Annotated in this window: 61 protein-coding genes, 2 other RNA genes, 11 pseudogenes and 1 riboswitch (2 of these 75 running past the window's edge); of the genes and pseudogenes, 33 read left to right on the top strand and 41 right to left on the bottom strand. The window is 35.0% G+C overall.

Translation table 11 applies throughout. The annotated features are described in order from the left end of the window. Window positions 1-66, top strand: a pseudogene (locus OPR17_RS04185) (IS630 transposase-related protein); its annotated part reaches 58 nt to the left of the window's first position; the annotation flags it as partial. Window positions 67-136: 70 nt separating this feature from the next. Next, window positions 137-874: a tRNA pseudouridine(38-40) synthase TruA gene (truA, locus tag OPR17_RS04190; RefSeq protein ID WP_010963021.1), complete on the top strand. Its 738-nt coding sequence runs from the start codon at window positions 137-139 to the stop codon at window positions 872-874. 79 nt (window positions 875-953) lie between these two features. Here the strand turns inward: truA and dnaN are convergent, their stop codons facing one another. From dnaN to ffs, 7 genes and pseudogenes are all read right to left on the bottom strand, one after another. Further along, window positions 954-2,111 carry a DNA polymerase III subunit beta gene (dnaN, locus tag OPR17_RS04195; protein WP_265021261.1) on the bottom strand — a complete coding sequence of 386 codons (1,158 nt, stop codon included), beginning with the start codon at window positions 2,109-2,111 and terminating at the stop codon, window positions 954-956. Between the two features lie 123 nt (window positions 2,112-2,234). After that, a pseudogene (locus OPR17_RS07320) lies at window positions 2,235-2,731 on the bottom strand (invasion associated locus B family protein). Then, window positions 2,724-3,617: an RNA polymerase factor sigma-32 gene (locus OPR17_RS04205; protein WP_265021263.1), complete on the bottom strand. Its 894-nt coding sequence runs from the start codon at window positions 3,615-3,617 to the stop codon at window positions 2,724-2,726. The pseudogene OPR17_RS07320 and the gene OPR17_RS04205 overlap by 8 nt, the downstream one beginning before the upstream one ends. A gap of 304 nt (window positions 3,618-3,921) precedes the next feature. Beyond that, window positions 3,922-4,623, bottom strand: coding sequence for a P44/Msp2 family outer membrane protein (locus OPR17_RS04210; protein WP_265021264.1), 702 nt, complete (start codon window positions 4,621-4,623; stop codon window positions 3,922-3,924). 359 nt (window positions 4,624-4,982) lie between these two features. Then, window positions 4,983-5,297: a YbaB/EbfC family nucleoid-associated protein gene (locus OPR17_RS04215; RefSeq protein ID WP_320109878.1), complete on the bottom strand. Its 315-nt coding sequence runs from the start codon at window positions 5,295-5,297 to the stop codon at window positions 4,983-4,985. 21 nt (window positions 5,298-5,318) lie between these two features. Beyond that, on the bottom strand, window positions 5,319-6,803 hold the full coding sequence (gene dnaX / locus OPR17_RS04220) for a DNA polymerase III subunit gamma/tau (RefSeq protein WP_265021266.1): 1,485 nt from the start codon (window positions 6,801-6,803) through the stop codon (window positions 5,319-5,321). 15 nt (window positions 6,804-6,818) lie between these two features. Beyond that, window positions 6,819-6,918: signal recognition particle sRNA small type (gene ffs, locus OPR17_RS04225), an RNA gene on the bottom strand. Between the two features lie 193 nt (window positions 6,919-7,111). Between ffs and OPR17_RS07640 the strand changes: the two are divergent. Further along, window positions 7,112-7,240 (top strand): annotated as a pseudogene (locus tag OPR17_RS07640) (WPE palindromic element domain-containing protein); the annotation flags it as partial. 133 nt (window positions 7,241-7,373) lie between these two features. Then, window positions 7,374-8,027 carry a glutathione S-transferase family protein gene (locus OPR17_RS04235; RefSeq protein ID WP_065094500.1) on the top strand — a complete coding sequence of 218 codons (654 nt, stop codon included), beginning with the start codon at window positions 7,374-7,376 and terminating at the stop codon, window positions 8,025-8,027. A 1-nt stretch (window position 8,028) separates the two neighbouring features. On the opposite strand, the gene OPR17_RS04240 is transcribed toward OPR17_RS04235, so the two are convergent. Continuing rightward, window positions 8,029-8,676, bottom strand: coding sequence for an O-methyltransferase (locus OPR17_RS04240; protein ID WP_265021268.1), 648 nt, complete (start codon window positions 8,674-8,676; stop codon window positions 8,029-8,031). A 250-nt stretch (window positions 8,677-8,926) separates the two neighbouring features. On the opposite strand from OPR17_RS04240, the gene OPR17_RS04245 reads away from it, so the two are divergent. After that, on the top strand, window positions 8,927-9,205 hold the full coding sequence (locus OPR17_RS04245; protein WP_265021269.1) for a DUF2671 domain-containing protein: 279 nt from the start codon (window positions 8,927-8,929) through the stop codon (window positions 9,203-9,205). Between the two features lie 29 nt (window positions 9,206-9,234). Here OPR17_RS04245 and OPR17_RS04250 read toward each other — a convergent pair whose 3' ends face one another. The 3 genes from OPR17_RS04250 to ssrS form a co-directional block, all read right to left on the bottom strand. Further along, window positions 9,235-9,921, bottom strand: a complete 687-nt coding sequence (locus OPR17_RS04250) for a DsbA family protein (protein ID WP_265021270.1) — start codon at window positions 9,919-9,921, stop codon at window positions 9,235-9,237. Window positions 9,922-9,974: 53 nt separating this feature from the next. After that, the gene (locus OPR17_RS04255; protein ID WP_458694350.1) at window positions 9,975-10,436 is read right to left on the bottom strand and encodes a type II toxin-antitoxin system RatA family toxin; all 462 of its coding nucleotides are present in this window, start codon (window positions 10,434-10,436) and stop codon (window positions 9,975-9,977) included. Window positions 10,437-10,455: 19 nt separating this feature from the next. Further along, window positions 10,456-10,617, bottom strand: a non-coding RNA gene (gene ssrS / locus OPR17_RS04260) — 6S RNA. Between the two features lie 116 nt (window positions 10,618-10,733). Between ssrS and OPR17_RS04265 the strand changes: the two genes are divergently transcribed. Together OPR17_RS04265 and OPR17_RS04270 are read left to right on the top strand one after the other, a co-directional pair. Beyond that, window positions 10,734-11,324, top strand: a complete 591-nt coding sequence (locus OPR17_RS04265) for an MlaC/ttg2D family ABC transporter substrate-binding protein (protein WP_265021272.1) — start codon at window positions 10,734-10,736, stop codon at window positions 11,322-11,324. After that, on the top strand, window positions 11,321-12,640 hold the full coding sequence (locus OPR17_RS04270; protein ID WP_265021273.1) for a bifunctional folylpolyglutamate synthase/dihydrofolate synthase: 1,320 nt from the start codon (window positions 11,321-11,323) through the stop codon (window positions 12,638-12,640). Before OPR17_RS04265 ends, OPR17_RS04270 begins: the two co-directional genes overlap by 4 nt. On the opposite strand, the gene OPR17_RS04275 is transcribed toward OPR17_RS04270, so the two are convergent. The 3 genes from OPR17_RS04275 to OPR17_RS04285 form a co-directional block, all read right to left on the bottom strand. Next, window positions 12,625-13,542 (bottom strand): J domain-containing protein, encoded by a 918-nt coding sequence (locus OPR17_RS04275; RefSeq protein WP_265021274.1) that lies wholly within the window; start codon window positions 13,540-13,542, stop codon window positions 12,625-12,627. The two genes, OPR17_RS04270 and OPR17_RS04275, sit on opposite strands and share 16 nt — an antisense overlap. A 221-nt stretch (window positions 13,543-13,763) precedes the next feature. Further along, on the bottom strand, window positions 13,764-14,702 hold the full coding sequence (locus tag OPR17_RS04280; RefSeq protein ID WP_458694330.1) for an IS982 family transposase: 939 nt from the start codon (window positions 14,700-14,702) through the stop codon (window positions 13,764-13,766). Then, window positions 14,665-14,814, bottom strand: a complete 150-nt coding sequence (locus OPR17_RS04285; protein WP_265021275.1) for a hypothetical protein — start codon at window positions 14,812-14,814, stop codon at window positions 14,665-14,667. Before OPR17_RS04285 ends, OPR17_RS04280 begins: the two co-directional genes overlap by 38 nt. On the opposite strand from OPR17_RS04285, the pseudogene OPR17_RS04290 reads away from it, so the two are divergent. The 19 genes and pseudogenes from OPR17_RS04290 to OPR17_RS04380 all read left to right on the top strand — a co-directional run. After that, window positions 14,784-15,215 (top strand): annotated as a pseudogene (locus tag OPR17_RS04290) (DUF4815 domain-containing protein); the annotation flags it as partial. The gene OPR17_RS04285 and the pseudogene OPR17_RS04290 overlap by 31 nt on opposite strands. 11 nt (window positions 15,216-15,226) lie before the next feature. After that, window positions 15,227-16,410 (top strand): annotated as a pseudogene (locus OPR17_RS04295) (hypothetical protein). Window positions 16,411-16,414: 4 nt separating this feature from the next. After that, on the top strand, window positions 16,415-16,600 hold the full coding sequence (locus OPR17_RS04300) for a hypothetical protein (RefSeq protein ID WP_265021276.1): 186 nt from the start codon (window positions 16,415-16,417) through the stop codon (window positions 16,598-16,600). Continuing rightward, a complete protein-coding gene (locus OPR17_RS04305) occupies window positions 16,597-18,165 on the top strand; it encodes a hypothetical protein (protein WP_265021277.1) in 1,569 nt (522 codons plus the stop codon). Before OPR17_RS04300 ends, OPR17_RS04305 begins: the two co-directional genes overlap by 4 nt. A 14-nt stretch (window positions 18,166-18,179) precedes the next feature. Next, entirely contained in the window at window positions 18,180-18,731 is a 552-nt protein-coding gene (locus tag OPR17_RS04310) for a hypothetical protein (protein ID WP_265021278.1), read from the top strand. Window positions 18,732-18,747: 16 nt separating this feature from the next. After that, entirely contained in the window at window positions 18,748-19,911 is a 1,164-nt protein-coding gene (locus tag OPR17_RS04315; protein WP_265022167.1) for a phage tail sheath subtilisin-like domain-containing protein, read from the top strand. 17 nt (window positions 19,912-19,928) lie between these two features. After that, a complete protein-coding gene (locus tag OPR17_RS04320; protein ID WP_265021279.1) occupies window positions 19,929-20,435 on the top strand; it encodes a phage major tail tube protein in 507 nt (168 codons plus the stop codon). A 52-nt stretch (window positions 20,436-20,487) separates the two neighbouring features. Then, window positions 20,488-20,697, top strand: a complete 210-nt coding sequence (locus OPR17_RS04325; RefSeq protein WP_245611063.1) for a hypothetical protein — start codon at window positions 20,488-20,490, stop codon at window positions 20,695-20,697. 63 nt (window positions 20,698-20,760) lie between these two features. Next, window positions 20,761-20,952, top strand: coding sequence for a type II toxin-antitoxin system RelE family toxin (locus OPR17_RS04330; protein ID WP_265021280.1), 192 nt, complete (start codon window positions 20,761-20,763; stop codon window positions 20,950-20,952). A gap of 86 nt (window positions 20,953-21,038) precedes the next feature. Next, window positions 21,039-21,296: a phage tail assembly protein gene (locus OPR17_RS04335; protein ID WP_265021281.1), complete on the top strand. Its 258-nt coding sequence runs from the start codon at window positions 21,039-21,041 to the stop codon at window positions 21,294-21,296. A 109-nt stretch (window positions 21,297-21,405) separates the two neighbouring features. Further along, window positions 21,406-23,784, top strand: coding sequence for a phage tail tape measure protein (locus tag OPR17_RS04340; RefSeq protein ID WP_265021282.1), 2,379 nt, complete (start codon window positions 21,406-21,408; stop codon window positions 23,782-23,784). Next, window positions 23,785-24,123: a phage tail protein gene (locus OPR17_RS04345; protein ID WP_265021283.1), complete on the top strand. Its 339-nt coding sequence runs from the start codon at window positions 23,785-23,787 to the stop codon at window positions 24,121-24,123. After that, on the top strand, window positions 24,120-24,326 hold the full coding sequence (locus OPR17_RS04350; RefSeq protein ID WP_406828444.1) for a tail protein X: 207 nt from the start codon (window positions 24,120-24,122) through the stop codon (window positions 24,324-24,326). The genes OPR17_RS04345 and OPR17_RS04350 overlap by 4 nt, the downstream gene beginning before the upstream one ends. Next, a complete protein-coding gene (locus OPR17_RS04355) occupies window positions 24,326-25,282 on the top strand; it encodes a phage late control D family protein (RefSeq protein WP_265021284.1) in 957 nt (318 codons plus the stop codon). Before OPR17_RS04350 ends, OPR17_RS04355 begins: the two co-directional genes overlap by 1 nt. A gap of 54 nt (window positions 25,283-25,336) precedes the next feature. Then, on the top strand, window positions 25,337-25,567 hold the full coding sequence (locus OPR17_RS04360) for a hypothetical protein (RefSeq protein WP_265021285.1): 231 nt from the start codon (window positions 25,337-25,339) through the stop codon (window positions 25,565-25,567). Beyond that, window positions 25,522-25,833, top strand: coding sequence for an ankyrin repeat domain-containing protein (locus tag OPR17_RS07445; protein WP_406828685.1), 312 nt, complete (start codon window positions 25,522-25,524; stop codon window positions 25,831-25,833). The genes OPR17_RS04360 and OPR17_RS07445 overlap by 46 nt, the downstream gene beginning before the upstream one ends. 68 nt (window positions 25,834-25,901) lie before the next feature. Next, a complete protein-coding gene (locus OPR17_RS04370; protein ID WP_265021287.1) occupies window positions 25,902-26,135 on the top strand; it encodes a hypothetical protein in 234 nt (77 codons plus the stop codon). A 27-nt stretch (window positions 26,136-26,162) separates the two neighbouring features. Continuing rightward, a pseudogene (locus OPR17_RS04375) lies at window positions 26,163-26,630 on the top strand (patatin-like phospholipase family protein); the annotation flags it as partial. Between the two features lie 84 nt (window positions 26,631-26,714). Continuing rightward, window positions 26,715-27,579 (top strand): annotated as a pseudogene (locus OPR17_RS04380) (IS982 family transposase). On the opposite strand, the pseudogene OPR17_RS04385 reads toward OPR17_RS04380, so the two are convergent. The 13 genes and pseudogenes from OPR17_RS04385 to OPR17_RS04445 form a co-directional block, all read right to left on the bottom strand. After that, window positions 27,560-28,357: pseudogene (locus tag OPR17_RS04385) on the bottom strand (IS256 family transposase). The pseudogenes OPR17_RS04380 and OPR17_RS04385 overlap by 20 nt on opposite strands. Window positions 28,358-28,422: 65 nt before the next feature. Next, on the bottom strand, window positions 28,423-28,719 hold the full coding sequence (locus OPR17_RS04390; protein ID WP_265021288.1) for a transposase: 297 nt from the start codon (window positions 28,717-28,719) through the stop codon (window positions 28,423-28,425). Window positions 28,720-28,860: 141 nt separating this feature from the next. After that, window positions 28,861-30,141: a flavodoxin-dependent (E)-4-hydroxy-3-methylbut-2-enyl-diphosphate synthase gene (gene ispG, locus OPR17_RS04395; protein WP_265021289.1), complete on the bottom strand. Its 1,281-nt coding sequence runs from the start codon at window positions 30,139-30,141 to the stop codon at window positions 28,861-28,863. A gap of 25 nt (window positions 30,142-30,166) precedes the next feature. Next, complete coding sequence (locus OPR17_RS04400) at window positions 30,167-30,793, bottom strand: TRP75-related protein (protein ID WP_265021290.1); 627 nt, start codon at window positions 30,791-30,793, stop codon at window positions 30,167-30,169. Window positions 30,794-30,990: 197 nt separating this feature from the next. After that, window positions 30,991-31,458, bottom strand: coding sequence for a hypothetical protein (locus tag OPR17_RS04405; protein WP_265021291.1), 468 nt, complete (start codon window positions 31,456-31,458; stop codon window positions 30,991-30,993). Between the two features lie 196 nt (window positions 31,459-31,654). Beyond that, window positions 31,655-32,512 carry an Rpn family recombination-promoting nuclease/putative transposase gene (locus tag OPR17_RS04410; protein WP_213863093.1) on the bottom strand — a complete coding sequence of 286 codons (858 nt, stop codon included), beginning with the start codon at window positions 32,510-32,512 and terminating at the stop codon, window positions 31,655-31,657. A gap of 182 nt (window positions 32,513-32,694) precedes the next feature. Next, on the bottom strand, window positions 32,695-34,809 hold the full coding sequence (locus OPR17_RS04415; protein ID WP_265021292.1) for an FtsK/SpoIIIE family DNA translocase: 2,115 nt from the start codon (window positions 34,807-34,809) through the stop codon (window positions 32,695-32,697). Further along, window positions 34,810-35,088 (bottom strand): YggT family protein, encoded by a 279-nt coding sequence (locus OPR17_RS04420; RefSeq protein WP_006279515.1) that lies wholly within the window; start codon window positions 35,086-35,088, stop codon window positions 34,810-34,812. Window positions 35,089-35,260: 172 nt separating this feature from the next. Next, window positions 35,261-35,536 carry a type II toxin-antitoxin system RelE family toxin gene (locus OPR17_RS04425; protein WP_265021293.1) on the bottom strand — a complete coding sequence of 92 codons (276 nt, stop codon included), beginning with the start codon at window positions 35,534-35,536 and terminating at the stop codon, window positions 35,261-35,263. Beyond that, entirely contained in the window at window positions 35,527-35,748 is a 222-nt protein-coding gene (locus OPR17_RS04430) for a hypothetical protein (RefSeq protein ID WP_265021294.1), read from the bottom strand. The genes OPR17_RS04425 and OPR17_RS04430 overlap by 10 nt, the downstream gene beginning before the upstream one ends. A gap of 83 nt (window positions 35,749-35,831) precedes the next feature. Beyond that, on the bottom strand, window positions 35,832-36,080 hold the full coding sequence (locus OPR17_RS04435; protein WP_265021295.1) for a type II toxin-antitoxin system RelE family toxin: 249 nt from the start codon (window positions 36,078-36,080) through the stop codon (window positions 35,832-35,834). A gap of 43 nt (window positions 36,081-36,123) precedes the next feature. Beyond that, complete coding sequence (locus tag OPR17_RS04440; protein WP_095742622.1) at window positions 36,124-36,345, bottom strand: hypothetical protein; 222 nt, start codon at window positions 36,343-36,345, stop codon at window positions 36,124-36,126. Between the two features lie 173 nt (window positions 36,346-36,518). After that, a pseudogene (locus OPR17_RS04445) lies at window positions 36,519-36,767 on the bottom strand (transposase); the annotation flags it as partial. 73 nt (window positions 36,768-36,840) lie between these two features. Here OPR17_RS04445 and OPR17_RS04450 point away from each other — a divergent pair. The 4 genes and pseudogenes from OPR17_RS04450 to OPR17_RS04465 all read left to right on the top strand — a co-directional run. Next, window positions 36,841-37,703, top strand: a pseudogene (locus OPR17_RS04450) (IS982 family transposase); the annotation flags it as partial. A 244-nt stretch (window positions 37,704-37,947) separates the two neighbouring features. Next, window positions 37,948-39,111 (top strand): multidrug effflux MFS transporter, encoded by a 1,164-nt coding sequence (locus tag OPR17_RS04455; RefSeq protein ID WP_265021296.1) that lies wholly within the window; start codon window positions 37,948-37,950, stop codon window positions 39,109-39,111. Between the two features lie 132 nt (window positions 39,112-39,243). After that, a complete protein-coding gene (locus OPR17_RS04460) occupies window positions 39,244-39,687 on the top strand; it encodes an ankyrin repeat domain-containing protein (protein WP_265021297.1) in 444 nt (147 codons plus the stop codon). 66 nt (window positions 39,688-39,753) lie between these two features. Beyond that, window positions 39,754-40,657: pseudogene (locus OPR17_RS04465) on the top strand (IS982 family transposase). Between the two features lie 38 nt (window positions 40,658-40,695). On the opposite strand, the gene OPR17_RS04470 reads toward OPR17_RS04465, so the two are convergent. Next, complete coding sequence (locus tag OPR17_RS04470; protein ID WP_265021298.1) at window positions 40,696-41,148, bottom strand: hypothetical protein; 453 nt, start codon at window positions 41,146-41,148, stop codon at window positions 40,696-40,698. A 580-nt stretch (window positions 41,149-41,728) separates the two neighbouring features. Between OPR17_RS04470 and OPR17_RS04475 the strand changes: the two genes are divergently transcribed. After that, window positions 41,729-42,829, top strand: a complete 1,101-nt coding sequence (locus tag OPR17_RS04475) for an ATP-binding protein (RefSeq protein WP_265021299.1) — start codon at window positions 41,729-41,731, stop codon at window positions 42,827-42,829. A gap of 547 nt (window positions 42,830-43,376) precedes the next feature. Then, on the top strand, window positions 43,377-44,375 hold the full coding sequence (locus OPR17_RS04480; protein WP_265021300.1) for a pyruvate dehydrogenase complex E1 component subunit beta: 999 nt from the start codon (window positions 43,377-43,379) through the stop codon (window positions 44,373-44,375). Here OPR17_RS04480 and OPR17_RS04485 read toward each other — a convergent pair. The 13 genes from OPR17_RS04485 to pgsA all read right to left on the bottom strand — a co-directional run bounded on the left by OPR17_RS04485 (window position 44,351) and on the right by pgsA (window position 55,726). Then, window positions 44,351-44,725 carry a TrbC/VirB2 family protein gene (locus tag OPR17_RS04485; protein ID WP_265021301.1) on the bottom strand — a complete coding sequence of 125 codons (375 nt, stop codon included), beginning with the start codon at window positions 44,723-44,725 and terminating at the stop codon, window positions 44,351-44,353. The two genes, OPR17_RS04480 and OPR17_RS04485, sit on opposite strands and share 25 nt — an antisense overlap. A 707-nt stretch (window positions 44,726-45,432) precedes the next feature. Continuing rightward, window positions 45,433-47,229, bottom strand: coding sequence for a translation elongation factor 4 (gene lepA / locus OPR17_RS04490; RefSeq protein WP_265021302.1), 1,797 nt, complete (start codon window positions 47,227-47,229; stop codon window positions 45,433-45,435). 75 nt (window positions 47,230-47,304) lie between these two features. Then, the gene (locus OPR17_RS04495) at window positions 47,305-48,708 is read right to left on the bottom strand and encodes a malonyl-CoA decarboxylase (RefSeq protein WP_265021303.1); all 1,404 of its coding nucleotides are present in this window, start codon (window positions 48,706-48,708) and stop codon (window positions 47,305-47,307) included. Window positions 48,709-49,441: 733 nt separating this feature from the next. Then, window positions 49,442-49,681 carry a hypothetical protein gene (locus OPR17_RS04500; RefSeq protein ID WP_265021304.1) on the bottom strand — a complete coding sequence of 80 codons (240 nt, stop codon included), beginning with the start codon at window positions 49,679-49,681 and terminating at the stop codon, window positions 49,442-49,444. Then, window positions 49,665-50,132: a thiamine diphosphokinase gene (locus OPR17_RS04505; RefSeq protein WP_265021305.1), complete on the bottom strand. Its 468-nt coding sequence runs from the start codon at window positions 50,130-50,132 to the stop codon at window positions 49,665-49,667. Before OPR17_RS04505 ends, OPR17_RS04500 begins: the two co-directional genes overlap by 17 nt. After that, a complete protein-coding gene (locus OPR17_RS04510) occupies window positions 50,113-50,388 on the bottom strand; it encodes a SemiSWEET family sugar transporter (protein ID WP_006280002.1) in 276 nt (91 codons plus the stop codon). Before OPR17_RS04510 ends, OPR17_RS04505 begins: the two co-directional genes overlap by 20 nt. Then, window positions 50,377-50,479, bottom strand: a riboswitch (TPP riboswitch). (Overlaps the previous gene by 12 nt.) A 76-nt stretch (window positions 50,480-50,555) precedes the next feature. Continuing rightward, window positions 50,556-51,401 (bottom strand): SPFH domain-containing protein, encoded by an 846-nt coding sequence (locus OPR17_RS04515; protein WP_264707663.1) that lies wholly within the window; start codon window positions 51,399-51,401, stop codon window positions 50,556-50,558. A gap of 7 nt (window positions 51,402-51,408) precedes the next feature. Further along, complete coding sequence (locus tag OPR17_RS04520) at window positions 51,409-52,542, bottom strand: M23 family metallopeptidase (RefSeq protein WP_410529717.1); 1,134 nt, start codon at window positions 52,540-52,542, stop codon at window positions 51,409-51,411. 3 nt (window positions 52,543-52,545) lie between these two features. Next, window positions 52,546-53,286, bottom strand: a complete 741-nt coding sequence (locus tag OPR17_RS04530; RefSeq protein WP_265021306.1) for a YebC/PmpR family DNA-binding transcriptional regulator — start codon at window positions 53,284-53,286, stop codon at window positions 52,546-52,548. 59 nt (window positions 53,287-53,345) lie between these two features. Further along, a complete protein-coding gene (locus tag OPR17_RS04535) occupies window positions 53,346-54,059 on the bottom strand; it encodes an outer membrane protein assembly factor BamD (RefSeq protein ID WP_265022171.1) in 714 nt (237 codons plus the stop codon). Window positions 54,060-54,119: 60 nt separating this feature from the next. Then, a complete protein-coding gene (locus OPR17_RS04540; RefSeq protein WP_265021307.1) occupies window positions 54,120-54,467 on the bottom strand; it encodes a hypothetical protein in 348 nt (115 codons plus the stop codon). Next, window positions 54,445-54,837 (bottom strand): hypothetical protein, encoded by a 393-nt coding sequence (locus OPR17_RS04545; protein ID WP_265021308.1) that lies wholly within the window; start codon window positions 54,835-54,837, stop codon window positions 54,445-54,447. The genes OPR17_RS04540 and OPR17_RS04545 overlap by 23 nt, the downstream gene beginning before the upstream one ends. A gap of 346 nt (window positions 54,838-55,183) precedes the next feature. Then, window positions 55,184-55,726 carry a CDP-diacylglycerol--glycerol-3-phosphate 3-phosphatidyltransferase gene (gene pgsA, locus OPR17_RS04550; RefSeq protein WP_265021309.1) on the bottom strand — a complete coding sequence of 181 codons (543 nt, stop codon included), beginning with the start codon at window positions 55,724-55,726 and terminating at the stop codon, window positions 55,184-55,186. A gap of 134 nt (window positions 55,727-55,860) precedes the next feature. Between pgsA and OPR17_RS04555 the strand changes: the two genes are divergently transcribed. Then, a protein-coding gene (locus OPR17_RS04555; protein ID WP_265021310.1) for a malic enzyme-like NAD(P)-binding protein crosses the window boundary here: on the top strand, window positions 55,861-57,098 show its 5' portion. 85 nt of this gene lie beyond the right edge of the window; only the first 1,238 of its 1,323 coding nucleotides appear in the window; its start codon is at window positions 55,861-55,863; its stop codon lies off the right edge, out of view.

A 57,098-nucleotide genomic window follows, 5' to 3' on the forward strand; every position in this document is an offset into this window, starting at 1 on the left:
GGAGAAAGCAGAGAAGCAGTGGCAGCAAGATTTAAGATTGGACGAACTACTTTATGGGAGTGGCAGCACTGTAGGCTTGACCATAAATTATGTTAAGATAGAAATGACTATTTTAGATAGAGCTTGATGTAATGCAGTGCGATACAAAATAACGGTAGAATATAATGGTAGTAATTTCTCTGGTTGGCAAAAACAGCAACACTCTGCTAACTCAATCCAGGAGAAGATAGAAAATGCTATATTTAATTTTAGTGGTGAGAAAGTTACTTTGTACTGTGGTGGCAGGACTGATGCAGGAGTTCATGCTTTAGGACAAGTTGCTCATTTTGATATGGAAAAGGAATTTGAGCTTTATAGAATAAGGAATGCAATAAACTATCATTTAAAATCAATTCCTATAGTCGTGCTTAATGCAGAAGTTGTAGATGATGCGTTTCACGCACGGTTTTCAGCAAAAAAAAGATATTACGAATATAGAATAGTTAATCGCTATGCTCCTGCCGCTCTGGAGACGGGTTATGTATGGCAAGTGTTTAGCCCACTTGATGTAAATATTATGCGTGAAGCTGCTAAACATCTACTTGGAAAACATGACCTTTCAAGTTTCCGTTCAAAAGATTGTCAAGCCGCAAATCCGATAAGAACAATTGATGATATCGATATAATACAAAATGGGAATCATATACACATCAAAATATCTGCTATTTCCTTTTTACATAACCAAGTGAGGATTATTGTGGGTACTTTAGTTGAATTTGGAAAAAATAGAACCAATCCGCAAGAAATGCTAAATATATTAAACCAATGCAAAAGAAGTGCCGCTGGAGTTACTGCACCACCTTTTGGCTTATATTTGGTAAAGATAGATTACTAATTTAATAAAAGCTAGTGAAATAAGTGCCATACCGCCACGGTATCTCCAGATTCCGCTAACAAGCAGCGAGATGACGAGTTTAAGTTCTCATTGGCATTACTACATATAATGCACTTGAATCGTCTTCATCAGTGATAATTGTAGCACTATTACCATCGGCTAAGCTAAACTTACATTTATTTTTTATGCAGGATAGAACATCAAGTAAATAACGCGAGTTGAACCCTATTTCTATAGGGGCTTCATTGTAGTCCACTTCTATGGATTCAGTTGCATCACTGCACTCTTGGGAGTTTGAATGCAGAGTTAGCAGCTTTTCTTGTAGTGAGAATTTAATAGATTTTACTTTATCAGATACAACAACGGAAACTCGATCTATAACGTCTGAAAGTTTTTTACTTTCAATAATCATATGCTTATCTTGAGATGCTGGAATAACTGCTTTATAATTTGGAAAAGTTCCATCTATTAATTTTGATATTAGAATATATTCACCGCATGTAAACTTGATTTTTCTGTCTGAGGGTTCTACTTTAATTTCATTACAATCGTCCAATATTTTTAACAGCTCCATAACAGTTTTACGTGGAATGATCACACCAAATTCGCCATTGATGTTCCCAGGCTTTGGCCTCTTTATACATGATAAACGATGGCCATCAGTTGCAACGCAGTACAGAAATTGCTCATCTGTATGTAGATATATTCCATTTAAATTATACCTTGTATCATCTAGTGATACAGCAAATTTTGTTTTAGTTAATAAGTCTATCAGGTCTGTATTTAGTAGAGTAAAATCATGTTTATAATTGTCTTCTTCAAGAGCAGGAAAGCTGCTTGAAACTACATTCGGTAAAGAAAAGTTTGCATTTCCGCAAGACATCAATAATTTTCCTTGGTTGTTTACTTCAAAATTGACATCCAAATCAGCGGGTAACTTCTTCACTATGTCATGTAAAGTATGCGCTGAAATTTTTACTTCTCCTTCTGTTAATACAGTTGCAGCAAGTGAGGCAAACATTGAAATGTCAAGATCAGTTGCCATTAATTTTATGCTGCCGTGTTGTGCTTTGATATTTATACACGCCAAAACATCTATTGCATTACGCCTTTCAACCACTCCACTTACTCTGGATAATGTATTTAAAAGACTTGTGCGGCTCACGCTAAAACGCATCTGCTCGCACACAGAATTTTGCTTTTTGATTTCTGTATCTACACCTGCAACCTCTGACATTGCTAACTCTCAAAAATATATTTTAAATGATATCCACATCCCATATAAAGTAAAGTGCTATTTATATTTCCATTGAAAGAGTAGTCTAGTTTATACTATAGCTGGGTATTCTGTTACAATAATTTACCTTGTATGGCATAAATCATGCATTTTTTGATACGCTTTTTGAAAACCAAGTAGGGAATAAGTATCATCAATGGTCACTGTTTTTGCTTTTCCATTCACTACCATTGATAATCCCTGCTTCATTTTTAGAATGAGATCTTGATCTATTTTTGTATGCTCTGCCCACGCAAAACTTCCCTGTATTATAGGCAGTGTATATTTAATTTCTTTGTCGATATTGAGAGCTACAGGCTCCTTATCATACTGAAAACCAGAGGTAACGCTTACCTCATCTGCTTTTTTATCAACATAACTAACCATTACGTACGGCTTGCGGTTGGTTGTATAATGTTCGCTTTTTTTTTAGGATAGGATACAATATAACATACTTTCTCTCCATCTTCTGATGCAGTATATACAAGCCAATCTTTATATTTTTTCTTCAATTGCACATCACTAACCGATGCAAAAGCGCCTATTGAAAAAAATATTAGAAATATAAAAAAACTACGCATGCAAACCAAATTTCAAACTTTCTGATTGTATATATTGTTTTACCTTAGCCATCGCCTGCTCAGCCAACTGCCTTATTCTTTCTCTTGAAACACAATATTTTTTACTAAGTTCATCTAGAGTTTGAGTGTTTTCAGACAAATATCTACTGATAAAAATGTCTCTTGCCCTTTCGTTGAGGCTCGCTAGTGCATTGTTTAAAATTGTTTCTTTTAATTCTTTTTCTTCATGATTCTGATAGGTTACTTCTTGACTGACCAAGTTACATGGGATCATATCTTGCAACTCCCTTTTAGAGTCATCACCTATTTTTATGCAATCGTTTAGCGACTGATCCTTACAAGCCAAACGGTAATTCATTTGTACAACATCTCCTTCGGATACAGAAAGCTCATTAGATATTGCTTTTATTTCTTCATGACTTAAAGTTTCCCTGTTTGTATACTGTAAAATTCTTTTTTTTATTTTACGTAAACTAAAAAATAATCTTCTTTGTGCTTGCGTTGTGCCTATCTTCACAAATGACCAAGATTTCAATATAAAGTCTTTTATTGAAGCTTCAATCCACCACACTGCATAAGTTGAAAAACGAAACCCTAAATCAGGATTAAACTTCTTCACTGCATGCATTAAACCCAGATTCCCTTCCATGACCAGATCCATTAACAATAGTCCATAATTTTTGAATTTCATTGCAATTTTTACTACCAAATTCAAATGGCTGGTAATTAATTTATGAGCAGAAGAAATATCCTTATATTGGTTCCAATTTTTTGCTAATCGTACCTCTTCCTCTTGAGACAGCATAGGAAATTTTTGCACTCTAGCAATATATTGCATGAGATTGGTTCTGTTATCAACACATAAGCTTGCCATTGGGGTCAACATAACAACTTAAATTAAAACTTCATATATATAATATATTGATTTTCCAGCAAAAATTCAAGCTTTGATTTGAAAAAAAGTACAAACCTTCTATCTAATTGGGATCTTAAAGACGATAAGTCCCAACATCAGCATAACATTGACATCCTGCCAGCATGTAATGATGAACATTATAGTTTAAATACATAGTAAGTGGTGTTATTCCAGTGCCTTGACACTGGAATCCACATTTCCTTTTTCTAGATCCCAGTGTCATGCCACTTAGATGGCAAGAAAAAACTCACTGGGATAACAAGACTGAGATAGACTAGAAATTAAACGCTACTCCAGCTTCTGCACCAACAGTGCTGTAAAGAACTTTGATTCCGGCATCGTTTTTAGCTGTCTTACCAAAGTTAGCACCATAAGAACCGAAATAACGAGCTCCAGCATAAAATTTGACTTCTGGAGTTACATCATAACTAACACCAGCTTTTGCTTGATAAGCAACACCAAATCCAGAGGCTTTATCATCAGTAACTTTTGTTGCTAAAGGATTGCTTACATATGCTGCACCAACACCAACACCAACATATGGAGTGATAGGCATATCTTCAATTGCTATATCGTAATAAACATTAACTAGCCCTGAAATTGCTGTTAAGTTCTTTGCAATTCCTCCTGCTGGGACAGAAGTTCCAGTTACCGTAGTATCTTGATTTAGCTGTGAATAAATCCCTTCAACATCAACTCTGATATCGTCCATTTTGTAACCAAATGCACCACCACCAGCCATAAAAGAAGCTGTGTACAGATCAGTAGTGTCGGTTGTATCTGCAGCTTTCTTTTTAAGACCTGTAACACCATCAACTTTTGTGAAAAGAGGTAAAATTTCACCGTTGTATTGCAAACGAACGTAGTAGCTAGTTTCTTCATCACTTATTGGACCAACAGGATCTGAAAAAGCAGAGTTTGATAAACTTAGCAACGTTGCTAAAGCGGCTGCTGAAAAAAACTTTTTATAATGCATAATTGTCCTCGTAAAAAAAAATTAAAATTCCACTTTAGCAGTCTAAGTAACAACTAAAGTTAAGTCAAGTGCTAACTTAATAACACAAAATATCCTACATTTTAACTAATTTTTAGGAGAAGACAAAGATTTTATTAATGAATAAATACGACTTTTTTACTCTTGATTTTTTGGTATAGCTAACACAGATAAGATTTACTATCGAAAGACTTCGTCATTCCGCTGCTTGTTAGCGGATGAGATACCGCGGCGATATAACATAGGGCTGTGTTAGCTATAGGTGCATTATATGAAGAAGTACTAGTGTTGGAAATATTAGAAAAAAAATACTTACACTAAAAGAAACTTCAGTAGTAAATTCAAAAAGGAAGTTTAAACCCAGGTGGTAAACCCATCATACCTGCAAGATCAGAAGTTGCATTTGCCATATCTTCTTCTGCTTTTTTAACGGCATCATTAAACGCTGCTGTTACTAAATCCTCTACTATATCTTTTTCCTCATTTCTCATAAGTTCTAAGTCTATGTTCACCTTTTTAGCTTTATAGCTACCTATTTTTATGACTTCCACTAATACAGAAATTTTGCCACCACCAGAAATACCTTGAAACTCTTTCCCAACATATTTTTCTTGAGCTTCTGCAAGCTTTTTTTGCATCTCTTGCGCTTGTTTCATTATTTGACTAAAATCCACAACTTACTCCTTATTTTCTATATTAACTACTTTTGCACCTTTAAACGTGTCAAGTATATCCTTGACTGCAGGTGCATAATTTAAATTACTCACTTCCCTGTTTATATAACCCGTATCAACTGTAATAACCCACTCTTGCTGAGTCACCTGGTTTAAGTAATTTTTTAAATCATTGCAAAAATTACTATCCAACTTAGATACAGCTTTTAATTTTAAATATCCAGGTTTACAATCTATTAATTGTAGATTATTACACAGTTGTTTGTAAAGATAAATTTGGTTACTCCGCCTTAATAGTTGCAAAACTTTGTCAAAATCATAATTTTGTTGCTGTTCATTTCTTACATTACGCGTATTTTCCGGCTGTGTATTCTGCGAAAGAATTTTTTTGACCACCTGTTCCGGAGAAGGCAGATCAGAAAGATAACAGAGGCTAATTAACATCATTTCAGCAGCAACATCGTTGCATGTTGAAGTTTTTATATCTTGAATACCTTTAAGCAACATCTTCCACAATCTCGAAAAAAATATTAAAGATCTCTTTATACTTAAATCTTTTATCCTATTCTTTTCATGCTCTGTAACTGCATTATCAATCTCTTTTGTAATCAAAAAACGGCATACTAACTGAATTGTTTGCAATAGACCTTCAAAAATACTAAGTGGGTTTGCTGTTTTTATCGCCTTGTCAAACACTGATAGAGCTTTCTGTAAATCACCTTCTAATATTGCCCCTAATAGATCGAATATAATATCTTTATCCACTAGGCCAAGTATGTCTGTCACATTTTTAGTGGATATTGCACCATCTTTGCTATATAGCACTGCTTGATTCATCAAAAACAAGGCGTTACGCATTGAATTTCCAGAATGTCGTGCAATTAATTCTAATGCTCCCTTTCCAATGGAATAACTCTCTTTTTGTGCAACATTATTTAAACGTTCCACTATTTTAGCTACAGGAATGTTGTGTAAATCAAATCTTTGACAACGTGCAATAATAGTTATTGGTATCTTTTTTATTTCCGTAGTTGCTAAAATGAACTTTACACTAGATGGTGGCTCTTCTAGGGTTTTAAGTAATGCGTTAAATGCGCTGCTGGATAACATATGTACTTCATCTATAATGTAGACTTTGAATTTAGAGCTTATAGGTGAATAGCAAATATCTCCCAGGATTACTTTAATATCGTCAATGCTAGTGTGACTTGCCGCATCGATTTCAATTACATCTGGATGGCTTGAATTTTTTATTGCTAGACAATTTTCACATGATCCGCAAGGTTCAAAAATTGGCCCCAGGGAACAATTCAAACATAAAGCTATTATCCTTGCAGTGGTGGTTTTACCAACTCCACTACTACCAGAGAGCAGTATAGATTGTGGGATTTTGTTTAAAATAAAAGCATTTTCTAATACACGCACTAATATATCTTGACCTACTAGATCTTTGAAGCTACTAGGACGATGTTTTAATGCTATGTTCATAGCCTCGGATAAAACAAATAATGAAATAGGTATGCAACCCAAAAAGGTTCTGATATGGCTGCTTCATTTCTGATCTGACCAAATTACAGAGTTTTTGCCTGCATACCTTATAAAATATTATACTTTTTTTTTTATTTAGCAAGGTATATCCTATATTAGCTCTATAATTTGATATGTTAAATTTTTTACAGTGCTATTTTGAAGTAAACAAAAAGTTAGTTGTCATGCAAGTCACTACAAGATTGTCACTCCAATGTTTATTTATGTCATTTCAGCGCTTATTTATGTCATCCCAGTGCCTAGGCATACAGCTGTATGAATGTTGTGATATAAGAGCAATTTTTACCGAAAAGGATGTCATCCCAGTGCTTGACTACTTGGATCCAGAAAACTTAACTGTAAATGAGCGCACTAGGCAATTGTATAACAAGAACTGGTTCCAGTGTCAGCTACTTGCATGACACTACCTGCTACGCAAACTTCTGTGGACTACAAAGAAAGTTCGTACAGTTGTAGGTCAAGCCATAGAGTAACAAAAAAAGGATATTGGTATAACAAAAGAGGAACATTATGATTTTATATCATTTTCCTCTTTGTCCATTTTCACGAAAAGTTAGAGCTTTTCTAAAAGAAAAAAAATTAGGCTGTGATCTAGTGTATGAAAATCCGTGGGAAAAGCGGAATGAATTTATGGAGATCAATCCAACCGGGCAAGTACCAGTGTTAATAGATAATAACTTTGTAATAGCGGATAGTAATGCCATTTGTGAATATATAGAAGAGACTTACAATAGCGACGTCAAATTACTTGGTTCATCCACTATTATTAAGTCTAAAATACGCGCTCTAATCAATTGGTTCGATAACAAATTTTACAATGAAGTTACTAAGTATATTATGAATGAAAAAGTAATTACTAACCGCAGCCCTGACTCTAGATTTCTTCATGCAGCTCAGCATAACCTGCCTTGCCATATGGAATACATCGAACACTTAATTAACAAGAACGTTTGGCTTGCAACTGATAAGTTCACTTTAGCTGATATTACTTTAGCATCGCATATTTCCGTAATGGATTATGTAAGTAGTTTTCCATGGGAAAAAAGTAAAATTTTAAAAGAATGGTACTCCATTGTTAAATCAAAGCCTTGTTTTCGTGAGATATTATTAGAGAGGATTTCTGGTTTAATCCCTCCTAAACATTATGCTGACCTTGATTTTTAACTTATGTTAGCTTTAAAGCTATAGTCATTCCTTCATCAGTTGGAATCAATATAGAGAAATATTTTTTTTCATCTGATAATCTATTATTGAACTCCCTCATGGCATGCCATGATTTTTCTGATACTTCTTTTGGAGGCGATTCTAAAAATACTGTGTTAAACAGTAGAGTGTTATCTGCAACGATTAGCCCATCTTGTTTAATGTATGACTCTGCCCAATCTAAATACTTAGGATAACTACTTTTGTCAGCATCAATAAATATCATGTCAAATGGTGCTTTTGCTGATAATTCATTAATTTTTTCCAGTGCATCGCCTTCTATTAGAGTAATTTTATCACTTAGATTAAAAGCACTAAAATTTTTTTTTGCTATTCTTGAGTGTTGAGGATTATTTTCTATTGTATATATATGACCGTCTTTTAGTAGAGCTTTTGCCATGCAAATCGACGAGTAACCGTATAACGTGCCAATCTCAACAATACTTTTGATTTTTTGGATTTTTATAAATAAACTTAATAGCTTTCCTTCTTCAGGGCCAATTTGAATATGTTGCTTTTTTTCAAGAATACAATATTCTTCTATTTTTTTATATTCTTTTGCAAATAGATTTCTTATGTATGACAATTTTATACTAAAATTATTACGCATATATTATAAATTAGGGAGACTTAATTCATACACAATTTATAAATATAATAATATAGTTTAAAATAATAAAAACATTTATTTTAAGTTATTATTTCATAGTATAAAATTTTAAGTGACAAAAATTATTATATATCGTACTATAGTTAACTAGTATAATAAACAGTCGATTATTATGCTAGAATTAAAGGGATTGTTTATGCGCATTTCTCTTTTTAAAATATAATTTTTATAATCAATTAGAGGGGGTTATATGTCTTATACTATTGCTGGTGAAGTTGAAACGTTAAACAAAAAATCTAACAAGAATGAAGGGGTTATGTTACTACATAATCCAGCTTATCGTGAAAAGTATAAAGAACGTTTTGATGAAGCTCAGAGAAAAGTTATGGATATGGTTCAGTTTTATGATGGGACAATAGTATTAATAGAGAATAAAATCGCTATGTATTACTACACTTGGCATAGTAAAAAAAGAGAGTTTGAGCGTAAAAAACAACAAACAGCAGTGAAAAACAATGACTCAGCATAGAGTCTTTTATATGGTAAGCTACAGTGGTATTACTTCACTATAGCTTTTCCATATAATTTATCTATCACATTAGTGAAGTATTTCAGCTCTTTATACCCTCCATGTTTAACTTTATTATGCTCTATATATGATTTATCATCGTTAAGCTTGATGAAAAATATTGGAGTGGCTGTGATACCAAGTTTATTAATTGCCAGTGATTTATCATTTACGATTTTATCCATTATTTTCTTATCATTAATGCATTGGTTAAATGCATCTTGCTTTAAGTTGCTTAGTGCAGCAATTCTTTGTAGTAAAGTCAAATCACTCAAATTGGAGTAATTCCACGAATCTATTGAGTTAAAAACAGCTTTGTTAAAATTAAAGTAGTCTTCTTGTTTTTCGTAGCAATGACTTAGCATTGCAGCCTTTAGCCCTCTGTAATCCAAAGGAAAATGACGAAATATATATAACATCTTACCTGTATCTATATATTTCTCTTTAATTTTAGGAAAAACATTCTTATGAAAAAGAGAGCAGTGATAGCAAGTTAATGAAGCATATTCTATCATTAGAATTGGTGCTTTTGGATCTCCTAATAATTTATCATCGGGTAATAGTGATAGTAATTCCTTTGATGTTATTTCATTAGTTTCTTTTTGAATATGTTGGTTAACAACTGCATAAGAATTAACACTTATAAAAATTAATAAAAGTAACAGTCTAAAAATCATTACAATATAAATACTTAACTTACTAAAAAAAATATATATTTATATAAATAATGTCAAGGTAACTTTTGTTTAGCAAGGCTTTCAGCCCTATCTTTAAATGCAGCAATTATTTTACTTTGTGTATATTTATATACTGAGTTTAATAGAGTTGAAAATGAGTTGGACTTAAACTTAAACTCTATATAAAACTTTACCATGGTTTTATTTTCATCTATGGGAATGAATTGCCATTCATTGTATAGATATTTAAATATTCCATTTGATGATACAGCTTTTATCCAACTTTCATTTGTTCCACTTGGAGAAAGAGAAGTAACTTCTGATGTGTACCTTCCTTTAATTCCATGAAAAGCTGCGAGGAGATCCACAACCATTTGGTTGTTAATTTTTTCTTTTATATAAACGGCTTTGCACCAAGGAACAAAATCAGGATACCTTTCAACATCAATTACAATTTTGAATACTTCATTAGGCGAACATAGGAAGGTACCTTGTTCTCTGTATTGATGAAGCATAAATTTAGTACCAATCAAAAAAGGATCCGTATCTACCGTCAGCCTTAGTAGATTCCTGAGACCTGAAGTTAAGGTGGGCATCGCATATTAGTTTCCACGAAACCAGCAGAGGCAATTCCCTTGACTAGAAATTATCGCTCGGGAAATTTAACTTAACTCATAACGCATAGAACAGACCCTTAATTAATTATAGATGATTTATACAAGGTGTGTCTATAGATATATTAAAGCTAGCGATTATTATTTAATCTTTATTAAACTTTGCATTCTAAGTATCATAGCTAATAAATATATCTTATGAACATTACTAAAGTTTTAACTATCATTGTTTTTATTGTAATTTCTTCAAGTGCTTACACTAATTGTACAGATCACAAAATTTTTGTGCATACTATGAAACAACAAGTAGACAGGATATCTACAAAAGGAAATAGAAAAAACCTAGAGCATGTACACGAAAAGCTTCAGGAGGTCATTCAGAATAATGTTAACCTCAAAGAAATACCTCGATTTGTCATGGGAAAATATTGGGTTTTGACTACCAAGAAGGAAAGGGAAGATTTCTTAAGAGAGTATGAAGTGTATCTTACACGTTTGTGCGTTAAAATTTTATCTAAATACATGAGTAATAGTGAAATGATCATAATGAGTACAAAAGCAGTTGACGATGAAACTTGCTTAATTGGCACAAGATTTTCTTACGGTGATGAAGAATTTACAAATATTGATTTTAAAGTTACTAAAAATAACAGTTCTTTCTTGATAAGTGATGTTGTAATGAGTGGAATAAGTATTGCTATTAATCAACGTTCTCAATTTAGTGAAAAAATCGACACGCATGGCATAGCAAGTGTGATAGGTGAATTAAAATGTAACAATAATCTATGATATATATGCCTCATTGGCCTAAGCCACTTGGTAGCAGGCCGAATGATTTTTCTCTTGATCGCATAAAAGGCTTTCTTAGCAAACTAGATAACCCCGAGAAAAAAATGCCTCCCGCAATTCATATAGCTGGAACTAATGGGAAAGGCTCAACACTAGCATTTATAAGATATATAATGCAAGCAGCAGGGTATAAGGTACACGCATACACTTCTCCACATTTGGTGAATTTTAATGAAAGAATAGTTATTGCAGGCAGTTATATCGACGATAATGAATTATATAGCTTGTTAGAAGAATGCCGTGCCGTAATTGCAGAACAACCTATCACTCTGTTTGAAGCTGCAACTATTGCAGCTTTTTTAGCTTTTTCTCGTCATAAAGCCGATATAACTTTAGTTGAAGTGGGTATGGGTGGAAGGCTTGATGCAACAAATGTTATAGATAATCCGATTTTAACAATCATTACTTCCATTGCACTTGATCATACAGAATATCTTGGCCCTACTGTAGAAACCATAGCAGGTGAAAAAGCTGGAATAATGAAACCTAATATTCCTTGTGTAATAGCACCACAAAAAAAGTCTATAATGAATACACTAGAATTCCATGCAATAAATAAGAAATCTCCTCTGTATAGAGGAGGCCTTGAATGGAATTGCAAAAAAAAGAACAACAAAATGGTTTTTCAATCAGCTATTCAATCAATAGAATTTCCTTTGCCATCTTTAAACGCGAATTCTGGATTAAAGGGTGATCATCAGGTGATTAATGCAGGCAATGCTATTGCAGCATGTAGTATTTTAAGTGGAAAGTATGAATTTGATATTGGAGAAGAGGATATCACTTCAGGTTTACAGTGCACTTATTGGCCTGCACGGCTAGAGTCTATAAAAGAAGGTAATTTAATTTTCCTACTACCGAAAGATTGGCAATTATTTTTAGATGGTGCGCACAATAATGATGGTGCTAGAGTACTATCTCAGTGGGTAAAAGATAATTTTGCTGAAGGTATTTATATGGTTTTTGGTGTTACTCGTAACAGAAATGTGGAAGAGTTCTTAGAGCACTTAAAGCCATATATCAAGCTACTATGTGCGGTTTGTGTTAAGTCTGAACCTAAAGCAACAAATACAAATTTGATTAGGGAAAAAGCCAATAACATAGGAATAAAAGCAGTTGAATGTGAATCAATTGGCGATGCAATATCAAATCACATATTAAAAGCCTCTACCCAAAACGTCAAAACCATACTAATCTGTGGCTCATTGTTCCTAGCTAGAGATTTGAGTATGGAGAATAATCAACCCACTTCATGAGCTGAGGTGTTAAAAGCACCATCAGGATCTATAGTACTGCTTGGCTTTTCGGTTAACATTCCTACAGGTGCTCTTTGTTCAGCACCCCTTCCTTCAGTTTTCACAAGATCTACAACCTTTCTCTCGTAGATCTCAGTTGCTAACTGTAATAATAAAATGCACCCTAATACCGCAGCAAACCCAATGAGTATTTTACTGTCTACACAACTAGATTGATATTGTAATGTCAAACCAGCACTCAACAAAATACAAGAAAGATAAAATAAATATTGAGAAGTGAAAGTCAAAAATTTATATTTTCTACTTTTAAACATTTCCTCTTTTAGCTCTTCTTGATCTAAGTTTTCGCCTTGTTCTTGTTGAGTATTCTGCAGGTCTACAATTTTTTTAACTAAAGAAAAAGTAAGATAAGTTGTTAAGAAAAAAGTTGTAACAGCTGTTATTAGACTAGCACTAAACAAAATACCAGGTGCATTGGTAAAATTAGCAGCCTTAAATAACCTAAATCCTAAGTAGAGATACGACACTAATGATGAAATGAGTAGTAATAGGTTTACTAATCCAAAAATAATGAAACATTTTATGCGCTTATCATTCTGGCCTTGTGAAGCTAATTGCACATATCTTTGCTCTTCCTCAACAATTATTAAATTTTTCCCATTGCTTAATGGCTTAGTATATTTTAAAAGTCCTGCCTTATATTCATTAATGGCTTGCATTTTTTCATCGCTTCCTCCTGTTTTATCTGAGTGAGATTTTCTTGCTAACTCTCTATACTTTTTTGTTATTATATTAGATATCTCTAAAAAGTTACGCCCCTCTACTTCTTGCGTTTCAATGCCTAGCTCTTTAAATAAACTTTCATTATAATCATACTCTCTTGTTCTTAGCTTATAGCCCATATAACACCTACAAATTAACTAACTATTAATGTTCTATAATATACATATTTCCAAACCATGCCAATTATTTTCATAAATATCTTTGGTAAAAATTATTTCTGTTATGACTAGCATGATAAGTGTATGAAGCGACTAAAATTGTCATTACAGCGCTTAGTGTACGACAGTGCTCCAACATTTAGGGTCGCAGTTTTCATGGCAGATCTGAGTAGCTGACCCATCTAAGAGGTGTCATTCAAGTAGCTGACACTGGAATGGCTTTGTTGCATCGCACCTTCTAACGCAAATTCTGGATTAAGGAAGGAAGTATAGGAAATAGAAGGCTTTTTGGATTTGATGGAATAGGAGATGAGAGTAGAAAAGATATGAACCAAGAAATCAACAGGGGATCTATGGCGAGTGTGTTCAATTTCTAGTCTATTTTTTAGGTAACCAAAAACAGTCTCAATGATAGACCTTTTTCTCAGTAAAATCTTCTCATTTAGCGAAATTAATGTATTTTTCATACCTTTTTTCACCTTGGTAACAAGTTTCAAACCTCGGTCAAACAGCTTCTGAAAAAGCTCTTTTGCAATATAACCTTTGTCACCAAACAAAAGGCCGGTTAATTTTTCCGTCAAATTTGGCACAGGTATCCTATCATCAACATTGCCTTTTGTTAGCGTAAGTGCATGAATTTCACCATTTTCATTGATTACCATATGTAATTTGAAACCAAAAAACCAGCCGTAAGTACTCTTGCTTAATTTTGCAATTCCAGCAAAAACTTTGTTTTTGGATATTCTTTTTGCATGACAAACTGCAATGGGAGTTGTGTCTATATATGAAATTCCAGTGTTTTCTGACTGTCCACAAAGCCAATGCAACAACATTGCTAAATGCCACAAAACCCTAGGCTTTAGAGCAACAAACCTGCTATATGAAGGCAACTTTGGAAACTCTGATTTGTAGAGCAACGTTAGGTAATGTAGATAGAAAGTTTTGAAATTTTTACACGGAGATTGTTGATATAGCAGGATTATTGTCATGATTTCAGAGTGCTCAATTTCCGTTGTTCTTGTGGGTTTTTTACCATTTGGCAGTAGTTTGCCTGCAAAATTTTTCTCTATATCTCTGCAAAAATCATCGACCAAACAAAACAGTTTTGTTATATCTTCCATGGGTAACCTCATCTATTTTTTTATAATTGCTGAGTTTACCCTGTTTTCTGCCTTTTCTATTCTCCTTTAATCCAGAATTCGCGTGATCAGGGTATTTCGCAGTCTGCAGCAATAGTAAATAAGGAACTGATATTGCCGATAAACGTGGAAATTATTGATGTTGAGAAGGAAAAAAAACCTTATTTATTGCCGTATGAACTTGAGCCAGTATTGGAGCAGCTTTTACAGACTGGTGAGGTAAAGGTCAATCCATATCAGGCATTTGATCCAGTACCGGCAAAAGTCACCATGAACAAAAACATCGATCACTGGACGGAGGTAAAAACAAATTGGTCAAGTCCAGTGACAAGAGAATTTAATACTAGAGAAACAACAGAGCTTTTGTCAAGTAGTACGTATGAAACTGAGTTTATGAGAGAAGCAGTACAAGATTTTGAGATCGAAGGTTTTGAGCCGCGTGAAAGGCTTAAGGAAGTAAAATTTGATGGCATTTCTATTACACCTATGGCATAGAGGAAAAAAAAGTGGAAGCTAACAATAAGGGACAAATAAAGGGAACGGTGAAAGTACCGGCAAATATTCCAGCAGGTACAAAATTAGTGCAATTTTATGGGGATAAGGGAAGTTATGGGGAAGCAACGTATACTGGTAAAAAAACTATTACCATAGAAGAGCGAAGAAGAGTTTTTTCCAGCAAACGTGTTGATCCTTTAGCCCAGACATTTACACTAAATGAAAGTAGGCACATAGGAGGTGTGGAGCTATGGTTTGTAAATAAAGGCAAAAAACGTGTTGTTGTGCAGATTAGAGAAACAACAGTTGGAGTGCCCTCGCAAACAGTTATCGCTGAAAATTCCATCGAGCCAACCAAGATCAATACTAATGGCACAGCAACACGTATAACTTGGTCACCAGTGTTTTGTCATGCTGGGCAGGAATATGCGATAGTTTTACTTACCGATGACGGGGAAAATGCGTTCAAAGTAGCAGAACTTGGCAAATATGATGCAGTAAATAGTAGGTGGGTAACCAGTCAACCATATCAAGTAGGAGTATTACTTTCATCAAGCAATGCAAGTACGTGCACTCCACATCAAAATTTAGATTTAACGTTTCGGCTATTAGCTGCAAAATTTAGCGAAAATTCTCACGTTGTTGATCTGGGCAAAGTTACTGCAAACAATGTATCAGATTTAATAGTTTTGACGAACGTCGAAAAAGTAGCATTCGATACCAATGTAGAATTTATCTTAATAGATGAAGAGGGAAAAGAAAATTTTCTATCTGATAATTTGCCATTAGCTTTGCGCGCAAGAATAAGTGGGGAATTAACGGTAAAAGTAGCGCTCAAAGGATCGGGGGAAAAAGTCCAGTTCTCTACCCTGGGCTACAGCTAGTTATGGGAAATATAGGGGAAGAAGGAGATTATGTCACGAGGAGCATTACCGCAGGGGCTAACACTAAAATTACCATAACGTATGATGCATTAATACCTGGTACTGCAGATGTAAAATCATATGTGGAACAAAGCGCTAAAGGATGGCAATTAGTAGATTTAACAGCAGGAAAACCAATCGGAGAAAATTGGGTGGAAAGAACTCACGTGCTATCAAATTTTAATGCCAATGAAACAAGGATAAAATTAGTTTTGAGTGGAACGGTTGTCTATCGGCCAAAAGTCAAAAATCTACGAATCATTATCACTTAGCAGAATGTCAGATGATAAAACAAGCAGAGGATATCCTTTGCCGCATCCAGAAAACATTGCAGTAGAAGATGTAGTACGTATTCGCAGAGCAATAGAAAAGATAGATGAAGATATGAGTGAAAGAGAAGGTGAACTTAAAAATAATTTTGAACGATTTGGATTTGAAACTTTTTTGAATTTTTGGGAATGAAAGAAGCAATAGAAGCATTACACCAGAGGATAAAGGATTTAGCAGCAAATAGCACACCTGATCAATTGGCATATCTTGCAAAATCGCTGGAATTGATAGCAGATAAAAAAGCGATCTTCAACGTTAACGTTGTGCAAATGACCACAATAAAAGAAATAATCGATGCATTACAAAAAAGACTTAAGGATTTAGCAGCAAATAGTACACCAGATCAACTAGCATATCTTGCTAAAGCATTGGAATCAATAGTAGATAAGAGTGCAGTGTCTGAAATTGTGCAGATGACAGATGTTAAGCTAAAAGAACTTCTTGATAGTGCAAAAAAACACTTAAGTGACATAAATAGCAATAAAGCAACCTCTATATCGTCCATAACTGCAGCAAAAACAGATTCTGTCAATGAAATCAACAAGCTTAGGGATAATTCCTTAAACACTTTAAAAGCATCATCAGATTCACATATATCGTTACTTGACACGAGAAAGAATGCAAATATTGCAGCAATAAATAGCATTAGTAACAGTCATAAAGATGGTCTTAAAGGTTTAGTAGAAGATTTTCGTGCTGTAAATGATGTGCCAGATGGTTCATCGATCATGAAGGAAATAAAAACCGGAGAAGACCAGCTAAAAACACTGACAACCAAATTTAACTCCATCAATGATTTGCCAAGCGGTTCATCAATTATGAAGGAGGTAAAAACCGGAGAAGATAAACTAAATACACTGACAACTAAATTCAACTCCATCAATGATGTGCCTAGCAGTTCATCAATTATGAAAGAAGTGAAAAAGAGAAATATGGTTGAACCAGGGTCATTACCTTTCTTGTTTGGTGTGCTAGGTAGAGGAAATAATTACTATGGTCACGGAATTTTCACAACTGAGTTAGGTCAATGGAGCGGTGATATAACAAAAACCGATTACATGTTGCAATTACTTGCGGGTAGCCATACATACGATACAGATTACGTTAGTTTTTATCGGCCAAGACAACTCAGTTTTATAGAGGGAAGTAAAGGTACATTTATTTACGGAGAGTTATATACAAACAGTTTTTCGAGTAGTAATTATCAGATATATTACTACCCGTGTGCTGCACTTGGAGTAATGTTTGTAAAAAATACCACAAGTAGGGATATAACAAGAACATTAAACTTTGTTGGTACATCTTATTGGAGCTCAGGATATGAAGGAGCAGGAGCATTTGTAGGAACCCCTGATAATACCAATGCTAGTAAATCAAGAATTTCGAAAATAATATGGAAAAATGTTTACCAATACACGAGTTCTAATAACAAATTTTCCGCATCTGGTAATGTAGAAATTCCAGCAGGAAAAACAGTTGCAATGTTACTTTATACATCATCTTATCTACATTCCAAAACAAAAGTTAGTGAAGGTGCGTTTTTAGGTGATGTACACACCTATGGTCAATTTATCCAGTGGGGAATATATAACATACGTAGCAATTTTCTGACCACAGGGCTTGAGGTGGATGTAGAGAGAACACTAAGGGCTTGGCAATGTCCAGGATTAGAACAAACCCATCAAATTTGGCAGTAAAAACTGGAGGAAAAATGCCTATTTATATTCGTTTTGAAAATCATAAACAAGTTGAAACTACAACGCTTGAAGAGAAACCTGAAGGATGGCATGAAGCACCTGAAGATTTTAGCTGGCAAAAAAGTTATTGTTTAACAGAAGGAGGGAAAATTGTTGAAAGGAGCAAAGAAGATATTGAGCTGGAATTACTGCAAAACGCGAAATTTTCTGCACTTTCTAGTCTTCGTGCTTATTATGATAACTATACCCACGAATACACAGGATATTCTCATCAGAAGTCTAAGTCGTACGAAATACAAGCAAAAGCCGTAGAGAACATTCTAGCAGCACCAGAATCAATAGATGAAAAAGATGCAGAAATTATAGAGCCATTAGCAAAAGTTCGGGGAATTTCAGTAGTAGAAATGGCAAGAATAATTCAGGAAAAAGCAAAAAGAGCAGTAAAAGCAATAATCAAATGCGAAGAGCTTGAAGATTTAGCCAAGAAGAAAATTGAGGGAGCCAAGAATAAGGAAGAGCTGCAAACTTTGCTAGATGATTGTAAACAAAAAATGCAAGAAAGTTGAAAAGGGGCAAAAAGAAATGACAGAACAGTTTCTACATGGTGTAAATGTTATAGAGGTTACCTCAGGAGCGAGGACGGTACGAACAGCTAAATCATCGGTAATTGGCGTAATTGGTACTGCACCTGATGCTGACGAGCAAAAATTTCCACTAAATAAACCAGTATTAATAGCGGGAAGCTTAAAAGAGGCTGCGAAGCTTGGTAAAACAGGTACCCTTCCACAAGCAGTAAGCTCTATCTTTACACAAGTTGGTGCAACAGTAGTAGTGATTAGAGTTGAAAATGCTGATCAAGAAGAAGAAATAACTGTAAATGTCATTGGAGGAGTTGATGAGGAAACCGGAGAGTATCAAGGCATTCAAGCGTTCTTAAGCAGTGAAAGCATAGTTCATGTTGCGCCAAGAATACTAATTGCTCCTCAGTTTACTCATCAATTGCCCGGAGATGCTGGAAATCCAGTGGTTAGCGCTTTAATTCCTATAGCAGAAAAGCTGAGAAGCATAATAGTAGCAGATGGACCAAATACCAATGATGAAGAAGCAATAAAGTGGAGAAAAAGTGTAGGTAGTAGCAGAGTTTACGTAGTTGATCCTTGGGTAAAGGTATTTATTGATGGAAAAGAAGAAACTTTGCCGTCTAGCCCATTTGTAGCCGGTTTAATAGCGAAAGTAGATAGTGAACAAGGCTTTTGGCATTCGCCTTCAAATAAAGAGATAAATGGTATTGTTGGAACAAACAGGCCTATTGATTTTACCCTTGGTGATGTAAATTGTAGAGCAAACCACTTAAATGAAAATGAAGTAACAACGATAATTCATCAAAATGGCTACAGGCTTTGGGGAAATAGAACATGTTCAAATGACCCAAAATGGGCTTTTCTGCCTGTTAGACGTACTGCAGATTTAATCAATGATAGTCTACTTAGGGCTCAATTATGGGCAGTTGATCGAAATATTACCAAAACTTACATAGATGATGTGATTGAGGGGGTGAATTCTTATCTTGCAAATTTAAAAGCCCAAGGAGCTATTATCAGCGGAAAATGTTATGCAACACCCGAACTCAATACACCGGCGAATATTGCAAGTGGAAAAGTATATTTTGACTTTGAGTTTACACCACCATATCCGGCTGAGCAGATTACTTTTAGGTCACACTTGATCAATAGTGAAGTATTGTAAGAAAAGGAGAAAAACAAATGTTACCCAAAATACTGAGAAATTTTAACGTATTCGTAGATGGTCGTGGTTATGCAGGAAAAATAGATGAAATTACCCTACCAAAGCTTACCATAAAAACAGAGGAGTATCGTGCTGGTGGTATGGATATTCCAATAAATATTGATATGGGAATGGAGAAACTTGAAGCAGATTTCACTTTTTCTGAATACGATACAGAGCTCTTTCGGCTATTTGGGTTGATAAATGGAAATTCAGTAGCTTTGACGCTCCGTGGAGGAATGCATGGAAGTGGAAGTAATGATATTGAAGGAGTAATAATCAATTTAAGGGGCATATTCAAAGAATTTGATTTTGGTAGCTGGAAACCTGCTGAAAAAGCAACGCTGAAGTGTACCGTAGCTGCCCATTACTATAAACTTACTATAGGTAGCAATGAATTAATAGAGATCGATGCTGAAAATATGATTCGCAAGATTAATGGTGTTGATCAGATGGCCTTGCTGCAAACGATTTTAGGGATCTGATATAGTTGACAAAATTACATAAAAATGTTAAAATGTAATAAGTTGTAGGTATATGGCTGCTATGGATTCTAAAGCTCATGTAAATTCTGAAGATCAGTTAACTAGTTTACTCACTAGTGTAGCTCAATCCCAAAACAAATCCGTTTTAAAGCTATTAGCTGAGTTAATGGAAGAAGAAATTGAAGATATGGAATTATCTAAGATTGCTGACGAACGCTACAAAGAAAAGAGGGTTAAACATCAAGATGCCTTCTGGGTATAATATAGAATATTCAGAATCTGTCATAAAAAAGACATTCCAGCACTTCCAGTCAAAGTGAAGTCAATGGTCAAAAAGGCGATACTCGAGCGTTTAACAGTTGATCCAATTGGACTTGGAAAGCCATTAAAGCACAACTTAAGTGGGCAACGTAGTCTACGCGTAAGTACCTATCGTATACTTTATTACATAGATGTACCAGAACATACAGTAGTTATTACCTCCATAGAACACAGAAAGGATTCTTATCAAAGCTAATCCTATTTATAGCACCATAATCATAATAAAAAAATTAGTTATGTAAAAGCCAAACAGACTTTTATTTAATTAACTTTTAGGGGGGAATGACAACAGTAAAACTTGATAATCCAATAACAGCAGATGGAACTCCGGTTTCGGAATTAACCTTTAGACCAGTCAAAGTGAGGGACTGTCTTGCAATGGAACGTGGTGGTAGTAGTGATTTTGAAAAAGAAGTTGGATTAATAGCAAACCTAGCATCTGTGACAAAAGAAACAATTTGGGAGTTATATTTTGCAGACTACGTAAAAATACAGGAAGCGTTGAAAGATTTTTTTCCACCTGTTACACAAAGGACTTAAGGCTAAATGTACTAATGCTCTGTTCCGTTGTAGGTGGCAGAATTGAGCAGGTACTTGATATGGAAATGAGTGAATTTATTTTATGGGCAAAAGCAGCAGAGGAGTCTAAATGTCAACATTATCAGTAAAAATAGGAGCCATACTAGATGGTAGCTTTAATAGCGCAATGGCAGGAAGTAGCGCTCAACTTTCCCGTCTTGGTGGTACAATAAGGCAACTTGATACGTCGATAAAATCTGTATCCAAGTTTAAGGAATTAAGTCGCAATACGTTAGTTGCCAAGAGATCCTGGAAAGGTTTAGAAGTGCAAGTAAAGTCCTTGGCTCAGCAAATCAAAGCAACAGCAAAGCCAAGTAAAGATTTAAAGGCTCAGTTTGATAAGGCTAAGGAATCAGCAATAAAGGCCAAAACAGAGTATCTACAGAAGAGAAATACTCTACATACATTTAGTGAAGAATTAAAGAAAAGTGGAAAGAATATACAGTCTTTGATAAGAGATCAAGATAAACTTGGTGCTTCTGCAAACAGGCTGAGAAGTCAATATAGTAAGTTAAACTTTGCTACCAAAGCAAACCAGAGATTCTCAGCAAAAAGGGCACATTTTAAATCACAATTACTAGAAACAGCAGCACTAGCATTAACACTTGCAGCTCCAATTAAAGTTGCAATTGACTTTGAAAGTGCTATGGCTAATATTAAGGCAGTGATAAAACTTTCTGATGACAAGGAAGATAATGATAGAGAATTTATAGAACTTGGTAAAATGTTAAAAGGGCTATCCCGAACAATACCACTATCTGCTGCAGAGTTGGCACAAATAACTACAAGTGGTGCTCGACTTGGTATTAAAGAAAAAAAAGATCTTTTAGAATTTACAGAAATAGTGTCGAAAATGGCAGTAAATTTTGGTATGAATGTAGAAGAAGTAGGAAGTGATGTTAGTAAACTTTATAACATTTATAAAATGAGCCTAGAAGATCTAAGAAACTTGGGAGATCTAGTAAACCACCTTGCAAGCAATACTTCTGTTGAAGCAAAAGATTTAATGGCAGGAATAAATATAGCCAGTGGTGCAGCAAGACAATTTGGTTTGAAGATTGAGCAGATAGCTGGCTTAGTCAATGCTTTCGTTATGTTAGGAAAACAACCAAAGAAAGCGGCAGAAATGATAAATGGTGTGCTGGTAAAACTTCAAACGTCAGGGAAGCAAGGAGATGAATTTAGAGAAACACTAGAAGAAATCGGGATAGATATAGAAGAACTCGAAGAGAATATCAAGAAAAACCCTCAAAAAGCACTACTAGATTTTTTTGAAATTTTAAAAAAAATAGATAAACATGATCGGGCTGGCATTCTGTTAAAACTCTTTGGACAGGGAGCCGAAGATGATATAGCACTACTACTTGAAAACTCAAAAGTATATGAAAAGGTGCTGGATTTATTAGCTGATGAAGGGAAACGTGCAAATTCATTGCAGGAAGAATTTAATGATCGTGTGAGTACAACAGCTAACCAATTGCGATTGCTGAAAAACTCAATAGCAGAAGTTGGTATGAATCTGGGTTCAGTGATGTTACCTATTTTAAAACCTATAGCTGAAAGGTTAAAATGGGTAAGTGAACATATAGCTTCATTTGCAGAAAAATATCCCACTGTAACTACAGCAATCATGGGTACCATAGCAGCACTAATAAGTCTTAAAGTTCTATTAGTAGGTGGTGGTTATATACTTAGTCTTTTCATGGGAACAGTTTGGAGTTTAGCAGCAAAAGCAATAGCAACATTTTCCTTTCTATCGACTTATGCTATTCCAGTGGTAATTACTGGACTGAGTGTTTTAAAAGCTACGACTTTGAGCTTAGCAACAAAAGCTTTTCCTCTGCTATCATTAGCTCTTTCTGCAGTAGTAGGAGGATTTAGGATCTTAACAGCAGTAATGATAAGTAATCCTATAGGAGCAGTTATTGCTGCAATTGCAACTGGTGCAACACTTATTATAACTAACTGGCAAAAGGTAAAGAACTTTTTCTCTAGCATCTGGAAATCGATAATAAAACCCATTGGAGAGATGTTTTCATGGATGGGAAGTACCGTTGGTAGTATATTTGGAAAAGTTGCCGAAAATAGCCCACTGAAAGAATTTGAAAAAAGAAAAAGTATTGTTGCTGAAATACATACTCCCCTTAAAAGTAGCATTTCTAGTAATCCGTCGAATAATAATGCAATTAAAGAAATCTCCAAGAGAAACAAAAGCCTTATTGAGGAAAAGAAGTCTATAGAAGGTAATCAAGTTAATGAAATATTTGAAAAAAACAGATTTGAAAAAAAGGAGTCGAAAATACACAACCAGACATTTAATCAAACATTTAATATAATTGTTAAAGCAGAGCCCAACCAAGACGCCCGTAGCATTGCTGATGCAGTAATAGAAAGATTCAGAGAACAAGCAAGAGGCGCTCTCTTTGATACGGTGGAAGAGGTATATTAAGTGTTACTTGGGCAATTTAAATTTGATCCAGTGAGCATCAGGTACAGTAAAGAGCAGAGGTGGCATACAGTTGAATGTATTGAAAAAACATCACTGCAGAATATCGGCTCAGGTATTGAGAATATTGATTTAACAGGAGTGATTTATCCGCATCGTCAAAATGGCAGTTTAGAACAACTAAGGAATATGCGTGAGCCAAATGTTTTGGTCGATGGTTCAGGAAAGGTGTTAGGAAATTTTGTCGTTACTAATGTAGAAGAAAAACAAACATCATACTTTCCTTGTGGATTGCCAAGAAAGGTTGAGTTTCAAATAAAGTTAAAAAGCTATAATAAGTGATTTATTATTTTACCAAAGAAAATGAGATGTTGGATTATATTTGTTGGAAACATTATGGATATAGCTCTGGATCAGTGGAAGCAGTCTTAGAAGAAAATCCTGGACTTGCAGAGTATGGTAGCTTCTTGCCAGGAGGACTAAAAATTAAGTTGCCTGAGATTCAAAGAGCATCACAAAAGTCTGTTGTAAAAATTTTAGATTAATGAGACCAGATTTTAATCTAATAGCGGAGAATAACTCCATCTTGAGAAGTAGTTTAATATCTCTGCGTATTACTGATGAATCTGGGACAATGAGCGATGAAGCTGAAATATGTTTTGAGCATGGAAATAATGCTTTAGAGCTCAAGAGTGAGTTGGAAGTTTTTCTTGGGTATAAAGAGACAGGGTTATTGCCTATGGGAGTGTATGTAGCAAGTGAGATTACGATACAAAGCCCACCACAGATTTTAAGAGTTAAATGCCAAGCGGCAAAGTTAAGAGGGTCGCTGAAAGAAAAAACATCAAAAGAATGGAAAGAAATTACTTTAGGCAATTTGGTAAGAGAGATAGCAGAAAAGCACGGGTACGAAGCAAAAATTGCACAAAAATTTGAAGACATATTTATACCGCATATCACTCAAACAGATGAAAGTGATATGAATTTTTTGAAAAGGATAGGAGATGAGCATGAAGCAACGGTAAAATCTGTGGGAGGATATATAATTTTTATTCCAAGAGGAGAAGGAAAGTCAGCAACAGGGAAGGTTTTAGGCACAACGTTACTGACACCCAAAGATGTGATAAATTGGAAAGTAAATTTTAATGTACGTAGTAAATATGGATCAGTTATAGCAAAATGGTACAGCTATGAAAGAGGAGAAACCATAGAAGAAAAAGTAGGCAATGAAAGACCAAGTTATCCGATATATAAACTTTATCCTACTGCAGAATCAGCGATCAGTGCAGCAAGTGCTAAGTTAAGACGACTAAAACGCGGTGAAGCAAAATTAAACGTAACAATACCAGGAAATCCAGAGTTGTTTGCAGAAGCTAAAATAAATTTATCAGGGTTTTGTCAAGAGATAGATGGGGAATGGGTAATAGAAAGGGCAGAGCACACTCTAAATAATAGAGGGTACCAAACTATGATAGAAGCAGTAATAAGCAGAATTGATTAAAGAAAATTTAAGCAAGTGGTGGTCTAATGCCAAGCAGGAACAATAAGGTGTGCCATGAACAGAAATTTGAGAAGAGCTCTTCGAGCAAGCTCAACAGATGGATTAATTTTTCTGATAATATTGATAGTGTGTGTTGTTGCTATATATTCCTTCTTGTTTGATAAAAAGGATATTAATGATGATATTTATACCACGTTACAAACTGCAACTAAGAACTGTGACTTGGAAACTGTGAAATCATTAGTAAAAAAGCATTATATCATGCTGCAAAGAAAGGATGCTTAGAAATTGTCACATTTCTGTTAGATAAAGGAGTAGATATAAATACTAGTTTAGCACTACTTGGTGCCGCTGACGGTGGTCAATTGGAGGTTGTAAAACTTTTGCTGGAGAGAGGTGCCAATCCTCACGTTAGAGGCTGGAAAGGGAGAACTGCAAAAACTGTAGCAATAAAGGAGTCATTTTATCCTGTAAATAAGGGGCGTTACGAATACGAAGAAATAATAGATCTGCTTAATCAGGCGGAAAAACAGTATAAGCCAGAGCAATAAACTGTACATACAACACACAGTACAAATTTTCAACAATTATCTACAATAAATTAATATCTCATTACATTATGCAAAATCAAAAGATCCCAATCGCAGTAATTATAACGATGTTAATACAGACGGTAGCGGCGATATGGTGGCTTGCCAAGCTAGATTTACGGGTTCACATGCATGATAAATTTATAGAGCAGAACAACGGATTGACCGTTACGGTATATCGTCTGGAAGAACGGGTAAAAAATCTTTCTGAGGAACTTGATGAGTTTAAATTACAAGTCTTAAGCGGAAAAATTAAATCTTAACATCTTTATCTAAATTTTCATCTCACAATGACTAAATATATCTTGTCCGTTGACGGCGGAGGCATAAGAGGCATCATACCAGCGCTAATACTAGCAGAAATAGAAAAGAGAGCAAGGAAGCCTATTTCTCAAATCTTTGATCTAATGGCTGGTACTTCAACAGGCGGAATTGTTGTAGCTGGGTTGTGCAAGAAAGATGATCAAGGAAACCCTCAGTACTCTGCAAATGATTTAGTTGAGCTTTACCAGGAGTATGGAGCATATATTTTCAAGTCTTCATTTTTTAGGCAATCAATACTATCGTGGTTTAACTGTGCACAATACCCATACGAAAACATTGAATCAGTACTGGAGAAGTATTTTGGTGAGGATATTCTTAAAAACACTTTAAGTAAGGTGTTGATTGCAAGTTACGATATTCATAACAATTATCCGTTTTTCTTCAAAAGTTGGAAAGAGGATAGGAATTTCATTAGATTGAAGGATGCACTAAGAACGCGAATTCTGGATTAAAGGAGAATAGAAAAGGCAGAAAACAGGGTAAACTCAGCAATTATAAAAAAATAGATGAGGTTACCCATGGAAGATATAACAAAACTGTTTTGTTTGGTCGATGATTTTTGCAGAGATATAGAGAAAAATTTTGCAGGCAAACTACTGCCAAATGGTAAAAAACCCACAAGAACAACGGAAATTGAGCACTCTGAAATCATGACAATAATCCTGCTATATCAACAATCTCCGTGTAAAAATTTCAAAACTTTCTATCTACATTACCTAACGTTGCTCTACAAATCAGAGTTTCCAAAGTTGCCTTCATATAGCAGGTTTGTTGCTCTAAAGCCTAGGGTTTTGTGGCATTTAGCAATGTTGTTGCATTGGCTTTGTGGACAGTCAGAAAACACTGGAATCTCATATATAGACACAACTCCCATTGCAGTTTGTCATGCAAAAAGAATATCCAAAAACAAAGTTTTTGCTGGAATTGCAAAATTAAGCAAGAGTACTTACGGCTGGTTTTTTGGTTTCAAATTACATATGGTAATCAATGAAAATGGTGAAATTCATGCACTTACGCTAACAAAAGGCAATGTTGATGATAGGATACCTGTGCCAAATTTGACGGAAAAATTAACCGGCCTTTTGTTTGGTGACAAAGGTTATATTGCAAAAGAGCTTTTTCAGAAGCTGTTTGACCGAGGTTTGAAACTTGTTACCAAGGTGAAAAAAGGTATGAAAAATACATTAATTTCGCTAAATGAGAAGATTTTACTGAGAAAAAGGTCTATGTTACCTAAAAAATAGACTAGAAATTGAACACACTCGCCATAGATCCCCTGTTGATTTCTTGGTTCATATCTTTTCTACTCTCATCTCCTATTCCATCAAATCCAAAAAGCCTTCTATTTCCTATACTTCCTTCCTTAATCCAGAATTCGCGTGATAAGGATAGTCCAATTTTGCTCTGCCTTTTTTATAGCACAATATACCTGTTTATACAAGCTGGTAAATGAGCCCTTAGTTTTAGTAAATTTTCTAATCTGTCTATGCAGTCCCTCAATAGGATTGGTAGTATAAATTAGCCTTCTAACTGGACCAGAATACTTGAAATAGTCGGATCCAATTATTCTGCCACGATTTTACAACCAATGGGTACTTTTCTCCCCATTTTTCTTCTAGCTCAAGTAAGTAATTCTCGGCAATTTCTCTGCTTGCAGCACGATATATTTTTTCAGATCATTCATGAAAACTTTCACATCTTTGCTTGATACATATTTCAGTGAATTCCTTATCTGATGCACTATACATAGCTGTACTTCTGCTTTAGGAAACGCACTATTTATAGCTGCAGGAAAGCTTTTTAGCCCATCTACACATGCAATCAGAATATCTTCTACTCCTCTTTCTTTGAGGTCATTTAGCACTCCCAACCAAAAGTTAGCTCCTTCACTTTCAGCAAAATAAAAGCCCAAGACTTCTTTTCTGCCATTTTGGTCTATGCCCAATATATTGTACATACATTTACTTACGCAATGTCCATCCTCTTTGACCTTAAAGAACATCCCATCCATAAATACTATCGGGTATACTGATTGCAGTGGACGACTACGCCATTCATTTATTATAGGCAGTAATTTGTCGGTAATACTTGATATCTCTGCAACCGATATTTTGTGATCATAAATTTCCTCAACGTGTGACGCTATATCTCTATAGCTCATACCACTGGCAAATGTGCTCAAAATCTTCGTTTCAAGCTCTGGTTTGTTTGCCTTTTTTTGACTATTTACGGCTCAAAACTTCCTTCCCTATCTCTTGGCGTCAAAAGCTCAAATGAACCTGCACTTGTCCGTAAAGTCTTTCCATTTCTCCCATTTCTTCGATTATTTTCTTCGCTTTCAGCCAACAAGTGGTTTTCTATTTCACCTTCCAAACTTGCCTCCAGCAGCTTTTTTATAAATGGTGTTAATGCTCCGTCCCTTCCTGTCAACGGTCTTCCTTCTCGTATAGACGACAGGATATTTGTTTCCAACTCTTTATAATCTACCAATCCGGTAGTTCTGTTTACTACTTTCTGACTCATTGTCAAACCTCCATTTTTTATATCAATTTATTACTTTTTTTCGGTTTGACACACTTTTTTGAACATTCCCAACGAAAAAAGAAAAACAAGGTTTAATTTTCTTTTTTATTTGCGATTTATCTATTAATTAACCGTGAAAGGTTACGTGTAATGCTCCTTCACATAATTATCAATAATTACCTTAAATTCTTCAGAGACATTATCACCTTGTAAAGTTTTGAAATATTTGCCGTCTTTGTAGACTGCTGAAACAGGTTTTTCTCCATATCCAGGCAAGCTGATTCCCAAATTTGCGTGTTTGCTTTCTCCAGGACCATTTACTATGCATCCCATAACAGCAATGCTCATATGCTCTACACCTGGATTTTTTTTCTTCCACATCGGCATATGAGTTTTTATATAGCCATTCACCTCTTCAGTTAATATACGAAAACGATCGCTACTCGTGCGCCCACAACCAGGACATGAATTAACCTGAGGGTTAAAGTGTCGCAAGCCTATAGACTGCAATATTTCCTGACACACCACCACTTCATTAGTACGCGATTCACCAGGACGTTGAGTCAAAGAAGCCCGTATTGTATCTCCAATGCCATTTTGCAATAAATAAGTAAGCCCTGCTGCGGTATTTACCACACCTTTATTGCCCATACCAGCCTCAGTTAAACCCAAATGTAGTGCATAATTGGAAGATTTTGCAAGTGCCATATAAACTAAAATTAAATCTTGTACTTTGCTAACTTTACATGAAATGATTATTTTGTTTGAATTTAGACCAATTTCTTCAGCTTTTTTTGCACTATCAAGAGCAGACATTACAAGTGCTTTGCGCAGTATAACGTCAGAAGGCCTTGAATTACTAAGCGAAGAGTTTTCATCCATCAATTTTTGCAAAAGGTATTTATCAAGACTACCCCAATTTACTCCAATTCTAACCGGAAGATTGTGCATTATTGCATACTCTATAACCCTTTCAAACTTCTCATCACGTTTGTCGCCAAAGCCTATATTGCCTGGGTTTATCCTAATTTTACCCAGCATTTTGATGTTGTCTGGATAATCTTGAACTAATTTATCTAGCTCATACTGACCACAGCCTACCAATATTTTACCGTCAAAACCTTCTTTATTTATCTCTTCTACTATATAAGGTATTGCCCTTGCTACTTCCTCTGAATTCAAGGCAATTCGCACCAATTCTGAACCTGTACGCGCTAGTTCTGTTATCTCTTTTGCATAATGTTTTGCGCTACTTTTTATATTATCAGAATCTATATGCACGCCAAGCGTCATAGATTGTACAACTATAGGATTATTTCCACCTATCTTTACTTTTCCAACTTCTACAACATGAGTTTTGTGCCTGGAAATCGGCAATAATTCATATGCATCATCATTCAATATCAGGTCTTTATCTAGCATATTATTAATGGCCAATATTGTGATACTATTTTACTGTGTCAGCTACACTGCCAAATGAACTTGAACCATTCAAACTATAAGCATCTACGTTATCCAAATTAGCAATAGAATCATGTGAGCACGTTCTTCTTGATGGAGTTTCTTTTATAGTGACATTTATAGGAGAAACTTTTTTTTCTCGTGTTGAAGTAACTTTCTTCTCTTCTTGTTGTTCACTTTCATGCTGCTTATTTTCATACTGGAAAACTGGCTCTTGATCTATAAATACAGCACCCCTTAAACGTGCGATATTAATACCATGCTGATTTATCATAGCGCTCTCTTCATCGTCGACTATGCAAGCTTCCATGTCATTTGGCTCATTATCAAGACTAGCAATTTTCTTCTCTTTTAATTTTTTGATTAGATCTTCTTTATTTATAGCTCGATCTTGTAACTTTTTTTTCTTGAGCAATTCCCTACGCTTCTCATACAGTTTATATGACTCAGCAAAATCCTCATCTGTATGAAAGTTTGCACCACCAGGGTTACCAGGAGGTATGTATTTCTTACTGAGCTTTACCTTAGACTTAGCTTCAGCACTATGCACAGTAAAAAAGCTAGAAACCAAAAACATTAATATAAACAAAACTTTAGAAAAAACCCTAAGCATATGGTGCTATAGTAAATATCGTGTTTTAAAAGATAGCAATTAACAAACTTTAAGTAAACCAGAATCTTTACTAACTTTACAATACAAATATTTTTCTAAAAAGTGATATGTTTGCTATCAAAAAAACCTACATAGGCTAAGAGAAGAGGAAGGTGTTACAAGTTGCGTAACACCTTTTCAAGAAAAGTGTTATGCAGCTATATGTTTGCAACTTTTAAGTTATTCTGTAGTTTTTCAGTACCATCGGTAGTATCTACATTATTAAGTTTTGCGTCTGGTGTATCTTTAGACAAGTTCTTTTCTTTCTCCCTTTCACACTTAACTCCCTGATAGATACAGAATGCAACAAAAGAAGTTATCGCTATTGCGGCAACAGCACTGACTATGGCACAAATTAGTAGTGTTTTTTCTTGATCTGCTACTGCCTCTGACAGATTTGTAATTTTCTCTGCCTGCGATGCATTTTCTGCTGTCAGATTTGCAATGTCCGCTGACTGCACTACATTGGTTGCCGTGTTATTTGCAATGTCTGCTGACTGCGCTACATTGATTGCCGTGTTATTTGCAATGTCCGTTGCCTGTGCTGCATCAATTGCTGCGTTATTTGCGATGTCCGCTTCATTCTTTGTTACACCGAACCAATCACGAAAAAATTCTTTTACCATTTTAACCCCCTAGTTAATTAATATATTATAATTTTACATTCCAAATGTTTAAATTATTATTAAATTAACTGTCATTATGTATTGATCTTTTAATAATTTTGTTTGACTTGCTTTTTGAAAGTGCGAAAACTTAAATTAAGGTACTTACGAAATACATGAAGAAAAATGCTTATTGTATTTTTGTAACCATTCACACTTAATTCTGCAATTCTTTGATCTCACTCATGGAGAGGCCAGTAAACTTAACAATAGTGTTGACATCAACATTATTAGCTAGCATTGCTTTTATGACTTCAATTTTTCCTTTCCGTACACCTTTCTCTTCAGCAAGATCAAGTCTGTATTCAAGGATGGCTTCTTCTTTCTGTAGATCCATCACTCTTTCTTCATAAGCTAGGAGATCTTTTTCACTCCAGTGAAACTTGTCTAATTCATCGTATGCTAGCTTTATTATTGGTGATTCCTCTGCAATTTTCTTTAGATCTTCATCTGTCGTTTCTTCTGCATGCTTAAAAAAGAAGCACCACCTTTCTATTGTGCTTTCTAGTTCCTCCACTCTGCTTTTTGAAAATTTAGGTAATTCTATAAAGACAAATTGAAAATCTTTTAAGTAATGGCCGTTGGTTTTTATATCACGTATATTGTGAGTAGAAATATACTCAACCTCTTCAGGGAATAGCATACCATTGGAAATAGCAATGAAGAAAACCTTCTTTAAATTAATGTAATTTTTATCAGCCTGCCTTGAGTAAGCCTTAGCAGCATAGAGTTGTGCGCGCTTTTCAAAGCCCTTGTCGCGAGCGAGCTGCATCTCAATTATATATCTTGACCCACTAGAATCCCTGCAAAGAACATCAACTATACTTTGTCTATCAGAGGCAATTTCAGGGTCCATAATAGTGCTTAAGAATTCTACTTCTTGTATAGTATTGACTTCAGTACATCCTAAAATATCATTTAAAAAATGGATAAGAATATTCTTATTTTTTTCAGTACCAAAGATTTTCTTAAATGTTAAATCTAACTTTGGATCGAGAAATTTTGAAAAAGCCATAATAAGTACAGTTAGGAAACGTTAATAATTATACACTATTATTAACAATTATTCAATCATATTTTTAAGGAAGACAACTTTTAACTTTGTAAAAGATAGCCAAGAAAGTTGCATTTGCAGCAAATTTTAAGATACCCATCTATGGCCTAACTTAACGCGCATGAACGTTCTCAGAAGCCCTGTTATTCCACCAATATCTCTCTCTTTCCTGAATAATTTGGAGCACTGACAATACCTTCCTTTTCCATTCTTTCAACAATGTTTGCAGCTCTGTTATAGCCTATTCTAAGTTGTCGCTGAATGTAACTGGTTGAAACTTTTTGATCTCTTTGAATGATGGCTACTGCTTGGTTGTAAAGGTCATTTTCTTCATCCTCTGTTTCATCACCCAATTCCGTAGAAGAATTTTCATCTTCTTTGGTGATTTCCTCCATGTAGTTTGGCTCACCTTGCATTTTCAGATGATCAACTATATCTTGTACCTCATCATCGCTCACAAATGGGCCGTGAATTCGAATAATCTTACCACCAGAGGCCATATAGAGCATATCACCCATACCAAGCAATTGTTCAGCCCCTTGTTCACCAAGTATTGTGCGGCTATCTATCTTAGAAGTAACAGCAAAACTGATTCTTGTTGGAAAGTTCGCCTTTATCACACCTGTTATCACATCCACAGATGGCCGTTGTGTTGCCATTATGATGTGTATTCCTGCAGCTCTGGCCATTTGCGCCAAACGCTGAATAGAGCACTCTATTTCTTTGCCGGCAACAAGCATCAAATCTGCCATTTCATCTACAATCACTACAATATACGGAAATGTCTCCATTTTGATTGGTATTTTTTCAAACAGAGGTTTGCCTGTTGTTGAGTTAAAGCCAATCTGCACAACGCGCTCCAATTCTATTCCACTATTCATCGCTTCTGTGATTTTTTGATTATAGTTTATAACATTGCGTACATTCAAATACGACATCATGCGATAGCGGTTTTCCATTTCTTTCACTATCCACTTAAGAGCAATTACAGCCTTTTTTGGCTCTGTTACCACTGGTGTTATTAGATGTGGTATTGCATCATATATTGAAAGCTCAAGCATTTTTGGGTCGATCATTATCATCTTGCATTCATCAGGACTTAATCGATAAACGAGCGACAGAATCATAGTGTTAATCGCAACTGATTTACCAGACCCTGTGGTTCCAGCAACGAGCAAGTGAGGCATTTTAGTTAGATCTGCAATAACTGGTTTTCCACTTATTTCTTTGCCAAGCGCAATTGGAAGATTTAAGTTTGCATTTTGGTATTCTGGTGATTCAAGCAAATCACGCAGCATTACAATTTCCCGTTCCTTGTTCGGCAACTCTATTCCCATAGCATTTTGCCCACGAATTATTGAAATACGTGCAGAGAGTGCACTCATCGAACGTGCAATGTCATCTGCAAGCCCAATTACTCTTGCAGATTTCGTACCAGCTTGTGGTTCAAGTTTGTATAAAGTCACAACCGGCCCATAGCATACACTGATAATTTTTCCTTGCACGCCAAAATCACTCAGGACTTGTTCCAGCAGAGATAAATTTTTATTGCTCTCCATTTCATTCAGCTGTTTTCTCTGCAAAGACTCCTCTGCTTTGGAAAGTAAATGAATGCTTGGAAATTCGAACTCACTGAAAATTTCTTCGGTGGCTTTTTTCTGTCTTTCTTTTGGTTGTTGTTTAGTAGTGATTTTAGTTCTATGTTTTTCTTCTACTACTAATGGTGCAATTGAATACTCAGTAGTTTTATGTGATCTGAAGAATGGAACATTTACAAATAAGCAAGCTATTTTTTTGAATAGGAAAAATATAGAGTAAGTTGTTCTCTTCCAACCAACAGATCCTACAAGACCTATTGATGTTACTATCACAAATATATAAAACGGGCAGTTGTTAACGAGTGCATTCCCTATTATTCCACTGTGTCTGTACCTTGCTGTGATGCCTAGCGAAAGTTGTGGTAATATAGCACATACCCCTAAATTGATTAATATTAAATAGAGAATTTTCAGCAGTGTTTTTGCTGGCCTGAAGATCAACAAGTAAACTATGGTTGTAGCTATTGTAACACTAGTTAATCCAAGAAATTGAACCAATATATCAGCTAAATATGAACCTACTATTCCACCTAAATTTGTCACTTCCTCATTTGTAGCCGTGTTTAAGGAAGGATCTTTATAGTTATAGCTAAAAACTGATATATATATATATATTAAAAGGGATAGATATATTGCTGATTTTAGATATTTTTTTAACATCTACCTAAAGTAGTAAGCTACTGTATATTTTACAAAGTGAATTGTTATTAGCAATATCATTATAGATAAATCTAATCCGTTGAACGGTGGTATATATCTTCTAATAATCTTTAGTGGTGGATATGTCAATTGGTTCAAGATGTGCATTATGCTACTGACAGTTTCATTATATATGTTCACCATATTAAGTTTAACCAGCCAGTTTAGGACAACCCAACATATTAGAATGAAGCTATAAAGATCAAGTAACGTATTGAGTAGATATATGATTGGATGCATACATATCTATTACACGAAAGTTATATAAAAGACAAGTATTTAGCCTTTTCAAACTCAAAATGTTGTTTTTGCTGAACCAAAAAAAAACTTCATTTTTTGAGCTGCGCAAAGCCACCTAAAGTAGAGAATGGACAAGGAAGGAGGGGTGTATAATATATATTAATGTTGATATTTATTTCTTATAAATATCATCTCTATGTCCTATCTCTGTGATAGTTACTATATGATCTAATTGATTTACTCTGTAAATTACACGATAGTCACCAACTCTTAGCCTTCTAGGTCCTTTTAAGTTATGATGTAGTGGTTCACCAAAATTTATTGGGTCAACTGTAAGACGTTCTTTTATAGCCTTTTGAACTCTTAGCCTTATTGTCTTTGGAAGGTTTGGTAAATCTTTTTCAACAACACTCTTTAGAGACTTAACCTTGTAACGCTCTAATCCCACTTAATATCTTCAAAATCAACTGTTTCTGCACCTTCAACATCACGCTCATCAGAAATTTTAGATACTAAAAAATCCTCCATTTCAAGCTCAACTGCTTCTCTAAATAGTTTTCCTGCTAATTCTTGAACGGGCTGTTTAGTAAATTCAGATAATTCAGCAAGATGCTTTAAAGTTTCTTCGCTAAGAGCTATGTTAATGCTTGAATTTGCCATATGTTTTACCAAAGTCTACTAATAATTATACAACATTTTTTTTAATTTTTCAATAAAGAAAGGAGTGGTGTATAAAAATATATTTAATGTTTCAGTAGGTCCAATATTGCCTGCTTGTAAATATTGTCCCTGTGTCCTATTGAAACAATAATTACTATACGTTTTGCAGTATTTACACGGTAGACAATACGATAATCATCAGCAACTTTTATTCTTCTATGCTCCTTTAATCTCTTGCGTAGCAACACACCGTTACCAATAGGATCAGTCTCAAGATACTCTTTTATTGCATCTTTAATACTTGGCTTTACATCTTCCGGCAAGGAAGACAAATTTCTTTTAAGAACATGCTTTAGATATTTAATGGTGTATTGCTTATTTCCAGATGTCTTCACTATCCTCTACTTCTTCTGCATCATCAGAATTTAACTCCCTAATAATTTTGGAAAATGCAATATCTTCCGCTTCAAGTTCGATTGCTTCCTTGACTAGCTTTTCTGTTAATTTTTGAACAGACTGCTTGGTGGCTCTAGCTAGTTCAACAAGATGCTGCGAAGTTTCTGGGTTGAAAGTTACACTAACTTTTGAATTTACCATAAGTTTTACCAAAGTCTACTACTATAGCTATTTTACAACATTTTTTTTAATTTTTCAATAAAGAAAGGAAGGAGGGCTGTATAAAAATATATTTAATGTTTATCAAGTAGCCTTCTCATAAATGGTGTCTCTATGTCCTGCTGTAGCAACAAACACCTTATGTTTTGCAATATTTACGTATAAATAATTCGATAATCACTAACCATTATTCTTCTATACCCTTTTAACGCAAATTCTGGATTAAGGAAGGAAGTATAGGAAATAGAAGGCTTTTTGGATTTGATGGAATAGGAGATGAGAGTAGAAAAGATATGAACCAAGAAATCAACAGGGGATCTATGGCGAGTGTGTTCAATTTCTAGTCTATTTTTTAGGTAACCAAAAACAGTCTCAATGATAGACCTTTTTCTCACGCGAATTCTGGATTAAAGGAGAATAGAAAAGGCAGAAAACAGGGTAAACTCAGCAATTATAAAAAAATAGATGAGGTTACCCATGGAAGATATAACAAAACTGTTTTGTTTGGTCGATGATTTTTGCAGAGATATAGAGAAAATTTTGCAGGCAAACTACTGCCAAATGGTAAAAAACCCACAAGAACAACGGAAATTGAGCACTCTGAAATCATGACAATAATCCTGCTATATCAACAATCTCCGTGTAAAAATTTCAAAACTTTCTATCTACATTACCTAACGTTGCTCTACAAATCAGAGTTTCCAAAGTTGCCTTCATATACCAGGTTTGTTGCTCTAAAGCCTAGGGTTTTGTGGCATTTAGCAATGTTGTTGCATTGGCTTTGTGGACAGTCAGAAAACACTGGAATTTCATATATAGACACAACTCCCATTGCAGTTTGTCATGCAAAAAGAATATCCAAAAACAAAGTTTTTGCTGGAATTGCAAAATTAAGCAAGAGTACTTACGGCTGGTTTTTTGGTTTCAAATTACATATGGTAATCAATGAAAATGGTGAAATTCATGCACTTACGCTAACAAAAGGCAATGTTGATGATAGGATACCTGTGCCAAATTTGACGGAAAAATTAACCGGCCTTTTGTTTGGTGACAAAGGTTATATTGCAAAAGAGCTTTTTCAGAAGCTGTTTGACCGAGGTTTGAAACTTGTTACCAAGGTGAAAAAAGGTATGAAAAATACATTAATTTCGCTAAATGAGAAGATTTTACTGAGAAAAAGGTCTATCATTGAGACTGTTTTTGGTTACCTAAAAAATAGACTAGAAATTGAACACACTCGCCATAGATCCCCTGTTGATTTCTTGGTTCATATCTTTTCTACTCTCATCTCCTATTCCATCAAATCCAAAAAGCCTTCTATTTCCTATACTTCCTTCCTTAATCCAGAATTCGCGTTAGGAGGGTGTCATCTAAGTAGCCTCCTTCTCCTGTCATCCCAGTGTCTGGGCACTGGGATGACACCCTACTGGATAGAGCCTTCACAGGCTTTTTCTCGAATAGCTACTCTTAATTTCAGTAGTTAAATTAATATACTAATAAAAAAAAATACATTATAATTAAGCATATTTACCAATAAATCATTAAGTGAAAACAGCTCTTTCGCAAAATATCATCTCTCTTATTATGATATTGTCTGTAGCAATTGTCGATATGGCAACTGACCTATACTCAGTTGCACTACCAAGCATTGCCAATTATTTTAAAGTAGAAGGCAGTGTAGTGCAGCTTACAATTAGCTTAAATCTAGTTGGATTTGCGGTATCTGGATTAATTTATGGTCCATTATCGGACCATTATGGTAGGCGCCCAATGATGCTGATTGGTATGACAATTTTTACTTTGGCAAGTGTCATGTGTTATATAGCCGACAATATTGCGCTCTTGATACTAATTCGCTTCATACAAGGGGCAGGGGCTGGTGTTGCAGGTGTTGTTGGGTATGCAGCAATAAGGGATATGTACTCGGGTAGTGAATACTCGAGAGTAATTTCAAAATTAAATATGGTTGTGGCGCTCTCACCTGGAATAGCTCCAGTGGTGGGCAGTTATATAATTTCACATGGTTATCATTGGAAATTTTTGTTTTTTATTATGTCACTCGCAGCAATTGCTATACTTATTTTTATCTACTTTAAGTTACAAGAAACACTCACTGTAAATAAAAATGAAACCGGTATAACTAACATAACTACTAATATCTTCAAGCAATATATATCAATATTTAGAAATTATCGTTTCCTTGGGTTTTCAGCCATTCATGGATTAACTTTCATGTGGCTTTGGGCATACATTGCTAACTACCCGTTCATATTTGAATCGATGGGCATTGAAGTACAGTATTTTGGCTACCTCATATCGATCATAGTCATATTTTACATAATTGGAACTTTAATTAATAGAAGGTATGTACCAAAAGTAGGGGTTAGCAAAATGCTAATAATAGGTTTGGTGTTACCGATAATATCCGATAGTTTATTGGTATATTTTTATTTCGCGGACAAGTTAAATATATTAATTCTTCAAACTGTTTGGATTCCAGCCAATATCGGACTTGCATTAATAATAAGCAATAACGTAACTTCTGCTTTAGAAACGATCAAAGGTATAGGGCTTGGTAGTGCAGTCCTCTCATTCTGCAATATGATATTTGGGGCTATTGGAATATATATAGTAGGAAAATTTTTTCGCTATGGTATTTTACCAAATTTACTATTAACAATAGCATGCTCTACAATTGCAATTCTTATGTACAGCCAGCTCAAATGTACTGAAAAACACAGGGAATAACCATTATTTGCGTGATCCAGAGCTCATGGGTTATTAATGACTTTATCATGATAATATAATTTTACAGGGGGTGAGAGCTCATAGATTATTAACGACTTTATCATAACAATATAGTTTTACAGGAGGTGTGGGATGAGTAATGTAAATGAAGATATAGGTAATGATTTAATTCAGGCTGCTAAAAAAGGTGATATTAATGAAGTAAGACGTCTAATAAGTGAAGGAGCTGATGTTAATGCATATGATGGATCTCAAGGTAATTCTCTATATTGGGCTGTTAAAAATGATCATTCTGATATAGCAAAAGTTCTATTAGATAATGGAGCAACTTTTATTGCTTATGACTCTTCTCGAGAACGCCACGTGTTAAGTAAATACGAAAAAGTAGAAGCTGAGCATTGTAAGGTTTCTCTACATCTGGCTGCTAGGCTTGGCAACTTGGAAGCAGTAAAAGATCTATTAGAGAAAGGGGCAGATATTAATGCACAAAATGATAAAGGAGAGAATCCTTTACATTTGGCTACTTACGGTGGCAAAGATGTAGTAAAAGCCCTATTAACGCGAATTCTGGATTAAAGGAGAATAGAAAAGGCAGAAAACAGGGTAAACTCAGCAATTATAAAAAAATAGATGAGGTTACCCATGGAAGATATAACAAAACTGTTTTGTTTGGTCGATGATTTTTGCAGAGATATAGAGAAAAATTTTGCAGGCAAACTACTGCCAAATGGTAAAAAACCCACAAGAACAACGGAAATTGAGCACTCTGAAATCATGACAATAATCCTGCTATATCAACAATCTCCGTGTAAAAATTTCAAAACTTTCTATCTACATTACCTAACGTTGCTCTACAAATCAGAGTTTCCAAAGTTGCCTTCATATAGCAGGTTTGTTGCTCTAAAGCCTAGGGTTTTGTGGCATTTAGCAATGTTGTTGCATTGGCTTTGTGGACAGTCAGAAAACACTGGAATCTCATATATAGACACAACTCCCATTGCAGTTTGTCATGCAAAAAGAATATCCAAAAACAAAGTTTTTGCTGGAATTGCAAAATTAAGCAAGAGTACTTACGGCTGGTTTTTTGGTTTCAAATTACATATGGTAATCAATGAAAATGGTGAAATTCATGCACTTACGCTAACAAAAGGCAATGTTGATGATAGGATACCTGTGCCAAATTTGACGGAAAAATTAACCGGCCTTTTGTTTGGTGACAAAGGTTATATTGCAAAAGAGCTTTTTCAGAAGCTGTTTGACCGAGGTTTGAAACTTGTTACCAAGGTGAAAAAAGGTATGAAAAATACATTAATTTCGCTAAATGAGAAGATTTTACTGAGAAAAAGGTCTATGTTACCTAAAAAATAGACTAGAAATTGAACACACTCGCCATAGATCCCCTGTTGATTTCTTGGTTCATATCTTTTCTACTCTCATCTCCTATTCCATCAAATCCAAAAAGCCTTCTATTTCCTATACTTCCTTCCTTAATCCAGAATTTGCGTTTATAGATATGAACCATCTTGATTTTGAAATCTTATTTTAGTCTCCACGTTAATATGATTTACACTGTTATTCCTCTCATCAAGTAAATATCTTTTTTTTATCAAATTTTAATTTATAGCAGTCAATTAACTGATCATATTTTACTGAAGCTTGTATCATTAAAAAGTCATAATACAATTGTTGAGCATAATGGTATTTTTCACATCTATTACCATAGCAACTAGAATAAGTATATTCTGGATCAATTGTATAATTAAACTGAATTGTTGCTATATTTTTATCATTCTGCACGGATACTGCTTGATTTTCTTGGGTTAATTTTGAAAATTGAATTTTACCTTGCCCTAAAGTGTCAATTTTTATTTCTATGAAAATATTTTTAGTATCTGGAACTTTTGCCCATGTCATAGCTCCACCATTTTGTTCGACTATATCGGATATCTTTATTACCAAGTCTTTATAAATTTGAGCTAATGTTACTGTCTTCATTTCTTCTTGGTTGTAATATTGCTGAAAGTTATCTATTTCCATAGGTATAACATATAATCTGATTTTATAAGATATTCTACCGGGATTAAAATATCGTAAATCTTAGGCGTTATAAACAAAATTTACAGGAAAAATAAGATGATACTACTCAAAAAGGCAAACAAGACGGTATCTTTCTGGCATAAGTTAGCGTTCAGCTTTACCTTTCCTTGCAAGACATTTTAGAGCTATTATGTCTTACTTCTTGAAGATACAAGTTAGCGTTTTTAACCCGAATTCTGGATTGGAGATTAAAAAAACAAGAATATCAATAGCTTATTGTTTTAGCATTTACGATAAAGCAGTAAGCATTTTAAGATTAGTTACTAATTTAGTAAAATTCAAGACTTTCAATAATTTACCTAAAATCTAATCCAGAATTCGGGTTAATAATAAAATCTTGTTTTTTGAAAATGAATTTGGTAAACTTTAAAGATGTATGTGACAATATGGGGATATATTGTTTCTAGTATTTAATAAGTTAAAGTACGTACTTGATAATTTTTCTGAACGCTCTAATCAAGCTAAAATAGGTAAGCTAGATAAAATTATTCTTAGTTTGAAGTTGGTATAGGGTATTAAGATGAAAAAAATTGAAATTTCAGAATTACTAAAAAGAATTGCAATCTGTTTACTATGCGTGGCAACTATTGTCTCTATCGCTTTTTTGTTTGCCTATATGCATACAATGTTGCTCAGTAAAGGGTATGAGTTAGCTGCACATTATGTTAGTGAAGCTATGCCTTGTGTGTTACTTGTCGTTTTCTTTTTTATTGCTTGGTTTATATATGATCAAATATTCAGCAAACTAAAGGAAGTAGAGCTGCCTATATCAATAGAATTAGCTAATTCAGATGATAAAAGAACAACATTTGCTGATGCTATAATTGATGACCCCTTAAAACAAAGGTTGCAGATGATTTGCCGTGACCAAATGACAGAAGAAATGCACAAGCTGTTTGGAAATAAAAGTATTAATTCACTAAGAGGTTACATATTACATGGCCCTCCTGGAAATGGTAAAACACTTATCGCTCGTGCAATTGCAGGTGAATCAAATATGAATTTCATAAGCATCTCAGGCCCTGATCTTATTGGAGTATATGTTGGTCATGGTGCACATGCTGTACGCGAGCTTTTTAAAGTAGCAAAAAAACATGCTCCTTGTATAGTCTTTATAGATGAAATAGATGTAGTTGCTCAAAAAAGAAGTACCGCTAATACCTCAGCTGACCATTGTCGAGAGAGTTTAACACAGTTATTAACTGAAATAGATGGATTTAAGAGCAGAAAAGATATAATAGTAATTGGTGCAACTAACCGTATCGATGATATAGATCCAGCACTTATTAGACCTGGACGTTTAGGTCAGAAGGTTTATGTCCCTAATCCAAACATAGAAGTGAGACAAAGGATATTGGAACTTTATATGCGAGGTACAAAAGCCGATAAAGAGTTAAACCTTAGAAACATTGCAGAAAAGACTGAAGACTATTCTGGGGCTAAGTTAGAGCAATTAGTAAATGAGGCAAAAATGTGTGCTGTTGAGGAAAGACGGTCTAAGATTAGTGAGAAAGATTTCGATCACGCGCTTCGCGGGTTAAGTTCAGAACAAGAAAGAGAGAGAATAAGGTTGGTTTCAAACAGGGAGACACAGACAGAAGAAACTTCTTTTATACGGTAAACATAAAAATTGAAATTATAGAAGTGTAGCTGAGCCAACCTTCGTTATTCTTATTATTACCCACAAATAAAGACATGGTATTGCATTTACTCAAATAATTTAATTTTATTAACCTGAAAGCTTATTGGATTAAAATTATTAAATTAAGAGTTATAATTTTAGCAACTAAAAGCTGTAAATTGCACCATATAAACAGTTATTTCAAGCAAAAGTTATACTGACCTTAGCCAGAAAAAGTGGTGGAAAAGTTAGGAATGTTTTTTACAAAAAAAGACAGTATCAATAAAAAGGATTTTATTCTATTTGAAATATAAAATTATCATGTATTTTTCTGTTATTCCCAAGTGAATTATTATTAACTTAGCAGTATATATTATTAAAAACACAAGCAATACAATCATTTTTAGCAACCAGAACCAGCAAGCGTAAGAAGATTTTTTTTTGGAATGAGTTGGTCATGATGTTTGTAAAACTTAATTTGTACACTTTACTTACCCCCAGTAATTCTGATATAGTTACTTTAGTTAAAGTCTATAAAAGTTTATAAATGGCAACCTCAAGTGTAAGAGAAGCTTTATGCACAGCAATTAGAGAAGAAATGCAAAACGACTCTGATGTGCTTATCATGGGTGAAGAAGTTGCAGAGTATGATGGTGCTTATAAAGTAACGAAAGGATTACTGAAAGAGTTTGGAGAAAACAGAGTAGTTGATACGCCTATTACCGAACATGGATTTGCTGGCCTTGCTGTTGGAGCGGCATTTGCTGGATTAAAGCCAATAGTCGAGTTTATGACTTTTAATTTTTCTATGCAAGCTATTGACCAAATTGTGAATTCCGCAGCAAAAACAAATTATATGTCAGGCGGACAACTTGGATGCCCTATAGTATTTCGTGGACCAAATGGCGCTGCAGCAAGAGTTGCTGCACAACATTCTCAATGCTTTGCAGCTTGGTATTCGCATATACCGGGGTTAAAAGTAATAGCACCCTATTTTGCCTCCGATTGCAGAGGTCTGCTTAAAGCTGCAATTCGTGACCCTAATCCGGTAATATTTCTAGAAAACGAAATAGCTTATGGACATGAGCATGAAGTTTCTGACTCTGAGCTATCAAACAAAGATTATCTACTTGAGATAGGCAAAGCTGCTGTTATACGGGAAGGAAAGGATGTAACTATCACTGCTTTTTCATTAAAATTAATGGATGCCTTAAATGCAGCAGATTTACTTTCGAGTGAAGGTATAGAAGCTGAAGTTATTGACCTCAGAACCTTAAGACCACTTGACACTCAAACTGTTATTAACTCTATTCAGAAGACTAATAGGTTAGTTAGTGTAGAAGAAGGATGGCCATTTGCAGGAATAGGAGCAGAGCTGTCAGCCGTTGTTATGGAACAAGGATTTGACTACCTTGATGCTCCAGTTGTACGTGTAACTGGCAAGGACATCCCCTTACCTTACGCTGCAAATCTAGAAAAAAAAGCATTACCGCAAGTGGAAGATATAATTGAAGCCGTGCATCAGGTCTGTTTTAGAAAAAAATAGTTCTTTTTTGTGTCTCCTGTTCCGCATTGGTCCATCAAAGAAGTATTTCCAGTGCCGCCTATACCACCTATTACTTTTATGACGATAGTTTTAGCACCGAAAAATACAGCACAAAATATACCGAGTGCAAAAAGAGCTGGCCATGGCATTCTACCAAATATCGCAAGCAAAGCTGCACCTATTATCACTACGGTCATAAGCGGTCCGCCTATTCCCCAAACGTAGCCAATAATGTTACATATTACTTGAGCAGTTGTATCAGTATTAGTGTCAGCGGCAGCACTCCCAACATGAGAAAAAGAAATAAATAATACTATAAAAAGAATATTAAAAACTTTCCTAGGGTTCATCTCTATACCTTAAATTTAGATATTGCAATTATACCTAAAATATTATAATTTTTAGTAAAACTAGCATAAAGATTGAATAACAAACGGTGCCACAAAAGTAGTTGACACACAACTGCACAAATATTGTAATATAGACATAGTAAACGATATTATTCCAGTGCTTGACGCTGGAATCCAGACTTTAATTGTTATATTTGTAAATAAGTTTGGTAAGAATAAACGTTCATCTCAAATGCAGTATTTTTGTTGAAATAGCTCAACTGGATCCCAGTGTCAAGCACTGGGATGACAGCAGTCCTACGTCATACCGCGATTTATTCGCGGTATCTCATCAGCTAACAAGTAGCGGGATGACGGTTGTCGTTTAGCCATAAACATTAAGAAATTTACCAAACGAAAAAAAGGCAAAAGAGACCCTAGGGTAGCTAGTTATTCACTATCCATTTTTTAAGTTGGCGTTTTTTAATGTTTTAAATAGCGTATTTCAGCTTGTGTAGCTAGAAATTTGATAAAGACATAAGGTGCACATAGTGCAAAAAATTAAACATGAGACGCCAGATGCGTGAGTTTTTTTGTCATTTAATCTGTACAGAGAAGATAAATAAATAGCTTCAGTTTCATGATAAGGGGGTTGGCGGAGTTTGTCAAGTAAGTTTTTTTCGTTTCTAACGGTTGTTGCCAAAAACTATACAAGAAGTCTTTTAAGATCAATCACTTATCTTCAAGGCTTGAATAAAAGCATTCTGTGGAATATTTACGTTCCCTATAGAATGTAACCTTTTTTTACCCTTCTTTTGCTTTTCAAGTAGTTTCATTCTTCGCGTTACATCTCCACCATAGAGTTTAGCTGTTACATCTTTTCTGTATGGGTTAATCGTTTCTCTGGCAATAATTTTTCCGCCCACTGCCGCTTGAATCGCGATTTTATATTGCTGACGTGGTATTAAATCCTTCAAGCGTGCGCATATTTCACGCCCCCTTTTTTCTGCTCTGCTTTTGTGAGCGATACAAGCCAGTGCATCTACGGGCTCTCCATTAATTAAAAAGCTTAATTTATCTATTTGGCTTACCAGATAGCTGGAAATTTCCCAATCCAAACTTGCATATCCTTTGGAAATTGATTTTAATCGATCATAAAAGTCAAAAACAACTTCAGACAGTGGTAATTTATATCTTAACAATGCTGTTGTTGTGTTACCAATGTAAGATAAATCCTCCTGTTCTCCCCTCCTTTCTTCACATAGAGATAGAATCTCTCCCAAGTATTGGTCAGGGACCATTATGGTTGCGGTAATCCATGGTTCTTCCACAATTTCAATTTTCGTTGGATCTGGCATATCACTTGGGTTATGAATATTCAAAATTTCACCACTTCGTGTTGTAACCCTATATATAACACTCGGTGCAGTTGCTGTTAGGTCTAAATCAAATTCTCTCTCGAGCCTTTCTTGAATAACTTCAAGATGCAACATTCCCAAAAAACCACAACGAAATCCATAGCCTAGTGCATTTGAAGTTTCAGCTTCGAAGGTAAAACTTGCATCATTTAAATGTAACTTCTCTAGAGCTTCCCTTAGATATTTAAAATCATCCGTTTTGTGAGGGAAAATGCTACAAAATACCACAGGATGCACTTCTTTAAATCCAGGAAGTGCTTCACTACAAGGTCTCTTTTCCTCAGTGATAGTGTCCCCTACCTTGCAGTCTGCTACTTCCTTCATTGAAGCAGTTATAAAACCAACTTCACCCGCTGAAAGTTCACCCGTCATCACTTTTTTAGGGGTGAAAATACCGATATTATCTATCTGGTATGCAGCATTATTAGACATCATAACAATTCTCATGCATTTTTTTAGCACTCCATTTTTAACTCGCACTAAAATTACCACTCCTAAGTAAGTGTCATACCAACTATCAACTAAAATTGCTTGCAGTGGAGCATTTACATCACCTTGAGGAGCTGGAAGTTTTGCCACTATTGCTTCAAGTACATCTTTTATTCCAAGTCCAGTTTTTGCTGATATTAAAACTGACTCACTTGCGTCAATACCGATTATTTCCTCAACCTGGAGTTTTACCCCTTCTGGATCTGCAGCAGGAAGATCAACTTTATTGAGCACAACTATTATTTCATGATTGTTGTCAATAGCTTTATATACATTTGCAAGGGTTTGTGCTTCAACGCCCTGGCTACTATCCACCACTAAAAGTGAACCTTCGCACGCTGCTAAGCTTCGACTTACCTCGTAAGAAAAGTCAACGTGACCTGGGGTGTCCATGAGATTTAGGCAATATTGATTACCGTCGTTTGCCGTATAATTAAGTTTTACCGTCTGTGCTTTAATTGTAATGCCACGTTCACGCTCTATATCCATTGAATCGAGTATTTGATTGATCATTTCTCTTGCTTCAAGGCCGTTACATTCCTCTATTAAACGGTCAGCAAGCGTTGACTTACCGTGGTCTATATGCGCTATTATTGCAAAATTTCTTATGTTGTTCATTTATGGCTATTTTACTTAAGTAGAACCATTTTACATTTTAAGTGTTGTGAGGGCAATCCTTTATTAAGAGACTATTTACTCCTTCAACATAGACGACACTTTTTTCGAGCAGGAAATCACTTTATTAACCATATAGTTTTCATGATTATTATCTATTTTAGGCAACTCATATAGATAATTTACCATCATCCCGGCTGACTGACTAATACCCTTTTCAGAAGTATCCGCCATCCAGTTTAATTGTTTTATCGATGCACCATTGCTTAAATGAAAATGCGCCACCGGGTCATAAGCACCGCCACTATTGTTCTTAACTTTTAGTAAATAATATGCACATAGTTTAAGCATGCATTGTTTAGTTTCATTTGTACATTCAACGTTAGTTTTTAATTGCTCTATACTTTCTAAAATTTCTGCACTAGATTGTTTTATGTTTAGTTTGCCCAATAAAGTGACATCTTGGTTTAGATTGTTTTTTAGCCATTTCGTAAAGCCAGGTATTGGAGAAAGAGTTGCATATGTTTTTATACTTTTAAACTCCTGTGATAGCTTTTCTACAACCCTTTTGATCAAAAAATTACCAAGGCTGATTCCAGATAACCCTGCTTGAGTATTTGATATTGAATAGAATATAGCAGTGCTCGCACTACTTGGATCATTTGAAGGTACCGACTCATCTAAAAGGTGTTGAATGCTATCTGCAATCTTATCCACCAATGCAACCTCTACAAAAATTAGAGGTTCGTTTGGTATCTTGTAATGAAAAAAAGCAAAACAGAGACGATCAGAGTCTAGTCTGTTTTTTAGGTCTCCCCAAGAGGAAATTTTATGCACAGCTTCATATTTTATAAGTTTTTCTAGCAATGATGCAGGTGAATCCCAGGTGATTTGACGAAGATCAAGTAGATCAACATCAACCCAAGTATAGAGTATATTTTTTAATTCGTTCTCTAGTGGATTCAAGCTTCTATATTGGTTCTTTAGCTTAAGCACGTCAGAACGCATATCAACAATAAACTTAAGGCCTTCTGGTAAAGAAATAAATTGCTTTAATATTTTAGAACGCGGTGATTCAAGAATTTTTATTAAATCCTGTTCAAATTTATAGTTTAACTCGGGATCTTGATTTTTCTTATACTCTTTAATTTTCTCATCTATTTCCACTTTATTCGGATTAAATTTTTCTGCCAGGGTTTGTAGAAATTTTATTTTACCTTTCTCTGATAAGCTCAAGTACAGATTACCAAGAGATACAGCGTTCTTACGTGCTGAAACCTCTCCTCCCTTTGGATTTAAGCACTCGTTCATCTTCAAGACTAAACTATCGATATCGCGACTGTTGCTTAAATCAGGACTGATGTTACCAATCCACGATCTTACAGCATCTGCCACTCCACCTAGTATTTTAAAAAAGCTTCTTACCGCTTTTTTGTCTTCAACTTTCACTATATCAGTTTTTACCAATGATTCTTTTGTCATAGATTTCCTTTATTATACATGGCTAATGCAAGTCAGGGTCATACCGCCGCGGTATCTCTAGATCCCGCTAACAAGCAGCGGGATGACGGTTTGTCAAATCGTCGGTAAACCCAAGTTATTTTAGCTACATATAGCTTAAGTTAAAGGAAAATTTTAGCTACATAGCAGGCACTATTACTGAATTATTAATAATTCAGTAATACAATAGACTTCTTGCACTACCTCCCAAGCCACAACTGTCATTCAGTAGAAACGAAAAAACTTACTTGACAAACTCTGCCAGCCCCCTTATCATGGTACTGAAGGTATTCAGTTATCTTCATCTGTGCAGATTAAACAGCAAGAAAACAACGTAGTTGGCGTCTTATTTTTAATTTTTTGCACTATGTGCACCTTATGTCTTCACAACATTTCTGGGTTTTTACCTATATAAGCTGAAACGCGCTTATAAGTCGTTTAAGACAGTATAGTACGCCAATTTGCAGGATTAGAGAGTGACAACTAGCTAACACGGGGTTTCTTTTGCCTTTTTTTTCTGCTTAGTAAATTTCTTAAATATTAAAGCTAAGGTTAGTTGCATTTAAAAGCAGCTAAAGAGATACCGCGGCGGTATGACGTAGAACTGCTGTCATTCAAGTAGCTGAAACTGGAATGACACTTCATAAAGGAACCAGTGTCAGCTACTTGGATGATACCTTTTTTCTACTTAGTTTGGGTTATGCAAGAAGTCTATTTACTTCTTAACTTGACGCACATGATGTCTTGCAGCATCATCTACTGTCTCTAAATAAATCATTGCTAGACATATACCACTGTGTACTTCTACGGATACCTTATTGCCTAAACTTCGATTAAAGCAAGAATTTTTTCGCGGAAAAGCAAGATTACTAAGGTGCAGTTCCCATTTTAATCCTTTAGTTGATATTTGAGCTCTCGGTATACCAAGTAAAGATATTTTAGTATTTTTTGGCAAAGAAAAAATGGGTAATACCTTTTTGTAAAGTGTAACCTACCATGGGAGGTGAAGGTGTGTAAAAGATACTGCCCGTACTTAGAAAAATGTTAATATTCTGTAGTATGTGATCAATTGCTCCTCCAGTAATACCCGTTACTATTGATGGCAATAACTTTACTGTTTTTAAGTGAGCCATTGCTTTAGAAAAGTCGCAATAATCTTGATCAGGTAGATATATCGTATTCAAATTAGCACGTAAATCCAGATTTACGCTATCCAAATCTCCTACTACAAGATCAGGTTTTACGCCAATTGATAGAAGCTTGTTTGCTCCTCCATCTACAGCAATAATAGGTATATCTCGTTTAAAAAACGATGAGCTCGGTATTTTTCCATTTAGCACTACAATAGAACGATATTGTTGTTGTGTACTGCAGTGCAGCACATGATCATGGTGCAGGTTTTGCATCGTAGTAACATTTTTGAATAATTGATATTATGCTAATCACTAATCCAGCAATATTGCTAAGCACCACAAAAATTGAGCTCTGGTAAAGACCATAGCCAATCCAAGACAATGAACAAATAAGATAGTTTACTAACATTAACATCGATACATCACGAGTAACTTTAGTGATATATGCTTTATATACTTGAGGTGATAATCCAATTAGAGATGCAATTAACGCAATGAAGCCGAAGCATTCTTCAATATTTATATACATACATTTTCCTACGCTTGCTTTAACAATATCAGGTTCAAAGGGTTGTACTTTATGTACTCTCAGCTTTTCTAGAGCACCCCTAATGCGTGTAATTTATAACATCATTTAGTCTATTAATCAAGAAATTAATAGTGACTTGCATTTATGAAACCCAATCGGCTTCTATGCTAATTATTATCTAAACTAATCGTCGGTTGTGCATCTTGCTCAGAGATTAGGGCAACCAACAAATTATTTATCAATTGAACCTTTTGCTTGCCATCTAATTGTAAGCTTTTGTTTTTTTCAAAATGAGCTATTACTTCCTCGACAATTCCTATTGCATTTTGCACTATATGCCTTCTTGCCGAAGTGATAGCATGTGCTTGTTGACGCCTTAACATTGCTTGTGCAATCTCGGACGAATACGCCAAATGCGATATTCTTGCTTCTGTAATCTCAATTCCTGCAATATCTAATCTTTGTTGTAACATTGACCGCAATTCATCTGAAATTTTATCAGAATTTTTACGTAAAGATTCCTCATCGCTTTCGCTATCATACGGATAATTGCTCGCCAATTCTCTAATTACCGAGTCACTTTGTACAAAAACAAATTCGTGATAGTTATTAACATTATAATACGCCTTTGCAGGACTGCTCACTCTCCAAACAATTACTGCAGAAATCTCTATTGGACTTCCATTTGCATCATTAACTTTTATTTTTTCTGTGTTAATATTCTGAAATTTTAGGGAAACTATATATTTGCTTGAAAAGGGAAGCGTTACACATATTCCAGACTTAAAATAAGTTCCAATATAATGACCAAAAAATTCTATCACTCTTGCTTCATTAGGGTCATTAATAAAAAATCCTTGAAGAAAAGTCAAAATTGAAACGGCAGCAACTCCAAGTGCAATTGTGCTGTCATATGCCAAAAAAAGCAGCGATAAAATTAATCCTAGCGCTATTAGTACAGGAAAAGCCCGAATTTGACTCAAATTTCTATCGTTTATCGTATTCTTATCCATACTGTCTTTAAACTTCTTTTTCACTTGAACCCTCTCTGTTGATCGTTTTGTTTATCTTATTTACAAATAGTTTAAACTCTCTTAATTCATGATCAGGCAATTTTACTTCAGTTTTATGTGCTATCGTAAGCGGATCGATGTGTTTGCCGTTATATATAACTTCGTAATGTAAATGGGGTCCTGTTGCAACACCAGTGCTACCAACATAGGCGATAACCTGCCCCTGCTTTACTTTAGAGCCTAACTTTATATCGCCACTAAATCTACTTATATGCGCGTAACAGGTTGAATATTCATTTTTGTGTTTTATTTTGATGTAATTTCCATAGCCACCATTCTTTCCTATATATTCTATCACACCCTCTGCAGCAGCGTATATGGGAGTGCCAAGTTTAGCTGCATAATCCACTCCTTTGTGAAAAGCAATTTTACCGCGAACAGGATGCTTTCTATTGCCAAATTTTGAGGATATGCGATAATCTCCATTTAAAGGATTTGCAAAAATTTCGCCATTTTTTAAGCTTATTCCTTCATTATTAAAATACCTTTCTTTGCCGTCTTGCGATTTATAATGATATAAACTAATAGCTTTCTTGTTTATTGTCAGTGAAGCATATAAAATTTTTTCTTCAGTCTTCTGATTATTAGGCAATCTCTCAAAAAGAACCTCCGATTTACTCTTCGGCACAATGTCTTTTTTAAAATCAACACCGAAATCTTTATATATGTTGATCAATTTCACCACTGTATTTGGCGCCAACCCTTGCTCAATTCCCGTGGCAAAAAAGGAAGATTTTATGGTACTGGATATGAATAACAACTTTCCATCATGTACTAAGTTTCCTACGTTGCTTCCCTCCATCAAAGTAATATCTTTTTTTTTCTTGATTCCTTGCTGAAGTGACACTGGAGAGTGGGTCAGGTTGCTTTCTGTCATTCCAGTGCTTGACACTGGAATCCAGTTTTTAAATCGAAAATGTTGTATAGTGTGCTGTTTATAATCAATTTTGCTGGATCCCAGTGTCTGGGCACTGGGATGACAAGAAAAAGAGGCACTGGCTGCATACTGCGCAAGATCTGTTGATGTTTCAGCGGTATATAACGGTAAGATAAAGAGCAGCATAAATATAATCAGCTTCATCATTTAAACAGCATCAACAAAAGTAAAATTACCTTCCACATACTGTACATCGTCGCTATCTTCTAGTTCTTCAACCAATGCAGATAATTTATCAATTAACTCTTTATCGCTAATTTCAACTAGATCCTTTGGTTGCCACGAAAGACGAGCAAGTTCTGGTTCTCCGAATTTTGCATAAAAGGCATCGCGTACTTTACCAAAATCTTTTATTTCACAAGTTATAACGTGTAATCCTTTTTTGTCATTTTCCTCAACATTCAATACTTCTAATTCGATTCCATGACTGAATAAATCGTCAAAATTCACACCCTCTGCTTTATAGACAATTAAACCTACATGATCAAAAAGATAACTAACGCTTCCTGTTTCTCCTAAATTTCCACCTTTGCGAGAAAAAATATAACGCACCTCAGAAGCAGTACGGTTGCGGTTATTAGTCAAGGCATGGACAATGAGTGCAGTGCCAAAAGGCCCATGACCTTCATATTGTATTTCCTCGTAATTTTCTCCAGCAACGTTACCAGTTGCATTTTTTATTGCTGTTTCTCTTTTATCTTTTGGTAGATTTTCCTTGCGTGCAGCAAATATAGCAGAGCGAAGGCGCGGGTTGAGTTCTGGATCGGGTAGCCCTTGCTTTGCAGCAACTGTTATTTCTCTAATCAGCTTCGTAAATTTTTGAGAGCGCTTTGCATCCTGAGTGCCTTTCCGATATTTTATATTTGAAAATTGTGAATGACCAGCCATATTCAAATAGTTAAAAACCTAATTATATATCAAAGCATAGAAAAAGCTAAAGCAAATTTTCAAGCCTCTGGCTTGGCATCTTGCAGATTTTCTGCTAATAACATACTTTCATACTGCTCAGCTTCTAAGTCAAGGCCAAGAGCTAAATGTGCTGCTACTAAATAGTTAATAGACTTAGAAAAATATTTAGAATCTTTATAGCTTGCCATATTCTGGAAACGCTTAATTGCTGCTAAATATTCACCACGCCTCAGGTAAAATTTACCGATAGAGTACTCTTTTGTTGATATATGCTCTGTGATCAGCTTTGCTTTTTCCTTCATCTCGTCTACATATTCGCTGCCTGGAAAGAGATTAATGTACTCAGTGGCTAGCTCTAAAGTTTTATATGCAGTTTGCTGTCCAAGTTGCACTTTATTAATTTGCATGTAATAAGATAATACTCTTAAGTAGTATACATATGGTAAATCTTCACCATTTGAATAAACATATATATAATCATCCATATCACTTGCAGCATTTCTATAGCTACCCATATTATAGTGAGAAACCCCAGATAATAATTTTGCTTTCCTTGCCCAATAAGAGAAAGGGTACAAATCCTCTATCTTTTGAAATGCCCTAATAGCTTGTTTATATTTTTTCTGGTCAAAAAGTTCAACTGCTTCTTCATATAGTTCAGTTTCAGTTTTAGTTTTTTCAAGATCATTCGCATACGATTGTGTAAAGGAGCAAATTAGGAAAATAAAGCACGTGATTAAAGTCTTATACATAAGATTTTTTTCGATCAAAATAAAGTATAGACCTAAATATTACTTAAATAAATAAATTTCTTAGGCAATAGCCGGTCCTTCTTCTTTATAACTACGGTCAGAACTACCTGCATTTCTTGATTCACCTCGTCCTTTCACTTTTGGATCTTTCAGCGTCTTACTGTAGGAATGTATAGTTAAGACCTGTACAGCCATAAAAATTGCAATACCTATCAAGCCTAAAGTAGGTCCAACAGCAGGATTTAAGGACGATGCTAATGCCATTAACATTATCCTTCTTATTAAAAACACAGAAGAACCAGCAAGCGCCAATCCGGCTACAGATATATTGCTAGTTTTCTTGCTAGATTTCTCATCAAGATCAGACTTTTCTGTTTCCTTTTTCTTATTTTTTTTTATGCTTATCAATATAAGAAACAAGAGTTGCAAGAAAAGCAATTGCATTGGCAAGAAATAAAATTGCATCCTCTGCTGCTTCAAGTGAAGATGTTTCACCCATTATCATACCTACAATAACCAGTGCAGTTGTTATAGCCTCAATATAGATCAAACACTGACCTATATCAGAAATATTGTGCTCTTTTTCCTTTACTTCCTCTCCATTTTTAATATTCTCCAACTCTCGTTCTTTTTGTGCTATTTTCCTATTATTGTAAATTAAATATAGCGTACAAATAAGAGATAGGACCATGAAAGGTAATATAGTGTGGCTTAGCGCGCCACTTATCACGCCAAGCAATACCTGATCGCTACATATTTTTTCCAGTTCAATAGCCATAAATAATGCAAATGGAACCATTGTTACCAATGATGCACATTGTCTATATAGTTCTCTTTTTTTTAACGTTAATAACTCTTGCTCAAGCTTCTTCTTTTTTTCTGCTTCTTCTTTTAGTGTTAATAACTCTTGTTCTAGCCTTTCTTTTTTGACTTCTTCATCAACCGTTGGCCAAAAATCCCCAAAAAAACTCCTCAGGAGAAAACGTAGTCTTAAAGTTATCAGTCATATAAACCCTATTAACTAATATATTATACAGGATTTTAACTATTCAGTCAATATTATGAAAGTATTAACTACTCTTGTCTATTAACTACTCTTGTCTATTAACTATTTCCTAGGAGATTTAATCAATCTGTTTGATGCCGGCTAGGATATAATTATAGCCCGACCACACAGTTATAATAGCTGCAACCCATAAACAAATCGCACCTATATATTGAATCATATAATAATCGTTCATTATTAGCGCTACTACAGCAACCATCTGCAAAAATGTTTTAATTTTTCCAGCTTTGCTTACAGGCAGACTAACATTTGTAGCTATCAGAAACTCCCGTAAACCTGAAACTAATATCTCCCGACAGATGATGATAATCGACGGTACTATTGTAAAATCATTTATCTTTTGCTTATAAATTAGCATAATTATTGTTGAAACCACTATTAATTTATCAGCAATTGGATCAAATAGCTTGCCAAACTTTGATTGGACTTTCCACGCACGCGCCAGGTAACCATCAAAAAAATCCGTAATGCACGCAAACATAAAGATTGATATTGTTATCAGGCCTGCATATTTATTTTCTATATAAAAACTTAATATTATTGCTGGTATTGCAAGTGCACGAGAAATTGTAAGCAAATTAGGCACGTTTTTCTTAAGCATGTAATATCATCTTACGTAATAGGTAAACTTATACAGAAGTACAACAGAGTTCACAAGCTAATAGTTTACAATTGAACATTCATAAAAACTCCATATACTTAAAAAATACAAGCTTAAAATATAAGGATGTAATGATGAACGATGATTTAGATAGTACCATAAAACAAGAGGCACTTAAGTATCACAGTAGAGGTGGTAACCCTGGTAAAATTTCAATCATGCCAACAAAACCTTTATCTACCCAGTATGATTTGTCACTTGCTTATTCCCCTGGCGTTGCAGCTCCGTGTCTTGAAATAGCTAAAAATCCTGAAGCTGTTTATGATTATACGGCAAAAAGCAACTGTGTTGCTGTCATTTCAAATGGCACTGCAGTGCTTGGACTTGGTAATATCGGTCCTCTTGCTGCAAAACCTGTCATGGAAGGCAAAGCTGTTTTATTTAAGCGTTTTGCTGATATTGATGCAGTTGATATAGAAGTTGGTACAGAAAATATAGAAGATTTCATCAATGCAGTAAGGTATCTTGGGCCAAGTTGGGGGGGGGTAAATTTAGAAGATATAAGATCTCCCGATTGTTTTATAATAGAGAAACGCCTGAATGAACTGATGGATATTCCAGTGTTCCATGATGACCAGCATGGAACTGCGGTGGTTGTTGCAGCTGGCATAGAAAATGCTCTTGATATTGTTGAAAAGAAATTAGAGGACGTTAAGATCATTATGAATGGTGCTGGAGCAGCCGGTATTGCATGTTTAGAAATACTAAAGTCCATGGGCGCTAAAAATATAGTGCTGTGTGATAAGCAAGGAGTACTATACAAAGGTAGAAACGAGGATATGAATGAGTGGAAGGAAAAGTATGCAATTGATACTTCCGAACGTTCTCTACTTGATACAATAAAAGGCGCTGATGTATTCATCGGACTATCTGCAAAAGATGTGTTAAATGAAGAGATGTTAAAGAGTATGGGCAAAGACCCAATTATTTTTGCTCTTGCCAATCCCGATCCAGAAGTAAGGCCTGAGTTTGCAAAATCTGTGAGGCCAGATGCAATAATTGCAACTGGTAGGTCAGATTACAACAACCAAGTCAACAACGTAATGGGTTTTCCTTATATATTTAGAGGGGCACTTGATGTACATGCAACAACAATAAATGATGAAATGAAAATTGCAGCTGCAGATGCAATAGCAAAGCTTGCCCGTGAGCCAGTACCAGGTGAGATATCTGCAGTCTATGGCGGTCGTAAAATGGGCTATGGACGTGAATATATAATACCTACTCCATTTGACCCAAGATTAATTTCTATAGTAGCTCCTGCTGTTGCAAAAGCCGCAGTTGATTCAGGTGTTGCAAGAAAGGCAATACA

This window comes from Wolbachia endosymbiont (group A) of Icerya purchasi (assembly GCF_947251635.1).
Classification (GTDB): domain Bacteria; phylum Pseudomonadota; class Alphaproteobacteria; order Rickettsiales; family Anaplasmataceae; genus Wolbachia; species Wolbachia pipientis.

Coding starts and splice junctions, on each gene's coding strand:
- dnaN (WP_265021261.1), bottom strand. CDS start 2,111: ATGTCAGAGGTTGCAGGTGTAGATACAGAAATCAAAAAGCAAAATTCT.
- OPR17_RS04205 (WP_265021263.1), bottom strand. CDS start 3,617: ATGTTGACCCCAATGGCAAGCTTATGTGTTGATAACAGAACCAATCTC.
- OPR17_RS04210 (WP_265021264.1), bottom strand. CDS start 4,623: ATGCATTATAAAAAGTTTTTTTCAGCAGCCGCTTTAGCAACGTTGCTA.
- OPR17_RS04215 (WP_320109878.1), bottom strand. CDS start 5,297: ATGAAACAAGCGCAAGAGATGCAAAAAAAGCTTGCAGAAGCTCAAGAA.
- dnaX (WP_265021266.1), bottom strand. CDS start 6,803: ATGAACATAGCATTAAAACATCGTCCTAGTAGCTTCAAAGATCTAGTA.
- OPR17_RS04235 (WP_065094500.1), top strand. CDS start 7,374: ATGATTTTATATCATTTTCCTCTTTGTCCATTTTCACGAAAAGTTAGA.
- OPR17_RS04240 (WP_265021268.1), bottom strand. CDS start 8,676: ATGCGTAATAATTTTAGTATAAAATTGTCATACATAAGAAATCTATTT.
- OPR17_RS04245 (WP_265021269.1), top strand. CDS start 8,927: ATGTCTTATACTATTGCTGGTGAAGTTGAAACGTTAAACAAAAAATCT.
- OPR17_RS04250 (WP_265021270.1), bottom strand. CDS start 9,921: ATGATTTTTAGACTGTTACTTTTATTAATTTTTATAAGTGTTAATTCT.
- OPR17_RS04255 (WP_458694350.1), bottom strand. CDS start 10,436: ATGCTTCATCAATACAGAGAACAAGGTACCTTCCTATGTTCGCCTAAT.
- OPR17_RS04265 (WP_265021272.1), top strand. CDS start 10,734: ATGAACATTACTAAAGTTTTAACTATCATTGTTTTTATTGTAATTTCT.
- OPR17_RS04270 (WP_265021273.1), top strand. CDS start 11,321: ATGATATATATGCCTCATTGGCCTAAGCCACTTGGTAGCAGGCCGAAT.
- OPR17_RS04275 (WP_265021274.1), bottom strand. CDS start 13,542: ATGGGCTATAAGCTAAGAACAAGAGAGTATGATTATAATGAAAGTTTA.
- OPR17_RS04280 (WP_458694330.1), bottom strand. CDS start 14,702: ATGGAAGATATAACAAAACTGTTTTGTTTGGTCGATGATTTTTGCAGA.
- OPR17_RS04300 (WP_265021276.1), top strand. CDS start 16,415: ATGTCAGATGATAAAACAAGCAGAGGATATCCTTTGCCGCATCCAGAA.
- OPR17_RS04305 (WP_265021277.1), top strand. CDS start 16,597: ATGAAAGAAGCAATAGAAGCATTACACCAGAGGATAAAGGATTTAGCA.
- OPR17_RS04310 (WP_265021278.1), top strand. CDS start 18,180: ATGCCTATTTATATTCGTTTTGAAAATCATAAACAAGTTGAAACTACA.
- OPR17_RS04315 (WP_265022167.1), top strand. CDS start 18,748: ATGACAGAACAGTTTCTACATGGTGTAAATGTTATAGAGGTTACCTCA.
- OPR17_RS04320 (WP_265021279.1), top strand. CDS start 19,929: ATGTTACCCAAAATACTGAGAAATTTTAACGTATTCGTAGATGGTCGT.
- OPR17_RS04325 (WP_245611063.1), top strand. CDS start 20,488: ATGGCTGCTATGGATTCTAAAGCTCATGTAAATTCTGAAGATCAGTTA.
- OPR17_RS04330 (WP_265021280.1), top strand. CDS start 20,761: ATGGTCAAAAAGGCGATACTCGAGCGTTTAACAGTTGATCCAATTGGA.
- OPR17_RS04335 (WP_265021281.1), top strand. CDS start 21,039: ATGACAACAGTAAAACTTGATAATCCAATAACAGCAGATGGAACTCCG.
- OPR17_RS04340 (WP_265021282.1), top strand. CDS start 21,406: ATGTCAACATTATCAGTAAAAATAGGAGCCATACTAGATGGTAGCTTT.
- OPR17_RS04355 (WP_265021284.1), top strand. CDS start 24,326: ATGAGACCAGATTTTAATCTAATAGCGGAGAATAACTCCATCTTGAGA.
- OPR17_RS04360 (WP_265021285.1), top strand. CDS start 25,337: ATGAACAGAAATTTGAGAAGAGCTCTTCGAGCAAGCTCAACAGATGGA.
- OPR17_RS04370 (WP_265021287.1), top strand. CDS start 25,902: ATGCAAAATCAAAAGATCCCAATCGCAGTAATTATAACGATGTTAATA.
- OPR17_RS04390 (WP_265021288.1), bottom strand. CDS start 28,719: ATGAGTCAGAAAGTAGTAAACAGAACTACCGGATTGGTAGATTATAAA.
- ispG (WP_265021289.1), bottom strand. CDS start 30,141: ATGCTAGATAAAGACCTGATATTGAATGATGATGCATATGAATTATTG.
- OPR17_RS04400 (WP_265021290.1), bottom strand. CDS start 30,793: ATGCTTAGGGTTTTTTCTAAAGTTTTGTTTATATTAATGTTTTTGGTT.
- OPR17_RS04405 (WP_265021291.1), bottom strand. CDS start 31,458: ATGGTAAAAGAATTTTTTCGTGATTGGTTCGGTGTAACAAAGAATGAA.
- OPR17_RS04410 (WP_213863093.1), bottom strand. CDS start 32,512: ATGGCTTTTTCAAAATTTCTCGATCCAAAGTTAGATTTAACATTTAAG.
- OPR17_RS04415 (WP_265021292.1), bottom strand. CDS start 34,809: ATGTTAAAAAAATATCTAAAATCAGCAATATATCTATCCCTTTTAATA.
- OPR17_RS04420 (WP_006279515.1), bottom strand. CDS start 35,088: ATGCATCCAATCATATATCTACTCAATACGTTACTTGATCTTTATAGC.
- OPR17_RS04430 (WP_265021294.1), bottom strand. CDS start 35,748: ATGGCAAATTCAAGCATTAACATAGCTCTTAGCGAAGAAACTTTAAAG.
- OPR17_RS04440 (WP_095742622.1), bottom strand. CDS start 36,345: ATGGTAAATTCAAAAGTTAGTGTAACTTTCAACCCAGAAACTTCGCAG.
- OPR17_RS04455 (WP_265021296.1), top strand. CDS start 37,948: ATGATATTGTCTGTAGCAATTGTCGATATGGCAACTGACCTATACTCA.
- OPR17_RS04460 (WP_265021297.1), top strand. CDS start 39,244: ATGAGTAATGTAAATGAAGATATAGGTAATGATTTAATTCAGGCTGCT.
- OPR17_RS04470 (WP_265021298.1), bottom strand. CDS start 41,148: ATGGAAATAGATAACTTTCAGCAATATTACAACCAAGAAGAAATGAAG.
- OPR17_RS04475 (WP_265021299.1), top strand. CDS start 41,729: ATGAAAAAAATTGAAATTTCAGAATTACTAAAAAGAATTGCAATCTGT.
- OPR17_RS04480 (WP_265021300.1), top strand. CDS start 43,377: ATGGCAACCTCAAGTGTAAGAGAAGCTTTATGCACAGCAATTAGAGAA.
- OPR17_RS04485 (WP_265021301.1), bottom strand. CDS start 44,725: ATGAACCCTAGGAAAGTTTTTAATATTCTTTTTATAGTATTATTTATT.
- lepA (WP_265021302.1), bottom strand. CDS start 47,229: ATGAACAACATAAGAAATTTTGCAATAATAGCGCATATAGACCACGGT.
- OPR17_RS04495 (WP_265021303.1), bottom strand. CDS start 48,708: ATGACAAAAGAATCATTGGTAAAAACTGATATAGTGAAAGTTGAAGAC.
- OPR17_RS04505 (WP_265021305.1), bottom strand. CDS start 50,132: ATGCAAAACCTGCACCATGATCATGTGCTGCACTGCAGTACACAACAA.
- OPR17_RS04510 (WP_006280002.1), bottom strand. CDS start 50,388: ATGTATATAAATATTGAAGAATGCTTCGGCTTCATTGCGTTAATTGCA.
- OPR17_RS04515 (WP_264707663.1), bottom strand. CDS start 51,401: ATGGATAAGAATACGATAAACGATAGAAATTTGAGTCAAATTCGGGCT.
- OPR17_RS04520 (WP_410529717.1), bottom strand. CDS start 52,542: ATGAAGCTGATTATATTTATGCTGCTCTTTATCTTACCGTTATATACC.
- OPR17_RS04530 (WP_265021306.1), bottom strand. CDS start 53,286: ATGGCTGGTCATTCACAATTTTCAAATATAAAATATCGGAAAGGCACT.
- OPR17_RS04535 (WP_265022171.1), bottom strand. CDS start 54,059: ATGTATAAGACTTTAATCACGTGCTTTATTTTCCTAATTTGCTCCTTT.
- OPR17_RS04545 (WP_265021308.1), bottom strand. CDS start 54,837: ATGGCTATTGAACTGGAAAAAATATGTAGCGATCAGGTATTGCTTGGC.
- pgsA (WP_265021309.1), bottom strand. CDS start 55,726: ATGCTTAAGAAAAACGTGCCTAATTTGCTTACAATTTCTCGTGCACTT.